We start from the raw sequence: 57,671 nt of genomic DNA, 5'->3' as shown, positions 1-57,671 counted from the left end.
CGTACAGTTTTGTCGATAGCTTTTGGTTTGCGATCAATCTTTTCATTGCTATAATCCCCTCCTTTTTATTTATATCGACAAAAACTGACATATATTGATTGTTTTTTCAGAATTTTTTAGAGGAGCGTAAACATGCAGAAATTACACTTTGAAGATGCCTGGAACAGGACCATTAGTAATAAAGATCGTTTAGAAATAAAGAAGATTTTTGAGCAAACAAAAAAGGATGCTGAAGATGGCGTCACATTTGTTCCGATCAGAAGTGCAGTAAATCATCGCAATGACTTACTCATCACAACATTAATTCATAACTTCCAACCGGAAGAAACCGACCTAACCAACATCAACATCCAGCTCTATCAAGACTGCAAGCAAATCGCCAGCCAGCATATCAAGGAATCCAGACTCCGCTTACCAGCTAAAACAAGCATGCCATGGACGATTATCTTCCCTGGAATGGGGAATGAGAATAAACGAAATGTCCCCTATTCATTGAAAGTGGGACACTAACCCTGTCCCGTTATCCTATCTCATCTCGATTCCGATATCCGAATTGACTAACTATTAACGCGATGATGCCAATTAATACTAAGACCACTAATGGCGACCACGTAAATTCATCTACTGGAATTTGTGGAATGTGATTAAAACTCGAAATGTTTGCTAACCATTCTGGTATGTCTATCATCCCACCTAAGTATACAGTGAAGAACGAAAATACCAGATATGCCCACACTAATGATGTCCATTTTGGCAAAAAGGCAAATAATAGATTGGCAATCGCTAAGATAATTAGCATCGCAGGTAAATAAGACGTCCCCGCTATTAAGATATTTTCCAAAGGAATCGGATCGTCCATTACCGCCGCTCCTGCTGCCCACAATCCGTACAGTGTGATAAATAATGAAGCGACACCAATTACTACTGATACACCAAGATAATAGCTTAGTAATTTATATCTTGAAATGCCTGTAGTTAATAGATGGGTATTACGCTCTTTCTTCTCTTCCCCACGTACTCTCAAAAAAGAAATGACCATTGGAATTGTCGCAAATATCGATAGAATCACCATTAGCATCGTCATAAACTGTTCTGTCATCGTATATTCCGAATTATCTCCTAGGAGTTGCTGAAACATTTCATTATCTGCAAAGAATGATTCCAGATCGCCCAAGACCGATCCATATGAGGCACCTAAAAAGAGCATCGCCACCAGCCAGGAAATAACCTGAGTACGCTGCAATCGCAATATGAGGCCAAGTGGTGATAATAAGAGCTTTGAAGCTTCATTTTTACCAGGCTTAGATGGCAGTAAACCTGCCCCTAAGTCTCTTCGGTTATGCAAGTAAAAAGCTAGCACCGTAAATACCAATGTAATCACAACCGAAACGATTACCGGCCACCAAATGTTTTCCACGTATACTTCTGTCCGCAAGATTAAGCCTAATGGTGATATTAAACTTAACGCTTCACTGCTGACATCTCCAATCGCTCGGACAAAGTAAGCCAAAAGCAATACAGCGATTGATAACCCTGTTGCACCACGGGATGTTTCTGTTAACTGGGTAATCACTGCCGTAATGCCAGTAAACATGAGACCCGTTACCGTTAAAACTGCGCCATACATGATCGAACCTTCTACATCAATACCTTCTACATTGATCACAATTAAACCAAATGTAGTTGCCATCCCAATAATCAAATTAACTAATGCTACTAATATTAGCGCACTGCTCAAACTTGATAAGCGACCAACCGGCATCGAGCGAATTAATTCAAATTTCCCTTCTTCCTCTTGCTTCCGAGTTAATTTTGAAATCATTAAAATACTCATAATTCCAATAACAATAGCAGTAAACAATAGCATTTGATTCGCCATCATTGCACCTGTCGTATAGTCATCAACCCCATATACCGGTCCAACCATCGCAACCATTGCAGGGTTTTCAAGTGTTTGAGCCATTGTATTGCGTTCCTGTTCAGATCCAAAAAGGTTCACAAAAGTACCTGCTACCACAACTGTGATCCCAACAATTGACAATGTCCAAATAATACTGGCAAGCCAATTTTGACGCGCATTAAATCTGAGCAAAAATTGCAATTGATGAAAAAGCATTCCATCACCTCTTTTCCGCTACATTGTCTGTTTCGTAATGACGCATAAATAAATCCTCTAAAGTGGGTGGTGTACTTTCAATTCGTTTGACACCTAACTCACTAACCTTCAGCATAACGGTGGATAGTTTTTCAGGATCTACCTGGAATGAATATACACCGGCTTCCTCTGTAAATTGATGAATTCCTGATTGATCACTTAAGGTTGCCGCAGATTTTTCTGTTTCGATAATAATGTTCGTTCTTGTTAAATGGCGTAATTCATCTAATGTACCAGTTTCTATTATCTCCCCTTGTCTAATAATGCCGACACGGTCACAAAGCTTTTCCACTTCGGATAAAATATGACTGGATAACAGGACACTTTTTCCTTCATATTTCACTTCTTCTACACATTGCTGAAAAATATTTTCCATTAAAGGATCAAGTCCAGAAGTCGGTTCATCTAAAATAAACAAATCTGCCTCAGATGCAAAAGCAGCAATTAATGCTACCTTTTGTCTGTTCCCTTTCGAATACGTCCCAGCTTTTTTACGTGGATCTAACTTAAATTTCTCAATTAATGCATCACGCTTTTCCTTGTTAATTCCTCCACGTAATTTTAAAAAGGTATCTATGATTTCTCCCCCGGTTAAATTTTCCCAAAGATGGACATCCCCCGGTACGTAAACCACTTTGCGATGGATTTCTACCGCATCTTTCCAGACATCCTTACCAAATATTTTCGCAGTTCCTGACGTTGCTTGAATAATTCCCAATAAAACACGTATAGTCGTCGATTTACCAGCACCATTCGGCCCAATAAAACCATACACTTCTCCCTTTTTCACTTCTAAATCAATACCATTGAGAGCGGTGAACTTACCAAACCTCTTTGTTACTCCCTTTACCTCAACCATGTTCATATCAAAACCTCCTAAGTTTTGAAATATATTAACTTATATATTTCATATTATAAAAGTATATGACTAATATCAAGGAATTTTTTGAAATAAAATCATTGTTATATTTCATAATTTAACTTAAAATACTATACAAGAGGTGACAACAATGGATGGATTTAAAAAACGAACTCAACGAAAAATGAATAAAATCCTGGAAGTATCACTTCAACTATTTTCTAATTATGGAATTAAAAATGTTCCGATAGCCAAAATAGCAAGTGAAGCGAATGTCTCCCAGGTTACCATATATAATTATTTCGAAAGCAAAGAAAAACTGATTTATGAAACAATGGTTTATTTTGTCGAAAAGGAATATCAAAAATTTCAAGATATTATAGATAGCGATATCAGTTTTCCAGAAAAAATTGAACAGATTATCTTCAATAAAACAGATGATGCAGCAAAAATTAATGAGGAATTATATCACTACTTGATGCATGATTTTACAAATGAAGGATCGTATATCGATAAGGTTTATCAAGAAAAAGCTCTTCCCTTATTCAACCAGTTGATAGCTGAAGGGAAAAGCAAAGGATATATTCATCAAGATATTTCAACAGAAGCGATCATGATCTATATTCATATGTTTAAAGATTATATGAAGAAAGATGATATTAGCGATCATATTTTACCGTTAACAGAAGATATCATTAAACTGTTCTTCTATGGTATGATGGGGAAAAGAAATTAACGGGTTCGGCAAGGAGGAGCTTCGATGACATCATCATACCAGTCACCGTTCTCACATCAGGATATTTTAACCCAATTCCTGAACCTGTTGTCATTGCAGAAATGTCCGTGAAAGATAGTTTTATGCTGCAAGGTTATTCTCTAGCTTTTGAAGAATGGCTTCGTGCTTATGAGAAACATACAAAGTAATATGGTGTTGTGTAGAATAAGCATATATGGCATTGGCGCGGACATCTGTTCCGTTATCTTTTAAAAAAGTGCTCCTATAGAGGTGTTGGCGGACATTTATTCCGTTATTTACAAAAATAGAAGCCAGTTCTATAGAAATTTACTGAAATAACGGAATAAATGTCCGTGGACTTCTAAAATAGGCATATTTCAGTCGGAATAACGTACTAAATGTCCGCGAAAATGAAGAACGCTTTTATTGTTATTTCATTATCTGTATTGCTGCTGAAGATTATGAATATATGGTATAACTTTCTCAAACTGATCAGGATAATCGAATCCAAGGCGATTAGCTAATTGCTTTGCCTGTTGTTGAAATATTTCTTGCATTGAAAATAACGACTCCCAACATTTGTCCAACGAATTTATGTGATAGGTTTCTTGTAACGCTTTCAATATATCGGCATCTAGATAATGATGAAGGAATTTATTAGCAGCACCAAGATTCACTTTGAAATCATGCTCCGCACCAACGTTCCATGCTATTATTCGTAACAATTCCTCTCGTAATACTCTATCCAGATGAAAGGTCGCATAAAAAAATTCCCCTCGGCATAGCCCTTTTGCTACATATGGGGATACCCACCAAAATTCATTACAGGAATCGGTGAAATGCTGTTCTGACGGTTTTTTTAGAAAATGACTGCTCTCATTCGGGACCGGACGGTTTGCTATTAGGTTATCTTTATCTAATAATATTTCTGTTAAGCTATCATTTTGCAGATAGAGATCTAATTCTTCTAAAGGAATAAGCATTAAATCGATTCTGTTTCCATCAGTAAATTGCATCAAAAAGCTAAACCAGTTACCTAAAGTAGCAGGAAATAATGCTGATTCTTCCGGTGTTTGCATAATCATCTGCTCACCAAAATAATCGATCCACTTCCTGTTTGCCAGAAAAGAAGCCATGTCTGTTACTAGGTAAACGATGTCATAATCCTGGAAGCGATCTTTTTTGATGTTAGGATTGGTACGGGAGCCATTCATCCCTACTACACGAACTCTATCATCTGCTTTAGCAAAATCAATCACTAAATCCATCATTTCCTTTTCGCTTCGCATTATTATTCTCCTTTTTCAGATCGCGAGAAGTTCTATTATTTCCTGGACGCTCTTATTTTCAAAAAAATCACTCGTAAATTCCGTATGTTCGATTCACATCTTGTACGAAAATAATGCCATTACCGGGTTCATTAATTTTCAGATCTTCACTAATTTTTTCACAAATGGCATCGGTATAATTTTCATCTGAAAGTATCATTACGATTTCTTTTTCAGGTTCAATATCCATGGAGAATAGCTTACTCGTCTCGTGGACGCCCGATCCACGTGCATTGATAATCGTTCCGCCTTTAGAGCCACCTTTTTGTGCTGCTTCCACAACCTCTTCTGCTTTTCCTTTATCAACTACAACCATAATATTTTGATACATGATTTCTTCGTCACCTCTTTCCTCATTATCATCCATTTGGCAACTTCTTGTTCCCATCAAGCTCGTTAAAGAAGTAGTAAAAATGATCCCGTGGTTTGGTTTATCAAAGCGAAACACTTTATTTAAATGTTCTAATGTTTTTTTACTTGTTTTTCGACTGGAGATCATCATGACAATCTCTTTGCGCATGTCTGTGATCGACAATAAATTTAATATTTTATTACTGATCGTTCCTTTTCCAATAAAAAGGGTTCCACCTTTCACACCACATTTTTTAGCTTCTTTTAAAATTTTACTTCCTAAGCCAAACTTGACAATGACATGTATGATTTCAAAATGAGGTGTTTTCCTATTAGGCAACATTATTCCATGCCTCCTTTTCGCGACTTCACCTTAAAGATCAGCCCTAATAATTGTAGTGTAATAAGTGGTGTTAATGCTACCATTGCTATCATACCAAATCCGTCAACAATAACATCTGCACCTTCTATCGCATCCGCTGCTCCATGAGTAAATGCCAGAATAAAAGTTGCGGTCATCGGTCCTGAGGCAACACCACCAGAGTCAAATGCAATACCAACAAATAGTTTCGGTGCTACATACATTAACGCAACCGCTATTAGGTAACCTGGTAATAGATAATGCCACAATTGTAAATCTGGGACTAAAATTCGCAGCATTGATAAGGCTACGGCAATTCCAACCCCGATCGCTAATGTAAAGAGGACCACTTTACGTTTCACATAACCACTAGTTACATCTTCAATTTGATTTGTTAATACATACACAGCAGGCTCTGCCAATATCGTGACGATCCCTAAGATTAAACCGATAATTACAATATACGCTTTATTGTCCAACGAGGCAATACTATATCCTAGTTCGGTACCTAATTCCATAAATCCTGCATTTACTCCGACTAGAAAAAGAACCAATCCAATAAAAGTAAAGACAAGACCTGTGATAATTTTACGGAAATTAGTTTTCGACAGTTTAAATGATAGTTTTTGAAATACTAAAAATATCACGATAATTGGTGACAATGCGAGGATTACTTCTTGAGCAATGTGACCAAATTCGTGGAGAAACGGTGCAAATACAGAGCCTGAAACAGGGTGAGCTTGCTCCATTGTTCCGGTCAATTCCGCTTGATTGGTAATAATACTCATCAACATGACTGCAATAATCGCACCGACAGACGCAATCGCAACAAGTCCGAAACTGTCCTTTTCCGATGCTTTACTATCCTTTTTCAATACAGAGATACCGATTGATAATGCCAGAATAAAAGGTACCGTCATTGCGCCTGTTGTCGCACCAGACGCATCGAAGGAAATCGCTAATAACTGTGGTGAGGTGAAGATGGCAATTACAAGGACAATCCCATACAGCACCGTTAAAATTTTAAATAAAGGTATGTTGTGGACAATTCTTACGAGACCAATCGAAAGTAAGACTGCAATACCAATCGATACTACCACAACTAAGATATATTTTCCGATTGCTCCTGAGGTTACCATCTCTACTTGCCCAGCTAAAATATGTAGATCTGGTTCCGCAATGGAAATAATAAACCCTAAACATAACCCGGATATAACCACAATCCATAAGCGGTTTGATTTCGCAATCGTTTTTCCTAGATGTTTACCAATCGGGGTGATTCCAAGATCAACACCTAATAAAAAGATCGATAAACCGATAATAATAAAGACTGCACCAATTAAAAAGCGGATAATTAAGGTAACATCAAGTGAAGTCAGGGTAAAATTTAAAATTACGACAATAATTGTTATGGGAAGAACTGCTAGTACAACTTCCAAGAGTTTTGATAGTAAAATATTCAAACCAGATACATTCCTCTCTTCTTCAGATGGTTATTTTTCTCTATGGTATGTAATTAAAATAGAACGGAAATATGGAGGAAAAAATTGTAGTTACCATTAGTATAGCATAAGAAAATAAGTTCCCACAAAGCAGACACCTCTTGATTCCGTCTGCTTTGGTATCGGGCACTTTTTGGTGGATATCGGGCGGTTTCAGAGAGATATCGGGCACTTTTGGACATTTTTCGGGCGCTTTTCAATCGATATCGGGCACTTTCGTTTATTTATCGGGCACTTTTCAAAATGTGTTCCAAATATAGTTTCGCAATATTTATATCTGTTAGACTCGTAAGTGTTCTGCTTCCGACAATATCTTCTATTTCATTGAACAAAGGTCCCCCCTGATCATCAAAGACAAAATCAATCCCTATAAAATCAGCTGGTAAAATGGAAATGATGTGATCCACCAATTCCTGCTCTGACGAAGATAATCGATACAGTGTTGCTTTTCCACCAAGGGTATAATTTGCTCGAAAATCGCTATCAGACTCTCGAAGCACACTGCCAATCACTTTACCACCCATGACAAAAACACGGAGATCTTTCCCAGGCGTTGCTAATGATTGCACAATGTATCTCTCACTCGTTAATGACGGTAAATCTTCTACAGAAGCAAGCAAATGTACTTGATTTCCGCTTCTTCCATTAACTTCTTTTACTATAATCGGGAAACGGAATGAATACTTCATTAACTCAGCTTTGTTGATAAAGTTTGTATCAACCATCGGAATTCCATAAGTAGCAAATAGTTGATGTGTTTGTGCTTTATCATTGGCAATAGTAGCCACTCTTGAATCGTTATAGACTCGAATGCCTAGTAATTCGAACTGCCGTGAGAGGAGTGGATCAATTGCTCTCATCATCACAAAATCCGGGTAATCTCGCCCTTTCCAATCTATAAAAAGGCGGCGATCTTGAATACCATATGTCAGCTCATGATAGATAACAAGTTCAAGCTCCATACCAAGTTTTGCTGCTTCTGTTTGTATCCAATCTATGAATGCGTGATTCTTCTCGGAATCCTCTTTACGATAAACGAGCCAACCATTCATGCTATGGCCCCCTTCTTCTTTTTTCACTTTTATTCTCAAGTATACCATGTTCCTTTATTTACAGATACGTTATATTTTTCACTTTTAATGGCAAAAATGTTAAAACTATACCCTTACGAAAAAAAAAAAAAACAATTTCGATAATCTTTTTCATGGGAGTAATGAGATATGAGACAAATATCAAATATTCAGCTTTTCGCCCTCATCGTAACATTTGAGATTGGAAGTACGACATTATTTGTCCTAGGTGTAGGAGCTAAAAGGGATGCATGGATAGTAGTCTTGGTCTCTTTTTTATTCAGTTTTATTTTATTATGGATATATACTGAAATCCCTAAATACTACCCCAAACAGAACTTTGCAGAGATTTTAACTGACTGTCTAGGTGTCATTCTTGCTAAACCTTTATTATTGCTATACAGTTTGTATTTTTTAGGTCAAGCGACACATAACTTCTATGAATTTGGAGCATTGATAAAAATGACTGCATTACCCACTACACCTCTTACCGTTATTCTTTATTTATTTATAGTGGTGATGGTTTATATTTTGAATAAAGGCATTGAAGTTATAGCAAGATCAATTGAAGTATTTCTTCCTTTTCTTTTCTTTTTTTTACTTGCCGCTTATTTCCTAATTATGATTTCAGGTGACTTTGAATTGGAGAATTTATTACCGATTCTAGGGGATGGGTTGCAACCAGTCCTTACAGAAGCACCGAAAGTTGTTGGGTTTCCTTTCGGTGAGACAGTAGTTTTTCTAGTCATTTGGCACTATGTCCAAAAGCAACCACATATCCGTAAAACAACTTACATTGCTGTTACTGTTTCAACATTTTTATTATTAATAGCTCAAATTATTTTTATAGCTGTCTTGGGAGCGGAACTGACAGCCACTTCAGAGATACCGTTACTAGAGGCACTGTTATCTGTGCATATAGCTATGATTTTTACCAATCTTGATATTATCGGTGTCTTCATCATGTTCATAGGCGGATTCTATAAAACAGCTATACATTTTTTTGCCTTTTGCTTAGCATTTTCTTGGTTACTTAATAAAACTAACCCTAAATGGATATGTATTATATTCGGTTTAGCACTCCCTATGATTTCTATTCTACGGTTTGAAAGTCTAAGTGATCAGCGCTGGAAAGGTATGGAAGGAAATGTATACAATATACTAATATACGCCATCCTTCCATTATTACTCTTGCTCATTATCAAAGTAAAGAAGAAACATAAAAAAATGTGATCTTTAGATGATTTATTGGAATTCACTATAACAAAAGGAGTATTCACAATGCCAATCAAAATAGAATTACTAAAAGCAGATCCTTTGTTATCCTTCTTAGTATTTGGGGCATTAATCTATGTTGTATTATTAATGCTCGTGCTTATTTATCATATTTTCAAGGGATTCTTTCGTTAATATTACTCATTAGGATGTAATGATCCCTGTAATAGTCCTGAATTTATAATGTCAACCTCAACTTTTACTTCATAAGGAGCTTCGGAAAATTCTTGCCCCCAATTATCTTTTAATTTATTCCATACTTTTGGATACTTATTGCGTAATGATGCTCCCAAACCAAAAATATCTGATTGAAATTCTTCCTGTGCTTTTGTTATGACTTGTTCTACCTTACCTTCTATTACCTTTTCTACTGTTTTCTCGAGTTCTAATACTAATTTCGCAAGCTCTTTTCTTGTTTCCGCTTTTTTTAATTCCTGACGCTCTGCAACTTCCAATTGTTGTTTTATTTCTATTGTAAAGGAGATATCCGTTTTATTCGTTACCTTAGGCTTAATACTTGAGTTCATTTTACTTAAATTTAATGTAACATATTTATCATCTTCATAAGGAAAAGTTAGTGCACCTTCATCGTTATTTTTAGTAATCCAATTGTATGCCATTGTTTCATCATTATTCATAAACCCCACAAGTTTGTCTTTACTAAAAGCCGCTCCACCATACAATCGCACATTAGGTTCTGCGCTTTGTTCACTCTGGTCTAATGTAATAACACCTAATACTGGATTTTGTCCTTGTCTTAAAGATTGCTTATAAAATTTCAATAAATTAAAAGAAACAGCTTGATAATCAGCGTTGTCAAATAAACTACTAAGGAAATCAGCAGGAATTTTTGCTATACTATTTTTTTGTTTTTTAAGAACAGAAGAAGCGCTTGTACCTTTTGTCACACCTAGCCAAACATAACTTCGCACAACCTGCTCTCGTTGAAATGTTTCGAAAAGAGGTAACAAACCTTTTTTAGCAACTTCTTCACTAACAATCACCACTTTGTTATGAGCATAAAAGCCTTTGCGATCGATTTTGTAGTTTGTTTTGCTTAGTAATTCAGACATTGATCTGCCTGTTACCGAAACCGTAAAAAAAGGCTCGTCTTGTGAAGGTGCATACGTATCCTCAGCGGATGGTCTTAAATATATGGCAGTAAGCTGATATTCTTCCGATTCTTCATCTATATCAATTGCCATCGCAGTCACAATACCAATTTCTGTTAATTCTTCCACGTCCCAACACCCCGTCAATAAAATTACCATTAGGAAAAGTAATAATTTCTTCATATATTTCACTCCTAGGATGTATTAAAATTTCTTGCGAAGTATAGAACCTGGCTTTTTTTGTAATTTCTTTAGTGGCAATCGAGCAAATGTATCTCTCCATTCCGTTAACACTGCAGGCGCAAGTGGTGTTAGATAAGGAGTACCAAACGATCTTAATGAACAAACATGTGCTACTACAAACAACGTTCCCATTAATAAACCATAAAAACCAAACGTTCCTGCTAATACCAGCAAAAAAATCCGAATCATAATAACGGTATTATTTATTGCGGTTACAACAAAACTAGTGATAGCTGTTAATGCTACAACAATAACCATTGGTGCTCCTACTAGCCCGGCCTGTACTGCAGATTCTCCAATTACTAATGCGCCAACTATACTGACGGCCGATCCAATAGGGCGTGGCATTCGAACCCCAGCTTCGCGAAGTAGTTCAAAGATTATAATCATAATTAACGCTTCTAATAAAATTGGAAAAGGTACTCTTTCTTCAGCAGCTGCCATCGTTGTTAATAATAATGTTGGCACCATTTCATGATGAAAAGTAGCAGCGGCAACAAAGACCGCTGGAGTAAAAACAGTTAGAAACAAAGATAGCATGCGAATAAAACGAACTAATGAAGCAAAGTAAGGCTTAGTATAGTAATCTTCAGGAACTTGTAAACTTTCTATAAATACATAAGGCACTGTTAATACAAATGGTGTACCATCACATAATATAGCTACTCGCCCTTCCAATAATTTAGCGGCTACTTTATCTGATTTTTCACTATTTCCAATCGTTTGAAAGATAGACTTAGGATGGTCTTCTATATATTGCTCTAAATAACCGGTTTCCAGAACAACATCCGTTTCGATCGATTCAAGACGCTTTCTTACTTCCTTTACTGTCTCATCTTTTGCAATTCCATTGATGTAGCCAATCCGCACGGTAGTTTTAGTGTTCCCGCCTATAATGAACTCCTCAAAAATTAAATGCGGATTATTTATTTTACGGCGGAGTAAAGATGTATTTGTGCTTATGACTTCGTTAAAACCTTCTCTTGACCCTCTTACCGTTGATTCTGTATCAGGCTCTTCTATCGCTCTTGATTTATAAGATTCCGTACTAATTAGTAATACACTGTCACAACTATCAATAAATAGCACGGTTTGTCCTCGAAGTACTTTTTCAATTACTTGATCTAGGTCAGATGTCTTGTTTACAGAAGAAGCCTTAATAATATTAAATTGCATATAAGAAATTAATAACTTAGATTCTACCTTTCCCTCATTAAAATTTATTCCTAATAACGGCTCTAAGACATTATCATGAATAAACTCTTCTCTGACCATTCCTTCTGTGTAACAAATAAATGCACGAGTGTTGTTGTTATCCTGTAACTGCAAGTCTCTGAACTTTATATCAATGCTATTCTTAAAGATACGCTTTAATATCGAACGATTATCCTCTAGCGCTCGTTTAACCATTCGATTTGTTTGCTTAGGTTGTTGAGATTTATTTTTTTGATGAATTGTCTGAAGTCTCCTCATTTTTCCCACCTCATTTTTTTGACTTATACAGCTTTATTATTTGTAGAAAGATAGAATAGATACAAAAAACCGAGCAAAATTTTGCCCGGTTTAATTCTCAGTAATGCTCTCTTTAATAAAAGCCATCATATTTTGTGTAATATCAACACCTGTGCAATCATAGATGTTTTTAAAATGGGCGTTGGAATTAATTTCACACAAGATCGGTTCATCATTTTCTCCAAAAAGGAGATCAACCCCTGCAAAATCTGCACCAACTAATTGACTACAACGAACCGCTAACGCTTGCTCTCTTTCTGATGGCTGGTAACCAAACATGTGACCACCTGCAGTCACATTTGCACGGAAATCTTGCTCAGATTTTCTTAACATAGCTGCCACTACTTGATCTCCAACAACATTTAAGCGCACATCTCGGCCGTAGCTTGATGCAATGTATTCTTGAAAAAGGTGTGGTTTATGCTGTAATTCCTTCACTTTTTGACGTAATTGCTGCTCATTTTCGATTAAATATACCTGTTCACCAAAGGATCCGAATGTTTCTTTAATAACCATAGGAAAGCCCAACGTTTCGATTACTTGATCAAGATGACTGTCGTCTTCTAACGAAACAAAAACCTTCGGGGCGATGATCGTCTTCGGCATTCGAATACCATGATTCGCTAACTGTTGATAGGTTAATGCTTTATCATCGCATATTTCAATCGCTTTTGCTGAATTAAATAAACGCAATCCCTGTACTTCCAATTGCCTTGCCAAAAATAAATCCTTATCCCAGAAGAACACAAAATCAGGCTCAGCTTTTTCCGTTAATATTCTTGTTTCACCTTCTTCAATAGTAACGAGTAATTGATTATTAGCGATCACATCTATTTCAAAGTCAAACGTCTCCGCTGTTTTTCGTAACCATTCGATTTGTTCGACAAACTTCTTTGTGTATAGATTACCATTGTAAATAATCCAGCCTCTTTTACCCATTGCAAATCCTCCTAAGTAAAAACTGGACAATAACCGCCAGTCCTAATCACTAAATGCTAAAATAATGATGAAATATATCGACAGTATGACCATAACCCCGGCTGCCCACCTCCCTTTCCGTGGGGGTTGAAATTTTTCGAGCAAAAACCGCTCGAAAAAGTGGATCTTCAGGTCAAACGATTCCCACAGGAGTGGAAGTGGGCAGCCTTCGCTAAGTACTGCTCTACAACGCAAGCATGAAGTAACACAGCAGCTTTTATACTCACGAATAGCGATTTTTCACTTTGTTCATTGTAAAAAGTCAACCTATTACTTATGACAAGAATGGTCGCACCTTCTCATAGCGGAGACTAATTACGGAGACTCCTGCGGGAATAGCGCGAGCCGAAAATCCACTTTGCAACGTGTTCTTCTTTGCAAAGTTAGTGGAGGCCGTGCCCGCGGAAAGTAATTAGTCGGAGCGTTACAAATATATCAAACATTTCAAAATAACTACTTCGCTTAACGCAGTCATTGTACTGATTTTATACATTCTTAACTTATAAGAAAAGATAATCTTCCTAAATAAAGTGGAACTCCCTCAGCGGAGCCAAGTTAGGGTTTATTGATTAATGGAACAAGCCAGTTTCTCTCGATTTCTTCATTAATTGATGTGTATACTTGTTCAAGCGTGCTTTGAACAGAGCTCCAACGATCAATGCAACAAGTCCGAATGCCGATAGCACGATGACATCATGTTGGACTTTACTCCAAACAATTCCTCCTACCGCTTCTCGCATCAAATTGATCGCATAAGTGAAAGGAAGATAAGGGTTAATTACTTGGAAAAACTCTGGCAATAAGTCGACTGGATAGGTTCCACCAGCACCAGCGATCTGTAGAACAAGAAATACAATGGCTAGTGCTTTACCAATGTCACCAAAAACCGATACTAAGGTATATACGATCAAAATAAACACAACGCTTGATAACAAACCGAATAATATAAACCAAACCGGTTCCCTTACTTCTACACCAAGAAGATAAATGTCACCTAATGTCACAATAATGGTTTGGAAGAATCCAATTGTGATAAACGTGAATAATCTGCCAAAATAAATTTGTCTTCCTGAGTATGGCTCTACATGATGAGGATCTGTTGCCAATAATGAAATTAAAAGTAATCCACCAACCCAGATCGCTAAAACCGTATAAAACGGCGTTAATCCCGTTCCATAATTCTCAATCGGGAATAACTTAGTTTGGTTCAACATCACTGGCTCTTCAAAAAAGCTTCGTTCCGCATCAGGATCATTTTGTAACAAGTCAATTATCTCTTCTAAATCCGTTTCCCCTTCAATACTACGAATTTTATCAGCAAGTTCATTAATTTTTGTATTTATATACGGATATTCTGCTAACACACTTTCCAGCATCTCTTCTCCGTCAGCCAAATTGGAAGCTGTTCTATTTAACATTTCTTGGGCTTCTGGTATCGTATCTTGAATTTCCATTAAGATATTTTTTGCCGATTCTAATGTACTTTTCGTATGTTGAATTTCTTCTTTGACTCGCGGTTCAATCGTTTCTTGATATTCTGTAATAAAAGCATCCAATCGCTCATTTGTAAATTGGGCCGTTTCTTTTAAGTTCGCCATCATTTCTTCTAGTGCTTCATTATGTTCTGCAATCATCTCATCAGCTTGGTTCAGTTGATCTTGTAGTTCTTGTAATGTTGTTTTCATCCCTGTCAGTTGGTTTAGTGCATCTTCTATCTGCTCTTGATTATTTTGCTGATTGTCTTCTTCTGTGTCTCCTTCAGCTTCCTGATTATCTTCTGATCCATTCTGATCTGGATTATCCGTTGTTTCTTCACCCTGGTTAGATTCTTGATTTTGCACTTGTCTTAAAATTTCCTCGATAGTTTCAATAGAGGCAATGGTACTATCTATTTGTTCATTCCAACTGTTTATTTGTTGATTGATATCTGGTAAGTCCTGTGAAGAGAGATCAACAGATTCCAAAAATTCATTGGTATCTTGCACTGCTTGCTGAATCGTGTCTAAGTCTTCGTTTACACGTGGAGCTATTTCATTTAAGCGTCCTTCTGCTTCATTTATAAAATCTAACGTCTCATTTACAGTTGCTAGCCCTTGATCTGTGGTCTCTTCTACTCTCGGAATAAGGTTGTTGGCATCATCGATCATACCTTCTGCATTTTCTGCATCCGCTAACGATTCATCTAAGATTTTTTTAATCTCGGGTAATTCCTCTTCGATTGTAAAAACATATTCCTCAAATTTTATAATGTCAGGTAGCGATTTTTCTAGTTCAATACCGATCTGATTAAACATATCAAAAATAACACCATTAACTATTGAAATAAAACTTGAGCTTATTTCTTCTACTATTGCAGTAGCTCCTTTATCTGTTATTTTTGGAGCAATTGCATTTATTTTTTCGTTCACATAGTACTCTACTTCAGCTTTTTCTGGTTGATCACTGATCACAGTAGCCAACTTTTCCGAAAAGTCTTCCGGAACCACGATAACAGCAAAGTAGTCCCCATATTCTAATTTATCCATGGCCTCTTCTTCATCGACAAACTGCCAATCCATAGAGTTATTACTTTTTAGTGTTTCTACTAATTCCTTGCCGACATCAATATCTTCCTCACGAACTTTAGCTCCAGCATCATTGTTCACTACTCCGACTTTAATTTGATCTGTTTGACCATACGGGTCCCATGATGCTTCAATGTTCATCCAAGCATATAATGAGGGAAGGATCATGAGGCCACCTATTAAAATCGCTGCAACCCAATTAGTTATAATATTCTTCATATCGGTTTTGTATAGATGTAAACTGTTTTTCATATATTCGCCTTCTTTACTAAAAATCAACAAAACCAATTATACCCAACTACAAGCTGTGGAACAAATGTTAATTATTTTTTATTGATTCGATTTTTTTACATTAATACAGTAATGGTCTTCAGTTATTTTCAAAACTATTCTATTTGCTCAAAAGCTTTTTCGTATAATCTTGCTGTTTCGCTAAACCGTTCGACCTCTGAGGAGGCTCCCATTACAACTGAAATAAGCCTTACTCCATTCCTCTCAATAGTTCCAGTAAAACAATAGCCAGCAAGATCAGTATAACCAGTCTTCAACCCATCTACCCCATCAAAAGCTAATTCACCTTCCAGCATCCAATTCGTATTTTCATATTCCCGGTTATGTAAAAGATATGTTGGCTGGTTACTGGTTTCCAACAATTCCGGATATGTCGTTATTAAATGCTTCGCAAGTATCGCTAAATCCTGTGCCGACATCGTATTCGTATCGTTAACACCGCCAACAGAATAATAGTCTCCCAAATGCAAGTTATCTAATCCGGTGCTGTTTACAAACTGTGTATCCTCCAACTGTAATTCTTGGGCTCGCTGATTCATTTGCTGTACAAAAACTTCTTCACTTCCACCTATTTCTTCTGCTAATGCGATGGTTGCCCCATTTGCAGAGTGAATTGCCATCGCCTGAAACAATTCTGTTACCGTGTATGGATGTTCTTTCGATAAATCAACGGAAGCATATCCTGGTTGGTGAGAAATGTCGTAGGCATAATCACTTATGTCTACATCACTATTCCATTCGAATTCCCCACTCTCAATTGCTTCTAAAACAAGTAATTCCGTCATCATTTTTGACATGCTCGCTGTAGGTAATGCTATATCACTATTTTTTTCATAAATAACATGTCCTGTATCGGCATTTATTAAAAGGACAGAACTTGCTTCTAAATCGATATTGGTAATATGCCAAAACCTATCTAATGGTCGATCGGGATATAACAATTCTTTTTTTACTTTATCTGTCTGAGGAGCCTTGTTAAATGGTAATGCTGCTTGGTCTCCTACTTGACAGCCACTTACAAACAATAACATCACGAGTAATAATTGTTTCATTCTCATACCACCAAAACTTTTTTCTTTCAGTATAGCATATACCCCTTAAGCCTCTAGACTTAGAAAAGTTACGTCTCAAGAGCAATACCTAATTGGATAATTAAGGTATAGAATGAAATCGCTAGGTAGAAATAGTTCGTCCACAACTTAGATATTCAATCAAAAGAAACCTTTATTAGGGGACTTATCTCTATGATTAGCACTGTAAATAATTATGATCCAGGAGGAGATAACATTGAAGTGGTTAAGGTTTATTATCGAAAGAAAAATTTTTATCAGTTTGCTTGTTGTGCTTATTTTAGTCTTAGGAATACAGTCGATTTTAAAGTTAGACAGGGAACTGCTACCATCAGTCAATATGGATGGGGCATTTGTGGATATCATGGCAGGAGATATGTCTGCACTTGATGTTGAGCAAACCATTACCAACCCAGTAGAGAATGAAATTAAAGGAATTGATGGAGTAGAAAATGTTTCTTCTACTTCTTATGTAGGTAGAACTAATCTCAGTATTACGATTGAAACAGACCGAGGGGATGAGGTTTTTCAAGAGATAGAAAATACCATCCACACTATAGCTTCTAGCAATGATAATATTCAAGATTATCAAGCAGGTCAATATAGTACAGAGGGAGATTATGAATTTTACCTAGATTTATCTGGCGAAGATATGGTTGAGATGACAGATTTTGCTGAGAATATATTGGAGCCTCGATTAGAAAATCTTCCAGAAGTTAGAGATGTTGCTTTAGAGGGGGGCTACGAGCAGGAAATCATTGTATCATTCGACCGAGATGAAATAACGGAGCAAGGACTTAATCTCCAGCAAATAATTACAACCATTCAAGAAGTAAACCGAGAAGCAGCGATTGGACAATTCGAAGGAGAAGAAGATTCTCCGTCCTTAAGATGGCATTCTGCATTAGATTCGACTTCCAGCATTGAGGAGATACCAATTCATGGCCCAAATGAAACGATTGTGTTGAAAGATATTGCAGAGTTATCCCTTCAACCGCAAGAAAGTAATTCTATCGTTTGGAAGAACGGATCCAAGGATTTCATCATGATACAAATTGGTCGAGTTGCAGATGTAACTCAAATTGAAATGGCTCACGCTGTCCGTGATGAAATAAAAGAGATAAGAGATGAAGGACTTATAAATGGTTTTGAACTACATGAGGTTGTAGCGCAAGCTGATTACGTAGAAGATTCTCTTAACGGCGTAACGGCAAACATTCTTATTGGCGGGATTTTATCAATATTTATCCTATTTCTCTTCCTGCGTAATATAAGAGCTACTTTTATTATTGGCTTTGCGATTCCGACTTCTATTTTGCTTACCTTTATTACTATGTGGCTTTTTGATTATAGTTTTAACATGTTGACGTTAATTGGCTTAGGATTAGGGATTGGGATGATGGTTGACTCCTCTATCGTTATTCTCGAATCGATCTATCGTAAGAAAGAACAGGGCTTGGAGAAATTGGAAGCAATATTAGAAGGAACAAAAGAAGTAGCAACTGCAGTCATCGCCTCGATGCTAACAACGATTGTCGTATTTGTACCAATTGGATTAATTAGTGGAGATATTGGAAGGTTTATGATCATTTTATCCATGATAGTAGCCATCACATTAGTCAGCTCTGCCCTTATCTCCTTTACCGTTATTCCAACTTTTGCTCATCGCTTTTTAAAAATTCGTAAAAGCCATGCGAAAACAGAGGACGGTTGGATTATCAATAACTACAGCAAATTCGCTCAATGGATTGTTAAGAAGAAACGAAATAGCTTCGCCATCATTAGCTTGTTTATCTTTATGTTGGCTGGTTCACTCTTTTTAGTCTCGAAAATACCAATGACAATTATGCCAGATGTGTATAACCGTTATGCTGAAATGACGATTGAATTAGAACCAGGTGTATCCATCTCTGAAAAGAATGAAGTTGTCCAAGAAATTAATCGAGAACTTGAAGCGATACAAGATGTAGAAGCGAACTATGCGATGGATGATGGCGGCTTACTGTTCAGTATTATTAATTTGACCAAAGGAGATGCCATTACAAGAGAGCAAAATGAGGTCAATGAAGAAATCCTGAAATCGTTACGAGAATTGCAAGACACCCAGCCGATTAAAAGTGTGCAAAGTGCATTCTCGGAAGGTGGTGGGCAACCAATCCAAGTGATGATAAAAGGGGATAAATTGGAGGAGCTTGAATCCATTGCAACTGACTTCTCCAGTGAATTAGAAGAAATACCAGGGGTTGTCGGTGTGAGTCACTCTGGCGAACGTGCTTCCCTTGACGAAGTAATTGAATTGAAAGACGATGCTATCAGTGATAGTGGTCTTAGTACTATCTCTATTAAAAATTATATAGAGCAAGCATTTTTAGATATGCCGATTGACAAAATCGTTGTGGAAGATAAAGAGATACCTGTTCAAGTAGAATGGGACGATGAAATAGATAAGAAAGAAGCCTTATTGGCTATGGAAGTACCGACAATGGAAGGCAATAAAGCATTATCTGAATTTATTCGTTTGAATACAACGGAAATTCCAAATCAAATTACACATGATGATGGAACACGGTATCTAGCGGTATCTGCTGAATTAGAAGGAAGAGATTTAGGTTCTGTTAATCGTGACATCCAACAATTAATTGCTGATTTCGAAACACCGGACAGCTATCAAATCGAAACTGCGGGTGACTTGGAACAACAGCAGGAGTTAATGATGGAGATTCTAATCATTATCGGGATTGCTATTTTCCTTGTTTATCTAGTGATGGCTGTGCAATTTGATCACTTACTCCACCCGATAATTGTCATGTCGATTATTCCAATGACGGTCGTTGGTGTAATCTTAGGTCTATTCTTCACGCAACAGGAACTAAGTGCATTATCTGCCATGGGGATTATCATGCTCATTGGGATCGTACTTAATAATGCTATTCTATTTATCGATCGAACGAAACAACTGCGAAAAGAAGGATATATCGTTACAGATGCACTTGTGGAAGCAGGTAGAAATCGAATCCGACCTATTTTTATGACTAGCTTTACAACCGCTGCCGGCATGCTACCATTAGCGATTACAACAGGAGCTTCGAGTAACTATCAAGCACCAATGGCTACGGTTATCATTTCGGGATTACTGTTCGCAACGTTCATTACATTATTGTTGATTCCTGCGATTTATCGATTGTTTAGCTCTAATAAGAAATTAAATAAAGAAGCTAAAGAAGCTGCTTCGATGTCTGCTTAGGGAAATTTAAAAGGGGAAACAGATTTTCTGCTAGTGCCGTTCCCCACTGAAGTTTGTATTTTGTCAAAGCTTCTGTTTTCTAACAAGCAAGGTGAAATTACGCAGACTCCAAGAGAACTGCAACACGTTCGAATATCTCGTAGTTAAGCATTCTGTCCTCCTTGCTCTAATTCTTGTGTTCTTTTGTCTTCGAGAGCTCTTCTCGAAGACACTTTCTACCATTAATACCTTCTTTCCACATTTAAAAAGACAAACAAACCTTGAATGGTCTGTTTGTCTTTTAGATTACCCTAAAATATTATAACCAGAGTCTACATAAACGATTTCTCCGGTAACACCTCTGGATAAGTGGCTTAGCATTGCTACTGACATGTCTCCCACTTCTTCTTGTGTCACATTTCGTTTTAAAGGGGATTCTGCTTCGATTTTGTGTAAAATCTCATTGAAGGATGGAACACCTTTGGCAGCTAACGTTTTGATTGCACCAGCTGAGATAGCATTTACACGAATGTTATGTTCTCCTAAGTCCATCGCTAAGTATTTAACAGTAGACTCTAATGCTGCTTTGGCAACACCCATCACATTATATCCTGGTACTACACGTTCTGCACCTAAGTAACTCATCGCCATAATCGATCCGCCTTCAGCCATTAAAGGTTGTGCTTCACGAGCTACTGCAATTAATGAGTATGCGCTAGTATCTTGTGCAAATGCATAGCCGTCACGAGATGTTTCAACAAAACGGTTTTTCAGATCTTCGCCATGTGCAAAAGCGATCGAATGAACAACACCATGAATAGTACCGACTTCATCAGCAATTTTACTGAATGCTTCTTTGATACTATCATCATTGTTGACATCACAAGGAAGTACCAGCTTTGCATCTAGATCTGACTTTTCCAGCAATTTTGTTAGTTTTGCTAAAGAACGCTCCTTACGATACGTGAAAATTAGATTGGCACCTGCCTGATGTAAGGATTGCGCTACACCCCACGCTAGACTTCTCTGATTTGCTACGCCCATCACTACGACATTTTTTCCTTTTAATTTTAATAAATCTTCCATAACGTCCTCCTAATTGATACTTGATCACGCGCTAACTCCCATAAATGTTTCACTAACCTTTAATCTCTGGAAGCCACACTTTATATTTGGTGTTAGTACCTACTGCTAATTATCTTTACTATAACATATTTTTCCCGAAATAAAAATGATTCATATGTGTATAATACCGTTTAAAATAGATAAAGTTAAGAAAAAAGACAGGTGATGGATATGATTATAGGCTTAGCGATTATCAGTATTATCATTGCGCTCATTTCGTTTCTCTACACATTAAAGGTCGGTAAAATTGTGGACCGACAAAAAGGTGAACATGATACAGATACAAAAGCAACAGCGAAACATCCGATACTGTTCAATCCGATTTTTTTAACATATATTTTTGGTTTCGGAGGATTAGTTCTATTTATTTTTTATCTCACTTCTAAATATTATTAAAGTTCTGACCTCTGTGCTTTTTTATGTTAAAAACTTTCCCTATACTATTGCATTCTCTCATTATTATTGGAATACTTTTAATAATAAGCTTTTCTTAAAATAATGGGAGGGATGGGTAATGGATTTTTTGTTGGATTGGTTAAGCAAAGTTAATGTACAAGGTGCAGAAATACTCGGTGAGATTGGCGGATGGGTATGGGGACCACCCCTACTTATTTTATTAGTCGGGACAGGTTTATATTTAACATTCCGTCTAGTCTTTTTACAGTTTAAATTATTACCTTATGCACTAAAACTATCCTTCAGTAAAAACCAGGACAAATCATCCAAAGGGGATATTAGTCATTATCAAGCATTAACGACAGCGATGGCAGCAACAATCGGTACTGGTAACATTGCCGGTGTCGCTACAGCTGTTGTTGCCGGGGGACCTGGTGCTGTTTTTTGGATGTGGATTACCGCATTAGTCGGTATGGCTACCAAATATGCAGAGGCATTGTTAGCTGTGAGATTCCGTGTCGAAAATGAAAATGGTGAAATGTCCGGTGGTCCGATGTACTATTTGGAACGAGGACTTAAAAACAAACCAATTGGAAAATTTTTAGGTGTGTTATTTGCGATTTTCGCTTCGATTGCAGCGTTTGGTATAGGAAACATGGTACAATCTAATACAGCAGCTTCATCTTTAGAGGAATCTTTTTCTATTAGTCCATTTATTACTGGTATTGTCTTTACCGTTTTAGCTGCTTTAGTTATCATTGGCGGGATCAAAAGTATTGGTAAGGTGACTGCTTTCTTTGTTCCGGTGATGGGTGCATTTTATATTCTAGGTGGACTTATTCTTATTGTTTTGAACTTTGATTTAGTGCCTGGAGCAATCTCTTTTATTTTTGAAGATGCGTTTACTGGCAGTGCTGTTGGTGGTGGTATACTTGGTACCGTCATCCGCTATGGAGTGGCTCGCGGTGTATTCTCCAACGAAGCTGGTTTAGGGTCTGCACCAATTGCGGCAGCGGCAGCCAGAACTGATTATCCAGCAAGACAAGCGTTAGTTTCGATGACACAAGTTTTCTTTGATACGATCATTGTTTGTTCGATTACAGGTATTACCATTGTTATGGCAGGTCAATGGGACGCTGGATTAGATGGATCCGCATTAACAAGTGCTTCTTTTTCTCAATTCCTAGGGACATCAGGCTCTTATATTGTAACATTCGGTATATTATTCTTTACCTTTTCTACGATTCTCGGATGGTCTTATTACGGTGAAAAATCTATCTATTACTTGATGGGTGCTAAAGGTGTCAGAGTTTATCGTTATATTTTCATCGCCTTCGTCTTTATCGGCGCAGTTGTATCATTAGATGTTGTATTCAACTTCTCCGACGTGATGAACGGTTTAATGGCATTTCCAAACTTAATCGGTCTTCTGGCGCTATCTGGAATTGTGGTGGCAGAAACGAATAAATTCTTGAAGATTAAAAAAGAAGAGAAGTAATGCTAACTCAAAGAAAAAAGGCTCCTAAAGTGCCTTTTTTCTTTGAGTTTTATATTTTATTTTTCTCGTTGTACGATATAGTGCATGAGCTGCTTAAAAAATGCAATGTTATCCGGAAATTTTTCCAAAGCTTCTATTGCATTACAATAATGGCCCCACATTTCTTTCTTAGCTTGTTCCTTACCTAACACTGTGACGAAAGTAGAGCTATTATTTTGCCGATCGATTCCAGCTTGCTTTCCTAAAACAGTTGAGTCTCCTTCAAGATCTAACAAGTCGTCTTTAATTTGAAAGGCAATTCCCGCATGACGTGTAAATTGCTTGATCGCCTCTATTACTTCTTGCTTCGCACCTGCAATGATGGCTGGCATCATTAACGCCGCTTCAAATCCGATCCCGGTCTTGTATAAAGAGAGTTTCGTTAATTCATCAACCGATAATTGCCTTGCTTTCGCTTCCAGGTCCATAATCTGCCCATTACACATGTCTTGTGTAATCTGTGTCGAATATGCTATCAAATCTAGAATTTTGTCTGCATCGTATGTTCGTAGCCTCGTCTGTTCCTGTACCGCTTTTTGCGTCATCCATAAGGCGGTTAATTCTGCTACAGCACTACTATATTTCTCATGTACGGTTGGTCTTCCCCTTCGAATTGGTGCATTATCCTGTGAAGGCAGATCATCGAAAATTAACGAGGCTGTATGCATATACTCAATAGCCTTCAATAATGGAATAACATCCTTACCTGCTAAGCCAAATCCTTCTGTTGCCATCATCCAAGTCATGATAGGTCTTAATCGTTTTCCATCCCCTTGCAAACTGTAATTAGCAGCATCAATGATAGCATGCTGTTCTTTTGGTTGAATCGTTAAGAATTGATTGATGGCATGACGTGCACCTTCCAATGTTTGTTGGAAATTCACTTTTTCTTTATCCTGCTGCTGGATCGTTACTATCATTTTGTCACGGAGTAGTTTATCAAAGAAAGCAACATTCTTCGTTCTCTCTACCACCTTTTCCAAAAGGGAAATAAAAGATGGACTAATAGAGAAAGTGTGCAACAATTCAGTGTATTGTTGCTTACCGTGACGTTTTCGTAATCGTTTCAGACCATTCGTCACTCGATCTAGTATGATCTCTCGCGTTTTCTCATCATTTTGATAGACATGATGAATTAAATAAGAGATGACTGACCAATACATGGCAAAAGGATTGATTAAATCAGGACGTTTATCACGGTATTTAAGAAAATACGTATATGGTGTTACACTCCCCATTGACATATCCTGATCGATATCAGCTAAATCATCTGCTAACTGATTGTAAATACCGTAATAAAACATATTCTCTCCCACCTGATCATTCGCTGAGAAGGTTTGAAACGAGCGCACAATCATTCGCGATGAAGAAGATTTCAAAATAAGCGGAATATACAATTCTTCATTCGTATAATCAGGATTATCTAACCGCTTATTGCGATCTATTTCTTGGGCGTGAAAAAACAAATAAGCATGTTGATAAAAATTATCAAGGTTATCTGGCGGCTGATTGTTCTCCAAATATCGAAACGCATCTGTTAATTCACGGTAAATTGGTTCAACGATCTCACGATTATCCCCCTCCCATGCTGTAAAAGGAATAATCTCCCCTGTTCGTAGCGTGTGTCGAATAAGAGAGGCAAACTGTCCCTGCTCTTGATTCGACAATATAGTAGCATCCAATAAGTCGTCAATAAATGGATAGGTTAGACCATAACAATAGCCAATCCGGACCGCTTTATCCAAACGCTCGGTCCTGACTTGCTGTGATGTTTCCCCTTGTAACTCTTCTATTTCATGCATTAATACGCCAGCTATTATTTTGATTAATTTCCGTTGTGCGTGAACCTTATCCAGTCCTTCTGGAATGAGCGAAGACACATATTTTAATTTCTCAATCAACCAGAAAAAAGTTGCTTCTAATGATTCCTTTTCAGCTAGTCGGTAAAGCTTCGCCAGGCTGAACCATTCTTGTTTCGAATGATGCTGTAAATACATTTTCACATCCTCGGTTACAGCTGTGATTCTATGTTGCACTTTGTCAGAGGAAATATCTCTCCCTAAATCACGTAAATAGATATAGGAAATACTTCGATGTAAATAATCATTAAGCATGCCTTTTTTCGCTAGTTGCTGAAGAAATTGTTGGTCTTCTTTTATTGCTATATTGTCATAATTCCAGAAAGATGATTTTTTCTTTTCTTGATAGTCCTGTAAATCTGCTTTTAATGTTACCGTAAACTGTGGGTCTTCTAACTGTTGCACTAAGTCTTGAAAATAGGTATGTGCTTTCTTTTCGTTTTTTTGAAATTGTTGATCTAGCATATATGTCCATTCCTTATAATATTAGTTATTTGTAGTATATCATTTTATGAAGGAAATGGATGAAACATGTCGGTTATTTTTCTTTTTTAGCATAGTGAAAATAATCGATATCTACATAACCACCAGTTTCCTTGGTAGCGTAGTTGAATATCCCCATTCGATATCCCATGAAATGGTCTAATGTATATTTCATTTGAAGGGTCTTCCCGATCTGATGCCAGTCTTGCCCGTCAGCAGAATAATGAAAGGTTGCTTCATCAACACTATCAGCAAAATTAAATATCATTTTTAAGTAGATTTGCTCGTTAGCAAACGTTTTTTCTTCCACTACTTTTTCCTGATCAATTCCATCATTTATTGTCATCACCACAGCATATTCACCATTTTCCTTTCGTTTGATGCCTACTGTACCGAAATTGCTCTGAAGCGCGATTAACCCTGCAAAATCTCCTATCTTCATGTTGGATGCATCAAACAAAATAGTACCACTACATGCCGGTCCTTCTGTTCGTTGTGTCAATGTATTTAGTGCTGTTAAAACACTTGTTGTCAAATGTCCTGTTGTAAGTCGTAAATAACCCGGCCTTTCCGTAACAGACCAATAGCAAGGATCTGGATTGTGATTCCATTGCCAATTTAACGCTAATTCATTTTTTCCATATTCAAAATCATCACTAATTACTAATGGTTTAGGGTCATCAGCAGGAAGATTTATTTCAAGCTTTTCAGGTGTTTTCCCATCAATACCGATCATCGGCCAGCCCTGTTCCCACTCTACAGGCAGGATATATGGAATTCTCCCGACAGCATCATGATCTTGAAACAACATCGCGTACCATTCGTTATTTGGTGTATCAAAAATCGCACCTTGAGCAATTCCTTTATTGCGATAGCCCATATCATCATCGAGAATAACCTTTCGCTCATACTTTCCCAATAATTCTGTGGAGCGATAGCAAACCTGCCTTCTCCGCTGATTACCATCGGACGGCCATTCGATAAAAAGTAAATAAAATTCACCGTTTAATTGATAGGCATGACAACCTTCACAACGTAGCCCAATATTTTCTTTCGGTGTTTCGAGTAATAAGCGATCGACTCCATCAGGTTTTACGGCTGTGAGATCTGCAGTTAGTTCCGTAATACGAATGTCACCGCATCCATAAATAACAAAAACTCTGTCTTGATCAAACAGTAATGCTGGGTCATGATAAATACCATCAATCACCGATCGAGTCCATGGACCATTTTCGATATCTTTTGTTTGATAAACGTAGAATTGATTCATATCATTGCTTGAAAAACAAAGATAATATGTATCATTATGATAACGTAAACTTGTTGCCCATTGCCCTTGACCATAGATCCCTGTTTCATCTTTTAATTGATGTGCCCGATTAGCTTCTAAGCTATCATATACATAAGAGACAATCTCCCAATCTCTCAAGTTATGCGATTTCATAATCGGACACCCTGGCATCGAATGCATACTTGTACTTACCATATAAAAAGTAGACTCCACTCTGATTACATCTACGTCAGGTACATCCGACCAGAAGATTGGATTAGTTACTATAATACTCATTTAAATGCCCTCCCCCGAACTTAACATTTCAATTATCTACCTAATACAAACTATTATTTCAAAAACAGATCGATTAATCAATTGCTGATTATCTAACTCATGTATTACCTTTATCTTCTCTTGCGGTTTTTAGAATACTTCGTTCATACAAAAAAGGACTGCCTTCGAATAGCAGCCCTAAGTGTTATTAAGTTCCACAGAATGTCTGATATGGTTCGTCTGGTTTTGGTGGTAAAACAGCATATTCTTCCTGTTCTTCTGAGTAAGCATAAGGATTTGATAATGCCTTCAATAATTTTTCCATTACACTGTAATCATCTTCACTTACCGCTTTTTCCAAAGCTTCTTCAACCAGATAATTCCTCGGAATAATAGACGGATTATTTTCTTTCATTAATCGTCGTGCTTGATCAGTTGTTTCGTGCTGTCGTGCTAATCGCGCTTGCCATTTTTCATACCACTTGTTAAAGGCATTTGCTTGGAATAGTCTTATCTTTTTATCGAACTGATTTAATGTTAGCGAGCGAAAAGTGTTTGTAAAATCTGCCTGATGCTGTTCCATCAAATCTAACAAACGATGAATTAATGCTTGATCTTCCTCTTCTTCGTCAAACAAGCCTAATTTCTTTCTCATTCCTGCAAGCCATTTTTTTTCATATAATTGCAAGTATTCCTTAATTGCATCCTGTGCTGCTTCAAGCGCTTTATCTTCATCGTCATCTAGTAATATCAAGATCGCTTCAGCAAAACGGGATAAATCCCAACCGCCAATATCTGGCTGATTGCCGTAAGCATAACGTCCACGAACATCTATGGAGCTAAATACCGTTCTTTTATCATACGTATCCATAAACGCACAAGGACCGTAATCAATCGTCTCTCCACTTATCGTCACATTATCGGTATTCATGACACCATGAATAAAACCTACTAATTGCCAGTTAGCAATCAAGGAAGCCTGGTTCTTGATCACCGCTTTTAGAAAAGATAAATATTTATTTTCATCCTTTTTGATTTCAGGGTAATGGCGATCTATTGCATAATCTGCAAGTTTTTGCAAATCTTCCTTTTCTCCCCATTGTCTTGCATATTGAAATGTCCCGACACGAAGGTGGCTATTTGCTACTCTCGTTAAAATAGCTCCAGGAAATGCAACTTCACGTTCAACAGATTCTCCTGTTGTTACAACCGCTAAACTCCGGTTTGTCGGAATCTTCAAGCCGTACATGGCCTCACTGATTAAATATTCACGTAACATCGGTCCTAATGCAGCCCGACCGTCACCTCCACGGGAATACGGTGTCTTTCCAGAACCCTTTAGTTGAATATCTACCCTTCGTCCATCAGGTGTAATATGCTCACCAAGTAAGACTGCGCGCCCATCACCAAGCATAGTAAAATGACCAAACTGATGACCTGCATATGCCTGTGCAATCGGAAGTCCACCTTCAGGCAGTCTATTTCCAGAAAAAAGATCTGCACTTTCCTCCAAGCTCTCTGCATTTAAACCAAGCTCTGTTGCTAAATCACGATTAAACATCACGATTTCCGGATCATCTACTGGTGTCGATTGAACACGCGAATAAAAGATGCCAGGTAAACGCTGATAACTATTATCTAAATTCCAACCTTCATTCGTTGTTACCGTCATACTATCTCCTTTCATGAGATATCGACTATCTCATTCACTTACGTCATTACATACCGGATTACCGGAGAATGCTACATCTAGCATAACACAAGTAGCTCTTGTATTAATATGAGTTGCATTTTCCTTTCTTATTCATGGCATTAAAGAAAGTAGAACATTGCTGCTCGCTAGCTATTTAATAAATGGAGGAAAGCTTTCATATTTTTCGATAGCCATTTATCTTTATGAACCGCTGAATAAACTCCTAATTGACTGATACTGTTTATCTCCTCTAATTGACCATTATGAAGTTCATCTTTGACCACAAAATATGGCAACATCGAAACACCGAGACCACAAATTACCGATTTTTTGATTGCCTCCAAACTAGGTAATTCTATCCTAGAAATAGATATATCCGTTTTTTTGATATAATCTTCAATGATCGGGCGCCAACTACACTTGTATTCTGTTACCAGCATCCGCTCTTGCTTTTCACTTTTATTTTTACCTTTAATCAAACAAAGGCTTTCCTCACTAACCTGATTAATGTGCAATTCACTTATTTGCCAATCTGGTAGCTCAACAAGGATAGCAATATCAATGTCTCCACTTTTTAACTGTGAGGTAATATTTTCATACTGAAGTGATTTTAAGATTAATTCAACTTTCGGGTATTTCTCCGTGAATTCCATTAATAGCTCTGGAAGCCAATGGACCATTAAAGATTCACTAGCACCAATGGTCAATGGACCTGATGGCTCCTCTCCTTCACTGACAACGGCTTTTGATTTTGCATAGAGGTTGATAATCTCTAGTGCATATGGATAAAAATCGCGACCTGCTTGCGTTAATATTGTCTTTCTGCCCATTCGATCAAATAAAGGCTTTTCTAGTTCACCTTCTAATTCCTTGATGTGTGCCGTTACGGAAGATTGAGCATAGTCTAATTGGTCCGAAGCTTTTTTAAACCCACCAACATCAACGATTGTTTTAAATGTAATGAGATGTCGTAGCTCCATTCTATCTACTCCTTATATCAGTTTTAATGAATTATTTTATCGAAAATATCAATTTTACTGAACTATAAAACAACTATATAATGAAATAAAGAAAAGAACAAGAGGAGAGATCATTATGAAAGTTTTAACGATCGTAACACATCCCCGTCAAGACTCATTAACCTTCACTGTCGCTAATCGTATGATGGAAGGATTGCGGGATGCTGGACATGAAGTAGATATTCTCGATTTATACCGAAGTGATTTTGACCCTGTTTTAAAAGAAGTGGATGAACCAGAATGGGGAGTTGATCAGCAGCAATTTTCTGTTAGAGTGCATCAAGAAATGGATAGATTGAAGCAATACGATGGATTAGCATTCGTTTTTCCACTTTGGTGGTGGAGCATGCCAGCATTGTTAAAGGGCTACATTGACAGAGTGTGGAATTACAGTTTTGCCTATGGACCAGGTAAATTACCACATCAACATGTACTATGGTTAAGTCTGGCCGGTGCTCCTGTAGAAAGGTTTACCAAAAGGAAATATGATCAGATGATTACCCACTATTTTAATGTTGCGTTAGCCGATTATTGCGGGATTGAAACTTCCAGGTTCGAATTATTGTATGAAACAATTAAAGAAAAGCCTGTATATATGGAACAGTGGCTACAAAAGGCTTATGAACTGGGGCTGAGTTATGGAGAATCATCATGAAATGAGAGCTATCACTCAAGCTCCTTTTGTTTTATGGCCACTTTTCGGAATTTAATGGTCACTTTTGGCAGTTTTATGGCCACTTTCGAGACTTTTATGGTCACTTTCCACCATTTAATGGCCACTTTTATAATATTCTCATTTTCATATCCATCCTTGTTCTCTACCATAATTTAAAAGCTCTTCATATGGGTCTGTTCCTGTTAAACCTATAACCTTGCAAAAAGCAGGTTCAGTTTTATAACCTTGTTCTTTGAGCAATATAACGCTTCTTTCAAATTGGGAGTTTCTTTCAATAACTTGCTTTCTATAAGCATATGGAGATAGGCATATTGTTGCTCTACAGGTTGTGGTTGACCGAACAATTCACACTCGAATCCTTTAAAGAAAAAATTCGCTTTAACTACCGGCATATTTCTTATATTCGTTGTTTTTATCTTGAAACCATCTAAATGCTTGTATAAAGATTCGAGTGTACGCTTAAACTCTGTGAGATTACACACTTCCATGATAATATCCAAATCAGATTCTACAATCGCAATATCTAATGGAATCGTACCGCAGAGAACAGGATGATATATCTTTAGGTCCTGCATTATCCCTAGTTCTGTTAGAATGTGATAGGAATGTTGTTGTAATTGATTTCCTCTTTTTAAATAATCAAGACTCTTATACATAATGATTATTCCTGTCCATTTAAATCCTGCGATAAACGTATCATGTCGCGACATTGAATACCATTTTCATAGATCTTCTCTTGATAATGCTTAATAAAAAAATCCTTATCTATCCCAACCATTTGAAAGCCACACTTTTGGTATAATGCGAGCTGATCAATACTGGAATTACCTGTGCCGACTTCTATTATCTTATATCCGTACTTTTTCGCATTTTGGATAGCATCTGAAACTAATTTTTTTCCTATTCCTTTTCCTTGGTGCTCTTCTGCAACAGCAATATTAACCAGTTCAACTGTATGAGGTCTTGTTGGAAGCAGGACATATGCACCTATTATTCTATTTTCTACCTCAGCAATATAGCATTCTCCCCTATTTAAGTATGCTTCAATGATAGAAGGAGAAGGGTCTGCTAACAGTAATAATTCTATAGGTTTCGTTTCATCTAATCCTAATTTTCTTATTTTCATCTTTATCACCATATTGTAAGAATTACATTTATTATAACAACTTTTCCAACAAAAGGTTAAAATACGAAACATTTACGTCCCACAAAACGTATGTGATGTGAAAAAGGAGGAGATTTTTCATGCGTACAGCCTATCAGAATAATGACACAATCCAGGTAGTATTTCTGAATCAGAAAAACGAAGATGTAGAAGAGGCGGTCTTGAACAATGCTCAGATAACAGCTTTATTCCAAGCAAATCAGGTTTGGATTGAACGATTTGAGAAAAACCTGAAAATAAAAAATTCCTTATGGTCTCTTAATCATAACAACATGTTTTTACGGGTTAATGTAGAGTAATTGAGAGCAGCGAAACGCCTTATTCACAAGGGAAGTGGATTAGGTGTTTTCTTTTTTTTGAAAAAGTAATATCTGTTGCCACTAAGCTGATCATCAGTAGTAGCTCCAAAGCATTGGTAAAGGCTGTGCTTTCGACCTTGACTGGCAGAGCACTACCGATTCCCATTATAATGGCACCTGCGAGCATCCACTTCCATTTAGTAAAGTGATAAAGAATAAACCATGTAACAAGAAGAATTACACTAACACAAATAATCATTAGATGTGATCCTTCTGTCTCTGTTGCAGGAATATAATGCAGAATACCGTACTCTGAAACAGGCTTTAGCTCTATTTCTGTCACCACTGTCATGATTTCGATAAGTATTAAAATACATGTGAAAGTAAGGGTTATCCTAATTGCTCTTACAGAGTGAAATCCCTTTTTACCTAACTTTCTTAATACACCTAAACAAAACAGAATAAGTGTCGGTGTAACGATAGCATGTATCCAGTAGCGAAACAGATGGAGATTTTCCAAAAAGGGACCTGTTCCAATAAATTTCCCAAAGGCAATAATGAGATTGTCAACGATTAAACCAGCTATGACTATGTACAAGAATAAAGTAAGACTTCTTATATTTTTCCCTCTTTTTTTAATGAAAGCTGTTACCAGTAAAACCATATAAGACAGGGTAATAAGAATATATAAATAAAAATCCACTAAGTTTCGCTCCTCAACTTTTTTTATAGTGTATGTTATTCTTTTTTCTACATTCGCAGGAGCTACTAACAATATCGTATTCGCTTAAAAAATAAAAAGACTCCAATTTGAAGTCTTTTATCCTTGAGCGCTAAATTCATGTACCCATACTTCCATTTCAGGGAGCCATGGCATTCCTGGATGGATCGACAATATGGCTTCTTTATATGCCGCTAAACTTTCATATCCTTCTCGCTTGGCATCTTCATCTGTTAATTCGCCAAGTTTTTGTCTATATACATTATCTATTCGGAATTGCTTGTCTTTTAGTTCCATTGTTTCACCGATATCTGCATAACGACCATTACGTCTTGTTGCGGTCTTGATACCTTTTAATACTTTTTCTACATCTTCCGGTAATGTAACCAAACGGTCAACGCTGCAAGTTTTCGGTGGTAATGGCATATTGTTTTCATTCATCATTTCCAACACCTTACCTTTCCTTTCTATTGTATCTTCTACAATAGCTTACCACAAATACTTTTAAGCTCTGTGAAAGAAAATATTACAAAATGTTGAACATTTGGCTTTAGCTTCTTGATTGTCTTAGAAAACGAGGGTAGCTAAAGAAGGATATCACACAACCTACCATGCCAAATCCTAACAAAATTAATAAGGTCAACCATATATCAGTAACATGACCACCATCCTGCAAAATAGATTGGAATCCTTCCAGTGCCCAATATTGTGGTAGGAATTTCGCTATCAATTGCATCGAATTTGGCATGATCTCTAGTGGCATCCATAGCCCACCAAGCATTGCTCCACCTAATGCAATCACTTGCGTTAGCGCAATACCCATATTTTCGGTATTAACTAGTAATGACATGGCCATTCCCCAACTGGTGGAAAGAAAAGCTAGTGTAAGGGATATAATCGTTAAAGCAATGGGGTCACCTAAAGGTAAGTCATATACAAGTACTCCAAACAACAATAATACGACAATTTGAAGGATCACAATGATCAAAAATGGTAACCATTTTCCGATAAGAAAACGATTTAATGGTAAAGGTGTACTAGCAACTCGAGCGACCATTCCACTATCTCGATCTTTTATAAAGGTAATCACCATCGAAATCATAATAAAGAAAGTAAACATTATAATATAGCCTGGTACTATTTGTGTTACTAGTTGCTCTGGCTCCATTTCATTCACACCGGAAAATATCGTAATAAAACCTATAATAAAAATAATTGGCAATATAAAAGTCCAAAACCAAATCCCTTTGTCCTGCAGCTTCATTTTTAATTCGACTATCGTAATTGCCCACATAAACCATCCACTCCTATCCATTATCCCTTAATTGGGTGCCTGTTAAATAAAAGAAAATATCTTCTAATCTTGACTGGCTCAATTCCAATCGTTCCGGGTTAATTCCATTTTGCCGAAATTGTTCAATCATTTTTCCCATTGTCAAAAGCGGGTCATCACAGTTCACGGCGAATCCAGTCTTCTTCTCAATGGTATCACCATATGAAGATAGTTCCTCTTTGCCAATTCCATCCGCAGAAACAAAAATAGATGCACTGCGGTGTTTATTTAACACATGCTTCATGGTGCCATGTTCCACTAATTTTCCTTTGTCAATAAAGCCAACACTATTACAGATTTGCTCCACTTCTTCCATATAGTGACTAGAGTAAATAACGGTACTTCCCATCTCTTTTAATTGCTGAATAAGGGTGAAAATGGCATGTCTTGATTGAGGATCAATCCCTACGGTGGGTTCATCTAATACTATTAAAGAAGGTTCATGAAGGATGGCACAACCGATATTTAAACGGCGTTTCATGCCTCCAGAGAACTCTGTTATTTTTTGATTTGCCTTATCACTTAGTCCAATTTGTTCCAACACTGTCCGAATTCGTTTACGCAAATGTTCACCTGATAAACCATACAGCCTGCCAAAATACATTAAATTATCCTTAGCCGTTAATAATTCCTCTAAGCAAATATCTTGTGGTACATATCCGATAAAATTTTTAACCGCTAGCTGATTCTGTTTCACAGACTTGTTAAAAACTTGAATATCCCCTTCAAACCTTTGCAATACCCCAACCAATATTTTCATGAAAGTAGATTTCCCTGCACCATTTGGACCGACTAAACCAAAGCAACTTCCTTCCTCAATTTGAAACTGTAAGTCATTCAATGCTTGAACAGAACCATAATATTTACTAACAGATTGCACTTCAATCATCTAGACATCTCCTCTGCAAAAATGTTTTCAATTATTTTCTCGATCTATGCGTTCATTCATGACTCTTTCCATGTTTTTATAGTAGAAATAAGCACTAATCCAAAAAATGGAATAAAGCGTTAAAAATATCCCTAACCCTATAATCATTGCTAACAGGTTAAAAGGAATCCACCCCGCCAAAATAGCTATTGGAAAAAAAACGAGAATAGTCAAAGACAAATGAATTACTGTCTGTTTCAAAATACTCCATCTTTCTAGCTCAAATATGACAGAAGCTAAACTGTAATAAACACCGATTGCCATGCTTGCAGACCAATGTTTCCATATTTCTTGTATCGTCGAATTAATGTCTAGCATAACTAGGAAGGAAAGTACCACAAAGGTTATCAGACTTCCTATCGCAACACCGAGTAATATTCTTTTCAGTCCTTCAACAATCATTTGTCTCCTCCTTCCATAATCTGTTTTTTTAAATCATTGACATATTTCCTGCTTACATATTCCTTACTTCCAGACTTAAAGTAAACACACAACGTACCATTAAACGATAGTTCAAAACGATCGATTTGATTTACATTACCAACAACAGACTTGGAAAAGCGGATAAATCCAGCATTACTCAGCATTTCTTCCACTTCATATAATTTCATTTTTAACTCCATACAGTCGCCATTAATGGAGGCGAGCACTTTCCGATCTTTAGCATAAAAAAAATCAATTTCCTCAGGGTTTAAAACTATCGAACGATCTTCTTCGACAGCCACTATCCGCTTCGGTTGTTTCTTTTTTAACAGTTGAACAAGCTCCTCTACTTCCTTAGTCCATTCCTTCGCATGAATCGTTACTTGACACTCATCACCATTTTCGGGATCAATATCGATTCTCACTTTCATTGTTTCACCCCTCTTTGTATTATGCTGTATATCACTTCTTATTTGGGAAAATAACTCATTAGTCGTATTTTTAAAAACATAGCATGTAATTTTACATGAATAAGATGCTTTCATTCATATAAAAAGCGACTGATGAATAAATCTATCAGTCGCACAGTTGTTATTAAGGATAGCTAACCTTACCTTTTTCCATTAATTGTTTAAGTCCTTCAAACATCATTTCCCAACCAGCTTGTGACCCATCATGATATTCTTTACATGCCTTGTCAATATCTACTTGTGTCCATTCTTCTTCATGGGGGACAACTATCTTCTGGACAAAAGTCATATTACATCCAGACGTCGTTGGTTCAAAAGAAACAGTTAAAACATCTACGGTATCACTAAACTGTGGCATTTCAAAAGTTTTTACAAGTTTATTCGATTTATCTAAAACTCGGTACTCACCAATCGCTCGATAATCCATGCCATCACGGTGATCAACAATTTCCCAGCTACCACCTTCTTTGGCATCACTCTTAGCCACTTTGTTGGTCAGTTCCATTGTAAATAGCCATTTTTTCATTAATTCCGGTTCAATCCAAGCGGCGTATACTTTTGCTGCGTCCACATTAAAAGCTTTGGTCATTGTTAATGTTACCGTTGAATGATTTGTCATCTGTTTTCCCACCTTTATCCATTAAATTTGAGAATGTTGTCAGGAGTTGATAGTAGGTTCTTAAAAGTTGATAGTGTTTTGCCTGAAGTTGATCGTAAATTCTAAAAGTTGATAGTATTTCACTCGAAGTTGATCGTAAACTTATGAATGCATTTCCATAATATCATTATTACATCATCCAATGGAAAGAACATTTAAAAAGAGCTGACTTAAACGTCAGCTCTCTCCAATCATGTTTTAGCTAATTTTCTTTAACACTAATTCTTCATGTTCTTCCGTAGCTGTTAATAAGCCGATAACCCCCATTACGATAAATGAAGCTAAGGAAGCAAAGAACATCGCTAGATAAATATTTGCAATCACATTAAATTGTGTAAAGATCACATACAAGGCTGCACCTGTGATCACTGCTGCAATCGCACCATAGTTTGTTGCTTTTTTCCAAAAGTAGCCTAATGTTATAGGTGCTAATATTCCTGAAATGATCGCGGAAAAGCTGAATTGGATTAAGATTGACAAGGAATCCGGGCGATCTAATGAAATATATAATGATAAGAGTCCTACTAAAATGAGCGATCCTTTTGCTACTTTCACTGATTGTAAATCTAATTTCGCTTGGCTTATATTCTTTTTGAATACTGGTGCCAATACTTTGTAAAAGTCATTCCCAATACTAGTTGTTACACCTAAGTATAAGCTATCTGTACTGGAGAGGATCGCCGAAATAATACCTACAATCATAATCGCGGCAATAATACTAGGGAATGATTCGATCACATACATTGGGATGGCTGAATCTGCACTATTCAATGTTGGAAAAAGTACCCGTGCAGCTAAACCACCAAGCACCATCAAAGTAGAAATGACGAATAATACAATTCCCGATGATAAGGTAAATGGTGCAAGCTCTTCCTCTGTTTCAATTGATAAAATTTTGTTCAACAAGTGTGGCATAAGGATAAAACTGAATAATAAAAATTGTACAGCCATAATCGCTAACACACTGTTATACGGTCCATCAACGCCAACAAAAGTGGTTAGATTGGGATCTACTGCATTCAGTTGATTAGTCAATTCCCCGAACACGTTGATACCGCCACCGATTGTCCAAAAGAACGAAATAAAAATAAGAATGGAAGCTAAAGCCATAAACAATCCCTGAATACCGTCCGTAATCATCTGAGCAAATGCTCCACCTAAACCAATATATAAAATCGTAATAGCTACTCCGATAATAATTCCCCAGAAATAAGGAATACCAATTACCGTCTCAAAAATTGTAGCAAGTCCGACATTTTGACCAACAATATAATATACATTAAATAATATCAAAAGAGAGACGATGACTTGTAATGTTCTCGAATTATATCGACGTCCTAACCACTCAGGTACAGTAGAAACTCGTCCGAATTTCTTGCCATAACGCCAAAATGTTTTTGCGAAAATTAATAGACCGACCCATGAAACACCAAAACACCCTAATGTATACCATAAAACGGAAGTACCATGTTGATAGGCTAATCCAGGAACTCCAATAAAAAGATTTGCACTAGAATAAGATGCAGCAAAACTAGCTCCTACAAGCCAAGGGCTGACCTTCCCTCTAGCGGTTGCAAATCCGTTCATCGATTTACTATGGGCACTTCCTTTTTTTCCAATCCATGTTACAACACCAAAATAAGCAACTAATAATATAATAACAGTCCAAAGAAGTAAACTAGATTCCGTTAACATGCCAATACCACCTTTAATTATTTTTGTAGAACTTGTTCCAAATCGTCAGTCCGATAATCCAAAATACGACAACTAAAATGAGATACGTATAAATCATCACTTACTCCCCTTTCTTTTGAAAAATGGTAATAACCGTTCATTTAATTGCTGAAAGGATATTTGTACTGGTAACTGATAACGTAATTCCTGTTCATCGATTAGCAAATGTGTGAGTAAGGATGGTCCCTCGGCTAATTGGACAATCCCTACTGCATATGGTGTTCGTTCTTGCCAAGCAGGATGTCCTGCTCGATGGACAATACTCCAAGATTTTAACTTACCTTGTCCCGATGTCTCTTTCCACGTTAGCTTCGAGCTAAAACAGTTGGGACAATGTGCGCGTGGATAGAAAACCCATTGCGTACAATCATTACATTGCTGTAGATAAAATTGCTTTTCGTTAATCTTATCCCAAAAAGGCTTACTTACTGCTGTAATCGTTGGTTCCGGAAATGATATGTTCGTCATTGCTCTCCTCCTAAAACTAAAGCAGTTGTTTCGCTTAATGTCGCTCCATTTCCTGTCACAAGTGCATGTTTAACATCAGCAATTTGTCGGTCTCCACCTTCACCGCGTAATTGAATGACTGCTTCAATAATATGTGACATTCCTCCGGCTAAATCGGCTTGGCCAAAGCCTAGTTGACCACCATGGGTATTGAGAGGATAATCGCCATCATGATCAAAAGTATGACTTCGGACAAAATCACCGAACTCGCCTTGCTTACATATCCCGATGCTTTCTAGCTGCACCGCTACAACACTTGTATAACAATCATAAAGTGATAACAAATCTACATCTTCCCCGTTAATTCCTGCCTGATGTAAGGCTTGTGGAATCGAATAGGTAAAAGGTAACTGATCAATTGCCGGGGCTTGACTAACCGCACGATGAGTGATTTTTTCCCCTGCCCCTTTTAAATAGACCGGCTTTTTCTTTGTTTGCTTTGCTTTTTCCTCTGAAGTAACAATCACGGCTGCTCCACCCGCACATGGCATAACAATTTCTAACAGTCTTAATGGATCCGATATAATTGGTGATCGCAAAATATCATCTAACTCAACTGGCTTATCATAAAAGATTGCTTTCGGATTTTTTAGTGCATTTTTTCTAGACCAATACGCAATTCTCGCAAAATCTTCTTGTTTAGATCCATATAATTCCATATGCTCTCTTTTTAACAATGCATAGGACGTATTTGCGCCTGAAGCACCAAACGGAACATCAAATTCACGAATTGGATTACGGTTCGGTGAGCGTGGTACCTGTCCTTTTTCATTTTTATTAGCTAATACACAGACGACTGTTTCACACATTCCTACTTCAATCGCCGCAGCTGCCCGCCAAACCATTCCCGCACCAGTCGCTCCTCCTAGATCAACAGTGTTGGACATAATCGGAGAAATGCCTAAATATTCTGACACTGTTGCAGGTACGTGTTGTGGCGTTTCACCTACTTGGGGTCCTACTAATAGTCCATCGATTTCATCTTTCGTTAGACCGGCATCCGCTAATGCAAACTGAACAGATTCCGCTATTAATCCTAACGTCGTTTTCCCTTCAGAGTACCGTACTGGCTTTAGTTCACCGATACCGATAATTGCGCCTTTCGGTCGTTTCACCATTAGTAGCACTCCTTCTCTTTAATATCTGTTAATTCTTGTAAGCATTCAGGATTACTAATAGAAGCTTTGTTCTGGACTTCATTACCAATCGCTTCTGTTTTTGCAGCACCTTCGACTTTCTTACCGTTGACCGTGTATGGTATATCCTTCACCTGATAAATTCGTCTTGGAACATGGCGTGGTGATGCTTTTTCTCGTATTTGTTGTCGAATATGCTTGGCTAGTTCTTTCGTTAACTGATCGGTTACAACACATAACACAATCTCTTCATCATTTTCACATGGTAAGCCAAACACGATCGAATCTTTAATTTCTTCGATTTGTTCTACAACACTATAAATCTCTGCAGTCCCAATTCGCACACCACCCGGATTTAGGACAGTATCTGCACGGCCATAGATAATAAACGATTGATCAATAGTTTGTTCGGCAAAATCACCATGTGTCCAAATACCTGGTCGTTCAGCAAAATAATTGGTACGATAACGTTCGTCACCATTCTCACCATAAAATGTTAGTGGCATGCTTGGAAAAGGCTGTGTACAGACAAGATCTCCCTTTTGACCATAGACAGGTGCATCACGTTCATCTAACACTTCCATCGCCATCCCTAATGCTTTACAACTAATCTCTCCGCGGAAAACTGGGTGAATTGGAGAACCCATGACAAAACATCCAATAATCTCTGTACCTCCTGAGATAGATGCTAAGTAAAAATCTTCTTTAATCGTCTCATATACCCAATCATATTGTTCAGCTACTAGCGGTGCACCACAGGAAAGGATACTTTTTAAGGAAGTTAATGGATACCGATCTTTCAGGACAACATTTGCTTTCATCAATGAATCTAAATACTTTGGACTCGTGCCAAAGTGCGTCAGTCCGATTCCTTCAGCAATGTCCCATAAATGCGTTGGATTATTTGGTAATACTGGAGAACCATCATATAATAAAAGGGAAGCATTACTAGCCAAACCAGATACAAGCCATGGATACATCATCCATGCAGTGTTGGAATACCAAAAAAGCACATCTTCTTCATGTACATCACAATGCAATTGATGTTCTTTCACATGTTGTAGTAACGTGCCACCTACAGAGTGAACAATTGCCTTAGGCAATCCTGTCGTTCCAGATGTATAAAGAATATATAGCGGATCACGAAATTCAGTTCTTTCAAACTCTGGTTCCTTCGCATCGTTTTCGAGTAGAGATGACCAAGTGATCGAGTTAGCTAGTTCTCCCGCAATGGTTATGATGTGATTAATGCTAGTAATCTGCTCAACTGTTTCTTGTACTTTTTTCGAAATATCAAAAGGTTTTTGTTTATACTGATACTTTAGATTCGCGATTAGGACTTTCGGTTGCACTTGACCAATTCGATCGATAATTCCTTTCGCACCAAAATCTGGTGAACAGGAGGTCCAAACTGCTCCAAGTGATGTTGCAGCAAGTAAAGCGACTAATCCTGCTATATTATTAGTAGTAATCCCCGCTACGCGATCTCCTTTTTTTACGCCTAATTGTTTTAATCCGTACTGTGCTTTTGCAACTTGTGTACGTAAGTCTTGATAAGTAACCTTAGCTGTTACACCTGTTTCATCTGCTTGATAGGCAGCAATTTGATGATCCTTACCTTTTAGTAGATTCTCCGCAAAGTTTAATTGAGCATCAGGGAAAAAAACAGCATCTGCCATTGATTCACCTTGGACATAGAATCTGTCTCCTTTTTCACCGATAATACCTGCATAATCCCATACACCAGACCAGAAATCCCCGATATTCGTAATCGACCAACGATGTAATCTTTCATAAGGAAAAAGTACTTGATTAACATAATTAGCAAAAGCTTGAAGGTGTGATTGTTCAATATCTTTTTCTGCAGGTTCCCATAATATATGACTCTTGTTATCTATTGTTTGAGTATTCATTGTTTTCCCCCTTCCGTTGGTACTTCAATAAGAATAGCAATTCCTTGACCGCCACCACCACATAGGGAAGCTATTCCTTTACCACCGCCACGACGTTTCAATTCATGTGCTAATGTTAAAACTAAACGAAATCCGGTACCTCCAAGTGGATGCCCGATTGCAATAGCTCCTCCATTAACGTTTACTTTGTCATAACCAATATTTAATGCTTTACAGCTAGCGATCACCACACTAGCGAACGCTTCATTTATTTCAAATAGATCAATATCATTTATTGTCAGTTGCTGTTTATTCAATATTTTTTGAATGGCGTCTGCCGGTTTTGTTTGGAGACTTGCGTCAGGACCAGCCGTTTCCGCCCAATCAATAACATGGGCTAGGGGTTCTGTTCCGAGCCGTTCTGCCTGTTCTAAAGTTGTGACAATTCCAAGACTTGCTCCGTCCGTCATTTGCGAGGCATTACCTGCTGTAATGGTTCCATCGTTCGTAAAAGCCGGTTTTAAATTAGCTAATTTATCTATAGTTGTCTGAGGGCGTAACCCTTCATCATTTGCTAATACACTATCGATTGGTAGGATTTCTTCCGCCAGTAGTCCTCTTTCAAAGGCAGTTGCTGCTCTTTGTTGAGAGAGAGCTGCAAATTGATCTTGCTCTTTGCGGCTAATGTTATAATCACGATTATATTGTTCCGTTAATGTGCCCATCGACTGATCACTCAGAGCACACCACAGCCCATCATGTAACAACGTATCAGTAATCGTCTGATGACCTATACCTTTGATTGATCTAGTCGGGATAACGTGTGGTGCATTGGACATCGAGTCAAAGCCACCAACAATATAAAAAGAACCTTCTTCTAATCTAATGCGGCGCGCCGCATCAATGACAGAGGCAACTCCTCCGAGACATACATTATTTAAGGTGATTGCTGGTGTTCTACTATCAAGCCCTGCTTGGTATGCAACTTGTCTAGCAGGATTTTGGCCCTGACCAGCCTGAATAACTTGTGCTAACAACACGCCATCTATCTGAGGAATTGCTGCATACTTTTCGATTAAATAGTTCAACGGCTTACTCGCTAATGTTACCGCATCAAATGCTGCAAGGGCACCATTCCATTTTCCAAAAGGTGTCCGGATCCCGTCTAATATAACAATCGACATATATGATTACTCCTTCTTCTATTTAAATAAAAAAGCCCTCTTCGATAAAAAGAGGACTCTACTACTCTTCTTATCTTTCAGGAATACTCCTGTTGGAATTAGCACCTTTTAAGCAATCGCTTAATGGTTGCCGGGTTTCATAGGGCCAGTCCCTCCACCTCTCTTGATAAGCTTATAGATATAATGTTGGTAATCCTTATCATAAAAAAATCTCTCTATTTGGAGATAGAGAGATACATTACGTAACAATGAATCTCTTATCTCTTCTAAGTGAAAACACTCAGACGGAATTGGCACCTATATTAAGCAATAACACTTAATGGTTGCCGAGGCTTCTTTGGGCCAGTCCCTCCACCTCTCTTGATAAGACAAGATTAATGTTCAGTTTTTATATCCTAGTAATATACTGTACTTTACATGCTTTTGTTGGAATTGTCAATATATTTCGACAATTAAAAGAAAGTATTAACGTAAATATTCCATCGCTTTTAAAAATAGGAAATATTATACAAACAATATCAATCCTGTGGTAAAATAATCCATATAATATACTAAAGGAGGATTATATGAAATCTATCAAACTCTCGTTTATTGGCTTGCTGTTACTTGTATTACTTTTTAGTGTTCCTACAACCACAATGGCACAAGAAGAATCTGGCATTGACTTTGACAAGCCTGTTGTTCTCGTTCATGGTATAGGTGGTGCACCGTACAATTTCTATAGTATCGAACGAAAATTAAGAAGTATTGGGTACGACAGATCTGATTTGCATGCGATAAACTTCAGAGACAAAACAGGCAATAATTATCGAAATTCTCGTCAACTCAGAGATTATATTGATGATGTACTTAGTAATTATGATGTAGAGGAAGTAAATATTATTGCTCACAGTATGGGTGGTGCTAATACTTTACGTTATTTAACTCGCTTAGGTGGTGTGGATAAAGTCGATAAAGTAATTACACTTGGAGGTGCTAATCGCTTAGGGGCAACATCAGTCCCATCCGGAGTTGATTTCACTTCTATCTATAGCAGTTCAGATTCTATCGTATCTATCAGTTTGTCAAGAATTAGTGGTGCTGATAATATTCATGTTTCAGGCGTATCACACCTTCGTCTTTTAACGAGTAGCAGAGTACAAGATCTCATTGTTGAAAGTTTAGGAAATTAATATTATTCACTATCTAGAAGTCGTTTGGTATTTTTCCGCCAAACGACTTCTTATATTCTATTATTTATTGCTATACTATTTGAGCCATTCTTCCGCTAATGTTCCATAAATAACATGGTCCGTATAGTGATCATATAACCACTCAACACTTCTAATACGTCCTTCTTCCACAAAGCCAAGTCGTTTAGGTATATCTCTACTTTTTTGATTATTGATGGCCGCTCTAATCTCAACTTTGTTAAGTTTTAGTTCCATAAAAGCATAATCTGTTAGCGTTTTAGCAACCCTTGTCATGATTCCGTTTCCTTGATACTCAGCCCCTAGCCAATAACCGATATATGCGATTTTATTGGACCAATCAATACTATTAAAACCAGCAACCCCGACAATCTCCCCATGATATAAAATGACTGTAGTAAGACTCTTATTATCAGCAAAACCTTTCAAACTGGATTGAATGAACTCCCTCGTATCTTCTACTTTTACTGTTACATCAACCCAAGGTAGCCACTCTCGTAAATAGTCCCTTGAATTTTCGGTTAGATCAAATATCGTTTCTGCATCTCTTTGGTCAATTAGTTTTAGAGACAAATTCTCGTATATTTTACGTACAAACATGTCTATCCCCCCAATTGGTAAATTGAAAACATTTTACCAGAATATGAAATTGAATACTAGTGTTATTTGCGAAATTTAGCGCAAAAAAAGAGCCCGGATAGGCTCAAATATGTTTTAAATCACTGTAACATTCGTTAAATCTGCTTTCGTTCTATTCAATGTGGCATAAGTTACTTTATCCATTGTTGCTCCGTCGAAATTTGCTTTATGGCAATAGTATGCATATTTAAAAGATACATTTCTAAACACAGCATTTTTAAAGTTTACGCCTTTAAGTGCACTTAGGTAAAAACTCGTACCATTAAATGTTTGATTTTCGAAATTAACACCAGATAAATTAGAATAGCTTAAGTCTGTATCATCTAAAACTGTCTTTTGAAAACTTGTTTTTGATAGATCTGTCTTCGATAAACTAGCTCCAGAAAGATTGGCAGCGTCAAAAATAACATTTCTTAGATCACAAGTATCAAACTTAGTATTTGATAAGTCTGCTCCTGTAAAATCTGAACCTCTTATATCACTTTTACTAAACTCAGATCCTTGTAGATTAACTTCTTTAAAGTCTGAGTTTACAAGGTCCATTTTTGTAAAATCCATTTTCTTTTGTTCTACCTGCTCCTCTTCTGCAGCTTCTGAAAATTCTTCCACCAATTCAGCAACATCCCCAATCGAGTTAACCGTCATTTTAAAAGCGGTATCTTCGTCATATCCTTGTTCTATGAAGTCATTTAATTTTTCCTGTAAATTGTTGTGTAACTCTTCCTTCAACTCCCCAACAGAATGGGTATTTTCATAAGGCAACAATATGCCGTCAACATATCTTTCTATTTTATTCATCAATTTTCATTTCCACCTTTCGCTAATAATTGATCTAAAATCCGTTTGGCTGCTTCCCAGTTTCTTTTATTTTCGTAATAATTAACTTTTCCTTTTTCCGTAACCTTGTAATATTTACGTCTGCCACCTTGGGTCTCATCTCCCCAATAGGATACGATACTGCCATCCTTCTCCAGACGCTTCAGACTTGAATACATGGTGGCCTCTTTCAGCTCATACTCTCCATCTGAATATGCTGCTATTAATTTCGTTATTTCATATCCATATTTATCTCCACTCATTAGTAAGTTCAAAATAATTGTATCTGCATGTCCTCTAAGCAAATCAGAGGAAGCTTTATTTTTCATGAACGATGCACCTCCTATATACCATCATACATTACTTTGACCTTCATTGTATTGTTATAGCTGTTATAAACTTCCCCAAGGAGGTATTACATAACGAGATTAGGATGTTTTTCTTTTAAAAACCTGAACAGAAGCTATATAGGTGACAATCAACAATCCAAATAACCATAGTAACGAAATCCAAACATTGTTACCGACAGGTTCACTCAGCAACAAGCTTCGTATAGCTTCAAGAACCGCCTATCAGCAGCATCAAGTAACTCATCAGACTTTTTAATTGCTTGTGGCAAATGACGAAGTTTTCCAATCATGCGGATGTTCTCCCTACCTGTTAATCCCTCATCTACCGCGGCATATTGACCTGTCAAACTGATCACTCCACGAACTTGTTCCGGCTCCTTCATTACATTAAATCCATTGATTACAGCCGAACCACTATCTGCATTAAGAAGCGTTGAAAGTATTTTAATGGTCGTTGTTTTTCCCGCACCATTGGAATCCAATAAAGCAAAAACACTTCCCTTCTCTACAGAAAGATTGATATTTTTTAATACTTTATGGCCTTTATACGACTTCTGAAGATTTCGAACTGCTATCAGTTTCTCCTTCGTTTCAACCATAATGGCATTCTCCTTGTATATTATTTTTGGATGGTGTCTCTGTCATCCACAAATACAATATAAATCATATTACTATGATTGTCAATGTAATATTAAAATAAGAATACTGTTTCCGTAATTGAACTTTATCATCCAAGCATTTAATTATCTCGAACTCAAGATAAATGACTAGATGTTATGAAACAAAAAGAAGCGATATCGAGTATTTTTGACGGATTAGATAACAATGAGAAAAACGGAATGATGGAACAATTATTAAAATTTAGGCTATCATGCTGAAAAATATAAAGCGTGACTTCCATCAGTGGGGATTTTACGAATGATTGCATTTCACTGGGAAAACCGAGGTCACCTGTTAATCTTTATGGAAGTAGGTGTTACTAAGAAGAACAAATAAGTTGGACCTTGGAAGGGAAGCGCTGATGTCCCAGAAAGCGGTGCACTTGTCCAAGGAAGGGAACTACCTGTTGCTTGGATAAAACCCTTTCTCCCTGGGATAATTCATATGGAAGTAGCCATTTAGATTTTCAGGTTATCAGGTGAACGTTATGATTTGTCGCTTTTTCTACAAAAAATCAGTCCACCCGTACAAATCAAATGGCTTACCATCTTGATAATTTTCAATTGCTTGTTGAACATAAGGAATGATATTTTCAGGCAGATTGTTGAGTGGATACCATGCTAACTCATCACATTTGTCAGGCTCTTTATTAATAATATCTCCTGTCCACTTCTCAGCTGTCAAAAAGAAATCAATCCGCTCCTCTTCTGCCCTACGATGCATAACTCCAACAATGTTCAAGTCTTTTTTGGAGATAGTAATGCCAGCCTCTTCTAATGCTTCTCTTTGAGCAGCAGTAATCACATCTTCTCCTCCATCGACATGACCAGCTAAGACACTGTAGTTGCCATCTTCATAACCTGTGTTATATCGTCTGAGTAACAGAATATGATCAGCTTTTAATAGAAAAATATGCACTGCCACAATTACTTTGAATCTATCTTTTGCCATGATTGATCACCTCTTTTTTATTATAACTTGTTATTTTAGAAAAAAGGAGCCATTAACCCAAACTCACAAAATGGTGCACAGATTGTGAGGAACATGGTTTTTTATTTTGCTACTCTATTAATTAATGGGAGGTTACAACAATGAATTCTTTAAGACAAATGAATGAAGCGATAGCCTATATTGAAGCTCACTTGACGACCTCAATCAACTATAAAAAGGTTGCCCAGATAGCTCAATGCTCAGAGTACCACTTTAAAAGGATGTTTTCTTTTTTAGCAGGGATACCACTATCCGAATACATTCGCAGGCGACGTATGACTTTGGCAGCACTTGAGTTAAAAGGAGAACAAACGAAAATTATTGACGTTGCATTAAAATATGGATACGCCACACCAAATTCATTTGCTAAGGCTTTTCATCAAGTTCACGGTCTAATGCCTTCAGATATGAGAGATCAAGCTCATTCTTTAAAGGCCTATCCACAGTTGACCTTCCAACTAACTGTTAGAGGAGTGAATGAAATGAATGTACGTATCGTTCAAAAGGATGATTTTTCCATCATTGGAACAAGAAAGAGAATGAAAGTATTAGAAAACGACGTAGACCCAGAAATAAATAAACTTTGGGAACATGCATCAGAAGACACATTAGAAGAATTAAAGAAACTATCTAACCTTGAACCAACAGGGATACTTCATGTACTAACTAATTACTCCGAGGAGGAAATTGACTATTATTTCGGTGTGGCGACCTCTAAAAATTCATCTTCTTCATATGACAGCCTGGATATTGCAGAACAAACATGGGCTGTATTTAAAGTTAAGGGTGGTTGGGAAGACGTTCAAGCCGCTTGGGAGCGTATTTATAGTGAGTGGTTTCCTTCTTCCAATTATGAACACAGTGGAGCACCCGAAATCCTGAGCAGCAAAGATGAAGTTAGTGAAATTTGGATTCCGATTGTAAAAAAATAATACGGTAGCCAAGGATGTCATTAAATCCTTGGCTATTTATTACTATTCTTCATGATAATACGTAGTACAATGCCAATGTTTGCTACTTGTTTTTCTTTTACCTCTCCAGCCCATCTTTAATAGTTCTTTTGCAATCAACATATTAAAAAAGCCATGCCCAATCAAGGCAACAGAATCATATATTTCAGCATATTCTATTAATAATTGTGCAGCTTTTTGGGCTCTCTTTTTTGCATGAGTTATCGACTCACAACCTTTTGCATTTCCGAAAAACCACAAACACCTTAGTAAAAATGCCCAGATACTTGAGGGTAACTTTACCCCTCTCAGAGAGGAGCTAGGCAATTCTGTTTCACGAAAAATTCGATTGGGTACAAAGTCAAGGCTGGGGTGCAATAACTTTGCAGACTGAATCGACCTTTGTAAATCACTTGTCAAGATCAAATTGGCTGTCCGTACTTTCTTCAGTGTCTCCAAAGGATAGAAATCCTCTTTCAAAACGCCACTATTATCATAACTGCTCACCCAATCATTAAATTCTTCAGCCGTTAACCGACGATTAGTTGTGAATTCCGATTTGCCATGTCTAATTAATGAAATATCCATACACGTGGTCCTACAGTGTCCACTCTATCAGCAACCCAGCATATGTTAAGCCTCCGCCAAAACCATATAATAAGACTTTATCGCCATTATTTAATTTTTCATTTTGTACTCCAATATCTAAAGACAACGGTATAGTAGCGGAAGAGGTATTTCCATAATCAACTAAACTGTATAATGTCCGTTCAATTGGAAACTGGCTTTTTTCGCAAATAGCCTCAATCATTCTTAAATTAGCACTGTGGGGAACAAACCAGTCTAATTCAGCTAATTGCATCGAGGCCTTTTCTGTTACAGCTTGCATACCTTTTGGAACTGTTTTAACGGCCCATTTATAAACCTCTCTACCGTTTTGTACGATCAAACCGTTATCGATTAATTTTTGATGATGCATTTGGTTCGCTTGATCGGTGCAATATAAATGCTGTCCACTTTCACCTTCAGATCCCATATGTGCTGAAATAAAACTTGGTTGTTCTTCATCATATTCTACGAGCACCGCACCTCCACCATCACCAAAAAGAACGCAAGTCGTTCTATCTGTATAATCCGTTATCTTTGATAAAGTTTCTGCACCAACGACAAGTATTTTTTTATTCAAACCTGATGTTATCAATCCATTTGCTAGATGTAGTCCATATGTGAAACCTGCACAGGCTGCGTTTAAATCAATGGTACCGGTATTTTTGATCCCTAGTTTTGCCTGAAGGTAAGAAGCAACACTAGGCGTTTTGAAATCAGGAGTAAAAGTGCAAACTATGATCAAATCAACGTCATCAACAGATTTATTGTATCGCTCCATTAAGTTTAGTACAGCGTTATAGCTGATATCACTCGTGAATTCTTCTTCGTGGGCAATTCTTCGTTCTTTCATACCTGTACGCTTCATAATCCACTCATCACTTGTGTCAACGATCTTCTCTAAATCATGGTTGGTCAATTTTCGTTCTGGTACATATGAACCTATTGCCGTAATTCGAGCTTTGGAATTTGTCATCACTCTTCACCTCATTTTTATGTTTGATCCTATTTTAACACTTAATCTTAGTATCTGGTACTAATTTAATACAAAAAAATACCATTTGGTTTTCAAATGGATTTTTAATGCCTCGTATTCTTAATCATTCTGGTCGGTTAGTTGAGAACTTTTCTTATACAAGGCAAATCTTTCTTTAGGAAGTCTTTGCATAAAAGCTATAAATAATATGAATGAAAATTGAGCAAAGGTTAATAAAACGAAAGAAGAAGTAAATAAAAATAAGAAGATTAAAAATAGGAAGATTATCAAGGAAATAACCGCGATCCAGATATCTTGCTTAATCAATTTTCTTCCTCTCTGAATATAATCTTCTATCATGGTTTGAGTTAGATATATTTCTCTTATTTCTTTAGGTATCATTTTCTTATAGACTAAACTCCCTAAAATAATACCTACTAAAATAATGGCAATTACTACTATTGTCTTTCCCATACTGGAAAATGTATAGCTAATTTCTTGCAAGCTTCTCATAATTGCTAGAATTGCGAAAAAACTAATCCAGTAACCCGTTTTGTTCATATCATTACTATGATCAATTCTATAAGTATAGTTGGTATGTATATCAACATAAATGGTATATTTGTGTGCCCTTTTATTTTCCGTGTAAATAGGAATTAATTTCAACTGAATCATCCTTTTTATGATTGATTTTTCTTCGTTTTATCCATAGATAAACTGCCCTAATTAACAAATATAGGATACCAAAAGGAGCGAGCAACAAACTAAAAATATAAACAAAGAATTGAATGAAATATTTAGATTGGTATACATAAATAGTAGCAAATGATTGTTTTTTTATTTTAAATTCGTATCTAAACCCGAATATTACATCGTAAATAACTTTTGCAAAAGGATAAATAAAGAAGGATATTATTGAAAGGTACATCCAAGAACATCCATCCTTATCGAAGGAAAATAAGATAGTCAAACCAAGCGCCCAAAGTGCACTCTGACCATACTTTTTTAAGAAGTATTTACGATTGACTTGACTATACTCTTTTCTTTCTTCATGATATGCAGCTAGTTGATCAGACAGTTTTTTGCTCTCATCATGATACTTGTATAATCTTTCTCCAGACACTGCAATTTCTTCTTCTTCAAAAGCACGTCGATCTAATTCGTCTACCAATATATCTCTATCTTTTCGTTTCACTTGTCCCCAGACAATAGTGAATGGATGAGACTTCATTGATTTATTTACTTTACTTAAAAGTTTCGTGTTATCATACATACGAGCAAGGTATTTTTCTTCATCATATTAATTTATATTGATATATCTATATAAATTTACTTCTTGAATTTCATATTCTTTAATATCTACCCATTTGACTGCAATTGGTTTCTTTGATCGCGAATTAAGAATTAATTCTTCGTCGCTTAAAATAAGAAGTGGTTTCGATTCCTTTAATATTTTTATAATCCGATAAAGTAAAAAAATAAATAATCCTACCAGAAACAGACCTATTAAACCTAAAAAAAGATCTACATATTTAAAAGCTGCCCAACAAATCATAGATCCAAATACAACAAAAGTAAGACTGATAAACATGATGAAAATGCTGTTTATTAAAGAGTTATAAAAATATAGTGTATTTTTAGATTTCATCAGTGGCTCCTTAACATTGTTATTATTCACATCTTCTATTTTACTATCATTTAATCTTGTAACATGAAATCTCCGTCAAATTTCACATTGGTACTAGGTTCTAATACTGTCGTTCCATTCGCTAAAGATACAGCTATGAAAAATGTAGTAGCACAGATTAAAGGTACCAAATGTCCTTCCTGAATAAATACTATAAAAAATAAAACACTTATTCCCAGACTAACAATGTAATAAAAAAAACTTTGCAAAAAATGCTTAAATGACGTTGGTCTTATCCAAATACACCTTTTTGATAATTTGTCTTGGTTAAAGACACGATAAAGCTTTTGTTTATTTCTATTGCTAAAATAGAACCGTAGTAACAATACTAAAGCGATCACCACAACTGAAAGAATAATATTAAACATCAACGTACTCTCTAGTTCCAAATAATCTGTCAAAGGACTTAAAAAGTTGTTTGCAATAGCTACTGATAAGAACCCTAATGTAATGGTACCGATTTTTTTATCAGTTGGTTCATTCTGTAAGACAGATAATTTTCCCTCAATTTCTTCTTCAATTTGATAAATCGAGTTAGGTGTGAGCCATGTTAAAAACGGAAATAATATCTTCCATATTGACTGGTTCATGTCCAAAGTGTAGGTGTTTCCTTCGATCTTCAGAATTCTAAATCTTGGATTATTTTTTATTCTTTGGACTTCACATTCCATAAATCATCAACTCCAATTCGTGCTATTTCTTCATAAATATATCTACTAACCTTTTAGCATTAACCATATAAACTAACTCAATGAAAAAAAAGGAAATACTATATTTTCCATCTCAGATATTTTGAATTCTACTTTCTCCATTTGCTTTTGGGGATTAGCTTCACCTGATTTTTCACCTTGTAATTACAGATTTAGTTATTATTATAAAACCCCGTCCTTTTTAAATAATTCTCTTTTGTTTTAGGAAAAACTTTTGTATAGATAAGAGTAAATATCCAGGTAGTTAATCCTGTAGGAATTAGAGCAATAAAAGCAAGTGGATAAACAAAAATACCGCCGATTATTAAATATAGAATAGCAATATACATAATAGAAATTATTAATAGAAACATATATGACATCTTAATAAATGGATATAAATCCAAATTTGAGCCTGATTGTTTTGAAATTTTAATCCGTTCTTTATCTTTTTTTATTTCTTGTATAGCAACCCGGAATGGATACAATAAAAAATTCTTCATTGGTTCACTCCCTCGACACTTCCATAAATGTATGGTGCAAAATTAATTCACCTTTCAATTCAAAACCTTTCAAGATAACTTCTTTTTATATGATCATGATGAAAGAAAATATCATCGCTTCTTGAATTAATTTACATCTGCTTCTCGCTTTATAGTTCATCTACTAATGTATAACCCCCTACACTTAACAGCACACCTAAAAGAAGGCAAAGAAACAAGATCATCTGCTTCTTTGCCCTTCCTCCTATTCATCTAGTTCCTAATCATAGTTATCTAATCTGAAGTGAATATTCTCTTCCGTTAATTTCGTAAATATATCTTCATCTTCCGGATAAATATCTTATAAGAAACGAACAGCACTGTCTTTCTCTATAATACCCATATATTCCTCATCTAGTGTGACTGGCATTCCTTCGAAAATATAGTCTCCATTTTGATTCCCTAAAGTTAATTCAAAATAGATACTTTGAATAGGTGCGCGTAATCGATTCACACCAAAGAAAAGTATAGAAGTACTGCCATCTTTGTTATAAACAATATCATGTGGAAACACACTAAAATCATTGGGAATACCTGCTTTTGGATCTGCTTTAATTACTTCCTTAAGTTAAGTACGTTGTTCTAGTGCCAAAACAAAAAATTTCTTAAGTCAATATTAAATTCTGTTAACTTCATAAATATATCTTCGGTAAACTAACAAGATTCCTATACAGCTCTGCTCTAGATACCATATTTGATCTCCATCAATCTTTCTTTATTTTCAAACCTTATCAAGCGGTCCGTTTACTTTCCCCTCTACATAACTAGACTTATTTTCTATCTTCCAATCGTTAAACAACTTCTGAAATCTTTCTTCTTCCTCATCTTCAAATCCCTCAAACACAACTTGATCTATATTCTCATGATTAAAATAAAAGACGTTGTCTGGAACTAATCCCTGTGGATATAAACACCCAGAATAATCAAACATTTGGTTTTCACCCTCTACTTCAATTATCGGGCCTCTATTTAAAACCATTAATTTACTTGTTCCTTCATTCAGATATACAATTGAACCTATTGGTAACATACTTATTCCTCCCCGTTTATATTTTAAGTAATTATCTAAATCTTACTGGAGTTGGACCATCTAATATTGTGGTTGCATTAACGACAGTTAAAGTAAAAAAGAAAAAAGTTGCCACAATTATTAACATCATATTACCGTCTGTAATAAATAATACCAACGTGGAAAGAAAAAAAAGTAAAATAAATAAATAAATAAATAAACTTTGTATAACATGTTTAAATGTTCTTGGCCTTATAAAAATACGTTTCTTTAATAATAAATTTGAAGTAACCTTTTCATAAAACTTTTTTTTGTACTTTTTGCCTATATAAACACGTATTAACACTATTAATAACATCATAAAAGTCGCAATCACACTGTTCACTAACATAGTGCTCTGAATATTAAAATACTCTGTAAGTGGTCTTAATAAATTGGCTAAAAAAATTCCTATCCCAGTTCCTAGTATTGCAAGACTTTTATCGTTTGACTTCTCTCTCTCTAAGTACTTCATCTTACTATTAATTTCTTCCCCATCCACTTTATAGATTGTATTTGGTACTATCCAAGTTAGAAAAGGGAATAGTGTTTTCCAAATTGACTTGCCCATATCTAAGATATAGGTCTCTTCATCAATCTTTAATATTCGAAATCTTGGATTCTTATAGACACGTTGCACTTCACACTTCATAAAAATTACCATCCCAACTCATTGGGTTTATTGCATATAACCTCTTACTAATGGCTTTTAGCAGACTCCAAAAGCTCGTTACCTAATTTGAACAATCTTTGACCTTACAGTATCTAAGCCATCTTTAAGCCTCAGAACATTGTTATCATAAGCATAGTTAAAAGCCAAAGTTGCGCCATGCCAATTCCAACCGTCCAACCTTTTCAAATATGTCTTTTTACTTTTCAACTCCTGTACTAACTGCTATAAAACTCCTTTTTAAAGTTTTTCCTGTACCTGGTAGAAACCAGATTTCGGTAAATGATTTGACGTTATAGAAGACTATTGTATAAATTTCACAGTAATATTTCCCGTTTCGACCGTATACCAATTAACTATTAACAAAAAAAACGCAAATACAATAAAACATAATAGGACTATTGTATTTCCCGAGTATACAAAACCCAGTGAAGAAAGTAATATAAAAATTAAACACATTAAATAAAAAACTATAGGTACAACTAATCGTTTAAAGGATTGAGGTCTTATCCACATTGTATGCTCCTTTAATTCTCCCTTAATTAAATTATCTAATTTTTTTTCATTACGTTTGTTTAAATATAACCTAAAAAACAAAACCATTAAAAAGCTTGAGACTAAAAATAATAAGCTTATTAACAACGAAAATTGATTACCAAAATAACTTATAACAGGTCTAATCAAGTTGGCTAACAATATTGAGATTCCGGCAATCAAAAGATACGGGTATTTATCATTAGAATTTTGATCATGTGAGTCTGTCAACTTTTCTATCACCTTTTTATCTGTTACTTTGAAAGCTTTTTGTGGTAATATCCAGTGAATAAAAGGAAATATAATACTGCCTCTCGGCCTTTCCGAATCTAAAATGAATAACTCCCCATTCACATGAATAAGTTTGTACCGTATGTTTTTATACAGATAATGTAAATCACCGTTCATAATTACCACCCCCAATTCATTGGATTCATAGCATCAAATCCACTTTGAATAGCCTCTCCAGCTCTTTCTAATGAATTATCAAAAGCTTCTTTAGCTTTATCTATTTTACTTCCTACATAGTCCAGTCCATCTTGTAATCCTAATAAGTTAGTATCATATGCAAAATTGAAGAATGTTCCAGCAGCTGTCCCTAAAGCTGCAGCTCCAAGAATTGCCCAACCACCTGGATTGCTAATCAACGCACCTGTTATTAACGTTACTCCGGCACCAACTGCTAACGATGTAACATTATGTGCAATTGCTTCTCCAGCTGTCTTATTCTTAACGAAAATATCATCATACATACCAATACTAAAACCACCGAATGCCGCTATTCCACCTATTGTCTTTCCAAATTTAGTTATCTTTGAACCAATATCTGAATAAGCACTTGCTCGTTTTGCTGTATTCTCATCCATCATTACAAACGACTTTGAGCCAGAAGGACCTTTAATTCCTCTTTCAAAAGTTATTTTCTGTCCATTTTTCACTACACTAATCCCTAGTTGTTCAAACGTTGAAGAAGCTAAATTAATCTTAAAATTCCTCTCAATCTTCTCGCTGTTATCGTTTAGATATTCAATTAAATTTTGTGTATCTTCATCAGAAACTTCTTCTTTCAGTTTTTCATTATTGGTGATATTTTTTGAAGATTTTAGTACAGATAGAATATTATAAAATTTATCTCGTGGAAGTTTACCATTTTTTAAATCATTAAAGGCATTATTTAAGATTGCCCGTTCTGTTTCATCCATCCCCTTTAAAGCTGATTCTTTTAACTGTTCAATCTCATACATCGACATATATCGAATAGAATCTAGATCTACTTCCCCTGAATTCGCAATACCTTCATTGTAACCTTTTAGAACTGCTAATCCCGCATTTCTAGAGTCTCCTTTATAATCCGTAAACCGAGCTTTTCCACTCACAGCTCCAGCATTATTCAGCGTATTTTTGATTTCCTTTAATAACTCTTCTGTTTGCGAGTTGCTACTTCTACCTGTCGTTGTAAACGAATCTAAATCTTCTTGTAAATTATCTCCTACATTAATGACCGAATATTTATCATTATTGATTGCAACGAAAGAAGGAGTGGTTGCACTGCTAATATCTGAGATACTGCTAATAGTGCTACTTACTGAATCACGGTGTGTTTGTAAAGCTTCATAGTCCTCACTGACATCTTCCATTGTATCTCTAACATAATTACTTTCTATAATGGTGCTACTACTTTCATCTACTCTTGATTGGAAGGTCTCAATATGTTTGTTCAAATTCTCATATAAATCCGTAAAGACTCCATCAAATGTTGTTAAGACAGTAAGATGAAGGTCTCTAAAATATAATTTGGCTTGATCTGCAGTTTCCCCTGAAAAAGTAGTCATATTACAGATTTCTTCTATGTTTTGTTCCACTTTTGAAAGACTATCTTTTATATCTTCAGACTTTGATTTAAACTCATC

The 57,671-nt window shown here is 36.4% G+C and carries 58 protein-coding genes, 1 pseudogene and 2 riboswitches (1 of these 61 running past the window's edge); of the genes and pseudogenes, 11 read left to right on the top strand and 48 right to left on the bottom strand.

Annotated elements, in window-relative coordinates; all coding sequences use genetic code 11:
* Nucleotides 1–46, bottom strand: the 5' end (the start) of a protein-coding gene (locus tag J5J03_RS18125; RefSeq protein ID WP_208591550.1) for a methyl-accepting chemotaxis protein. 1,676 nt of this gene lie to the left of the window's left edge; the window shows 46 of its 1,722 coding nt (coding positions 1–46); its start codon is at nt 44–46; the stop codon falls past the left edge of the window.
* Between the two features lie 86 nt (nt 47–132).
* Between J5J03_RS18125 and J5J03_RS18120 the strand changes: the two genes are divergently transcribed.
* Entirely contained in the window at nt 133–510 is a 378-nt protein-coding gene (locus tag J5J03_RS18120) for an SLAP domain-containing protein (RefSeq protein WP_208591548.1), read from the top strand.
* 10 nt (nt 511–520) lie between these two features.
* On the opposite strand, the gene J5J03_RS18115 is transcribed toward J5J03_RS18120, so the two are convergent.
* Complete coding sequence (locus J5J03_RS18115) at nt 521–2,116, bottom strand: ABC transporter permease (protein WP_208591546.1); 1,596 nt, start codon at nt 2,114–2,116, stop codon at nt 521–523.
* Between the two features lie 4 nt (nt 2,117–2,120).
* Nucleotides 2,121–3,020 carry an ABC transporter ATP-binding protein gene (locus J5J03_RS18110; protein WP_208591538.1) on the bottom strand — a complete coding sequence of 300 codons (900 nt, stop codon included), beginning with the start codon at nt 3,018–3,020 and terminating at the stop codon, nt 2,121–2,123.
* Between the two features lie 145 nt (nt 3,021–3,165).
* Here J5J03_RS18110 and J5J03_RS18105 point away from each other — a divergent pair, with 145 nt between their 5' ends.
* Complete coding sequence (locus J5J03_RS18105) at nt 3,166–3,750, top strand: TetR/AcrR family transcriptional regulator (RefSeq protein WP_208591536.1); 585 nt, start codon at nt 3,166–3,168, stop codon at nt 3,748–3,750.
* A 437-nt stretch (nt 3,751–4,187) separates the two neighbouring features.
* On the opposite strand, the gene J5J03_RS18100 is transcribed toward J5J03_RS18105, so the two are convergent.
* From J5J03_RS18100 to J5J03_RS18085, 4 genes are all read right to left on the bottom strand, one after another.
* Nucleotides 4,188–5,039, bottom strand: coding sequence for an aminoglycoside 6-adenylyltransferase (locus tag J5J03_RS18100; protein WP_208591534.1), 852 nt, complete (start codon nt 5,037–5,039; stop codon nt 4,188–4,190).
* Between the two features lie 67 nt (nt 5,040–5,106).
* The gene (locus J5J03_RS18095) at nt 5,107–5,772 is read right to left on the bottom strand and encodes a P-II family nitrogen regulator (protein ID WP_208591532.1); all 666 of its coding nucleotides are present in this window, start codon (nt 5,770–5,772) and stop codon (nt 5,107–5,109) included.
* Nucleotides 5,772–7,253 carry a DUF1538 domain-containing protein gene (locus J5J03_RS18090; RefSeq protein WP_208591530.1) on the bottom strand — a complete coding sequence of 494 codons (1,482 nt, stop codon included), beginning with the start codon at nt 7,251–7,253 and terminating at the stop codon, nt 5,772–5,774. Before J5J03_RS18090 ends, J5J03_RS18095 begins: the two co-directional genes overlap by 1 nt.
* 263 nt (nt 7,254–7,516) lie before the next feature.
* Complete coding sequence (locus J5J03_RS18085; RefSeq protein WP_208591528.1) at nt 7,517–8,344, bottom strand: ATP-grasp domain-containing protein; 828 nt, start codon at nt 8,342–8,344, stop codon at nt 7,517–7,519.
* A gap of 168 nt (nt 8,345–8,512) precedes the next feature.
* Between J5J03_RS18085 and J5J03_RS18080 the strand changes: the two genes are divergently transcribed.
* Nucleotides 8,513–9,595, top strand: coding sequence for a GerAB/ArcD/ProY family transporter (locus tag J5J03_RS18080; protein WP_208591526.1), 1,083 nt, complete (start codon nt 8,513–8,515; stop codon nt 9,593–9,595).
* A 48-nt stretch (nt 9,596–9,643) separates the two neighbouring features.
* The gene (locus J5J03_RS22190) at nt 9,644–9,772 is read left to right on the top strand and encodes a hypothetical protein (RefSeq protein ID WP_269435851.1); all 129 of its coding nucleotides are present in this window, start codon (nt 9,644–9,646) and stop codon (nt 9,770–9,772) included.
* 2 nt (nt 9,773–9,774) lie between these two features.
* On the opposite strand, the gene J5J03_RS18075 is transcribed toward J5J03_RS22190, so the two are convergent.
* From J5J03_RS18075 to J5J03_RS18055, 5 genes are all read right to left on the bottom strand, one after another.
* Nucleotides 9,775–10,932, bottom strand: a complete 1,158-nt coding sequence (locus tag J5J03_RS18075; RefSeq protein ID WP_208591524.1) for a Ger(x)C family spore germination protein — start codon at nt 10,930–10,932, stop codon at nt 9,775–9,777.
* A gap of 21 nt (nt 10,933–10,953) precedes the next feature.
* Nucleotides 10,954–12,465, bottom strand: a complete 1,512-nt coding sequence (locus tag J5J03_RS18070; protein WP_208591522.1) for a spore germination protein — start codon at nt 12,463–12,465, stop codon at nt 10,954–10,956.
* Nucleotides 12,466–12,555: 90 nt separating this feature from the next.
* Complete coding sequence (locus J5J03_RS18065; RefSeq protein ID WP_208591520.1) at nt 12,556–13,443, bottom strand: ATP-grasp domain-containing protein; 888 nt, start codon at nt 13,441–13,443, stop codon at nt 12,556–12,558.
* Nucleotides 13,444–14,051: 608 nt separating this feature from the next.
* A complete protein-coding gene (locus tag J5J03_RS18060; RefSeq protein ID WP_208591512.1) occupies nt 14,052–16,298 on the bottom strand; it encodes a YhgE/Pip domain-containing protein in 2,247 nt (748 codons plus the stop codon).
* A gap of 134 nt (nt 16,299–16,432) precedes the next feature.
* Complete coding sequence (locus J5J03_RS18055) at nt 16,433–17,389, bottom strand: D-alanyl-D-alanine carboxypeptidase family protein (RefSeq protein WP_208591510.1); 957 nt, start codon at nt 17,387–17,389, stop codon at nt 16,433–16,435.
* Between the two features lie 235 nt (nt 17,390–17,624).
* Here J5J03_RS18055 and J5J03_RS18050 point away from each other — a divergent pair, with 235 nt between their 5' ends.
* A complete protein-coding gene (locus J5J03_RS18050) occupies nt 17,625–20,651 on the top strand; it encodes an efflux RND transporter permease subunit (RefSeq protein WP_208591508.1) in 3,027 nt (1,008 codons plus the stop codon).
* A 285-nt stretch (nt 20,652–20,936) separates the two neighbouring features.
* Here the strand turns inward: J5J03_RS18050 and fabI are convergent, their stop codons facing one another.
* On the bottom strand, nt 20,937–21,716 hold the full coding sequence (gene fabI, locus J5J03_RS18045) for an enoyl-ACP reductase FabI (protein ID WP_153835512.1): 780 nt from the start codon (nt 21,714–21,716) through the stop codon (nt 20,937–20,939).
* Nucleotides 21,717–21,926: 210 nt separating this feature from the next.
* Here fabI and J5J03_RS18040 point away from each other — a divergent pair, with 210 nt between their 5' ends.
* Together J5J03_RS18040 and J5J03_RS18035 are read left to right on the top strand one after the other, a co-directional pair.
* Entirely contained in the window at nt 21,927–22,151 is a 225-nt protein-coding gene (locus J5J03_RS18040; RefSeq protein ID WP_208591505.1) for a hypothetical protein, read from the top strand.
* A gap of 118 nt (nt 22,152–22,269) precedes the next feature.
* Nucleotides 22,270–23,649 (top strand): alanine/glycine:cation symporter family protein, encoded by a 1,380-nt coding sequence (locus J5J03_RS18035; RefSeq protein ID WP_208591503.1) that lies wholly within the window; start codon nt 22,270–22,272, stop codon nt 23,647–23,649.
* Nucleotides 23,650–23,705: 56 nt separating this feature from the next.
* On the opposite strand, the gene J5J03_RS18030 is transcribed toward J5J03_RS18035, so the two are convergent.
* The 4 genes from J5J03_RS18030 to J5J03_RS18015 all read right to left on the bottom strand — a co-directional run bounded on the left by J5J03_RS18030 (nt 23,706) and on the right by J5J03_RS18015 (nt 30,249).
* A complete protein-coding gene (locus J5J03_RS18030) occupies nt 23,706–26,012 on the bottom strand; it encodes a polyprenyl synthetase family protein (protein ID WP_208591495.1) in 2,307 nt (768 codons plus the stop codon).
* A 73-nt stretch (nt 26,013–26,085) separates the two neighbouring features.
* The gene (locus J5J03_RS18025; protein ID WP_208591493.1) at nt 26,086–27,597 is read right to left on the bottom strand and encodes a glycoside hydrolase family 43 protein; all 1,512 of its coding nucleotides are present in this window, start codon (nt 27,595–27,597) and stop codon (nt 26,086–26,088) included.
* A gap of 187 nt (nt 27,598–27,784) precedes the next feature.
* Nucleotides 27,785–29,248 (bottom strand): protein adenylyltransferase SelO, encoded by a 1,464-nt coding sequence (locus tag J5J03_RS18020; protein WP_208591491.1) that lies wholly within the window; start codon nt 29,246–29,248, stop codon nt 27,785–27,787.
* A gap of 167 nt (nt 29,249–29,415) precedes the next feature.
* Nucleotides 29,416–30,249, bottom strand: a complete 834-nt coding sequence (locus J5J03_RS18015; RefSeq protein WP_208591490.1) for a LysR family transcriptional regulator — start codon at nt 30,247–30,249, stop codon at nt 29,416–29,418.
* Nucleotides 30,250–30,364: 115 nt separating this feature from the next.
* Between J5J03_RS18015 and J5J03_RS18010 the strand changes: the two genes are divergently transcribed.
* Nucleotides 30,365–30,943, top strand: a complete 579-nt coding sequence (locus J5J03_RS18010; RefSeq protein ID WP_208591489.1) for an NAD(P)H oxidoreductase — start codon at nt 30,365–30,367, stop codon at nt 30,941–30,943.
* 144 nt (nt 30,944–31,087) lie between these two features.
* On the opposite strand, the pseudogene J5J03_RS18005 reads toward J5J03_RS18010, so the two are convergent.
* Together J5J03_RS18005 and J5J03_RS18000 are read right to left on the bottom strand one after the other, a co-directional pair.
* Nucleotides 31,088–31,620: pseudogene (locus tag J5J03_RS18005) on the bottom strand (DUF4269 domain-containing protein).
* Between the two features lie 5 nt (nt 31,621–31,625).
* Nucleotides 31,626–32,090 carry a GNAT family N-acetyltransferase gene (locus tag J5J03_RS18000; protein WP_208591488.1) on the bottom strand — a complete coding sequence of 155 codons (465 nt, stop codon included), beginning with the start codon at nt 32,088–32,090 and terminating at the stop codon, nt 31,626–31,628.
* Between the two features lie 119 nt (nt 32,091–32,209).
* Here J5J03_RS18000 and J5J03_RS17995 point away from each other — a divergent pair, with 119 nt between their 5' ends.
* Nucleotides 32,210–32,428, top strand: a complete 219-nt coding sequence (locus J5J03_RS17995; RefSeq protein WP_208591487.1) for a hypothetical protein — start codon at nt 32,210–32,212, stop codon at nt 32,426–32,428.
* A gap of 19 nt (nt 32,429–32,447) precedes the next feature.
* On the opposite strand, the gene J5J03_RS17990 is transcribed toward J5J03_RS17995, so the two are convergent.
* The 12 genes from J5J03_RS17990 to J5J03_RS17935 form a co-directional block, all read right to left on the bottom strand.
* Nucleotides 32,448–33,131: a hypothetical protein gene (locus J5J03_RS17990; protein WP_208591486.1), complete on the bottom strand. Its 684-nt coding sequence runs from the start codon at nt 33,129–33,131 to the stop codon at nt 32,448–32,450.
* Between the two features lie 117 nt (nt 33,132–33,248).
* Complete coding sequence (locus tag J5J03_RS17985; RefSeq protein WP_208591484.1) at nt 33,249–33,590, bottom strand: ASCH domain-containing protein; 342 nt, start codon at nt 33,588–33,590, stop codon at nt 33,249–33,251.
* A gap of 109 nt (nt 33,591–33,699) precedes the next feature.
* Entirely contained in the window at nt 33,700–34,443 is a 744-nt protein-coding gene (locus J5J03_RS17980) for an ABC transporter permease (protein WP_208591482.1), read from the bottom strand.
* Between the two features lie 13 nt (nt 34,444–34,456).
* Entirely contained in the window at nt 34,457–35,371 is a 915-nt protein-coding gene (locus tag J5J03_RS17975; RefSeq protein ID WP_208591479.1) for an ABC transporter ATP-binding protein, read from the bottom strand.
* Between the two features lie 27 nt (nt 35,372–35,398).
* On the bottom strand, nt 35,399–35,812 hold the full coding sequence (locus tag J5J03_RS17970; protein ID WP_208591478.1) for a DUF3021 domain-containing protein: 414 nt from the start codon (nt 35,810–35,812) through the stop codon (nt 35,399–35,401).
* Nucleotides 35,809–36,264 carry a LytTR family DNA-binding domain-containing protein gene (locus J5J03_RS17965; protein WP_208591477.1) on the bottom strand — a complete coding sequence of 152 codons (456 nt, stop codon included), beginning with the start codon at nt 36,262–36,264 and terminating at the stop codon, nt 35,809–35,811. The genes J5J03_RS17970 and J5J03_RS17965 overlap by 4 nt, the downstream gene beginning before the upstream one ends.
* Nucleotides 36,265–36,427: 163 nt before the next feature.
* Nucleotides 36,428–36,922, bottom strand: coding sequence for an SRPBCC family protein (locus tag J5J03_RS17960; RefSeq protein WP_208591476.1), 495 nt, complete (start codon nt 36,920–36,922; stop codon nt 36,428–36,430).
* Between the two features lie 237 nt (nt 36,923–37,159).
* Nucleotides 37,160–38,656 carry a sodium:solute symporter family transporter gene (locus tag J5J03_RS17955; RefSeq protein ID WP_208591474.1) on the bottom strand — a complete coding sequence of 499 codons (1,497 nt, stop codon included), beginning with the start codon at nt 38,654–38,656 and terminating at the stop codon, nt 37,160–37,162.
* Nucleotides 38,657–38,752: 96 nt separating this feature from the next.
* Entirely contained in the window at nt 38,753–39,163 is a 411-nt protein-coding gene (locus tag J5J03_RS17950; protein ID WP_208591472.1) for a Zn-ribbon domain-containing OB-fold protein, read from the bottom strand.
* Nucleotides 39,160–40,320 carry a thiolase family protein gene (locus J5J03_RS17945; protein WP_208591465.1) on the bottom strand — a complete coding sequence of 387 codons (1,161 nt, stop codon included), beginning with the start codon at nt 40,318–40,320 and terminating at the stop codon, nt 39,160–39,162. The genes J5J03_RS17950 and J5J03_RS17945 overlap by 4 nt, the downstream gene beginning before the upstream one ends.
* Nucleotides 40,320–42,251 (bottom strand): acetoacetate--CoA ligase, encoded by a 1,932-nt coding sequence (locus tag J5J03_RS17940; protein ID WP_208591464.1) that lies wholly within the window; start codon nt 42,249–42,251, stop codon nt 40,320–40,322. Before J5J03_RS17940 ends, J5J03_RS17945 begins: the two co-directional genes overlap by 1 nt.
* Nucleotides 42,248–43,414 (bottom strand): thiolase family protein, encoded by a 1,167-nt coding sequence (locus J5J03_RS17935; RefSeq protein ID WP_208591463.1) that lies wholly within the window; start codon nt 43,412–43,414, stop codon nt 42,248–42,250. Before J5J03_RS17935 ends, J5J03_RS17940 begins: the two co-directional genes overlap by 4 nt.
* 67 nt (nt 43,415–43,481) lie before the next feature.
* Nucleotides 43,482–43,587: riboswitch (SAM riboswitch) on the bottom strand.
* 81 nt (nt 43,588–43,668) lie between these two features.
* Nucleotides 43,669–43,784: riboswitch (SAM riboswitch) on the bottom strand.
* A gap of 196 nt (nt 43,785–43,980) precedes the next feature.
* Here J5J03_RS17935 and J5J03_RS17930 point away from each other — a divergent pair.
* Nucleotides 43,981–44,586, top strand: a complete 606-nt coding sequence (locus tag J5J03_RS17930) for an esterase/lipase family protein (RefSeq protein WP_208591462.1) — start codon at nt 43,981–43,983, stop codon at nt 44,584–44,586.
* A gap of 75 nt (nt 44,587–44,661) precedes the next feature.
* On the opposite strand, the gene J5J03_RS17925 is transcribed toward J5J03_RS17930, so the two are convergent.
* The 5 genes from J5J03_RS17925 to J5J03_RS17905 form a co-directional block, all read right to left on the bottom strand.
* Complete coding sequence (locus J5J03_RS17925; RefSeq protein WP_208591457.1) at nt 44,662–45,204, bottom strand: GNAT family N-acetyltransferase; 543 nt, start codon at nt 45,202–45,204, stop codon at nt 44,662–44,664.
* A gap of 114 nt (nt 45,205–45,318) precedes the next feature.
* A complete protein-coding gene (locus J5J03_RS17920; RefSeq protein ID WP_231710825.1) occupies nt 45,319–46,041 on the bottom strand; it encodes a pentapeptide repeat-containing protein in 723 nt (240 codons plus the stop codon).
* Nucleotides 46,041–46,388, bottom strand: a complete 348-nt coding sequence (locus J5J03_RS17915) for a PadR family transcriptional regulator (RefSeq protein ID WP_208591453.1) — start codon at nt 46,386–46,388, stop codon at nt 46,041–46,043. The genes J5J03_RS17920 and J5J03_RS17915 overlap by 1 nt, the downstream gene beginning before the upstream one ends.
* A gap of 206 nt (nt 46,389–46,594) precedes the next feature.
* The gene (locus J5J03_RS17910; RefSeq protein ID WP_331460523.1) at nt 46,595–47,008 is read right to left on the bottom strand and encodes an ATP-binding cassette domain-containing protein; all 414 of its coding nucleotides are present in this window, start codon (nt 47,006–47,008) and stop codon (nt 46,595–46,597) included.
* Nucleotides 47,009–47,573: 565 nt separating this feature from the next.
* Complete coding sequence (locus J5J03_RS17905) at nt 47,574–48,020, bottom strand: NUDIX hydrolase (RefSeq protein WP_208591451.1); 447 nt, start codon at nt 48,018–48,020, stop codon at nt 47,574–47,576.
* Between the two features lie 140 nt (nt 48,021–48,160).
* Between J5J03_RS17905 and J5J03_RS17900 the strand changes: the two genes are divergently transcribed.
* Nucleotides 48,161–48,991, top strand: coding sequence for an AraC family transcriptional regulator (locus J5J03_RS17900; RefSeq protein ID WP_208591449.1), 831 nt, complete (start codon nt 48,161–48,163; stop codon nt 48,989–48,991).
* A 42-nt stretch (nt 48,992–49,033) separates the two neighbouring features.
* Here J5J03_RS17900 and J5J03_RS17895 read toward each other — a convergent pair whose 3' ends face one another.
* From J5J03_RS17895 to J5J03_RS17840, 12 genes are all read right to left on the bottom strand, one after another.
* Nucleotides 49,034–49,597: a histidine phosphatase family protein gene (locus J5J03_RS17895; protein WP_208591446.1), complete on the bottom strand. Its 564-nt coding sequence runs from the start codon at nt 49,595–49,597 to the stop codon at nt 49,034–49,036.
* A gap of 10 nt (nt 49,598–49,607) precedes the next feature.
* The gene (locus tag J5J03_RS17890) at nt 49,608–50,591 is read right to left on the bottom strand and encodes a ketoacyl-ACP synthase III (RefSeq protein ID WP_208591444.1); all 984 of its coding nucleotides are present in this window, start codon (nt 50,589–50,591) and stop codon (nt 49,608–49,610) included.
* Nucleotides 50,592–50,711: 120 nt separating this feature from the next.
* A complete protein-coding gene (locus tag J5J03_RS17885; RefSeq protein WP_208591443.1) occupies nt 50,712–51,257 on the bottom strand; it encodes a hypothetical protein in 546 nt (181 codons plus the stop codon).
* Complete coding sequence (locus J5J03_RS17880; protein ID WP_208591442.1) at nt 51,226–51,822, bottom strand: hypothetical protein; 597 nt, start codon at nt 51,820–51,822, stop codon at nt 51,226–51,228. Before J5J03_RS17880 ends, J5J03_RS17885 begins: the two co-directional genes overlap by 32 nt.
* Before the next feature lie 69 nt (nt 51,823–51,891).
* A complete protein-coding gene (locus tag J5J03_RS17875; RefSeq protein ID WP_208591441.1) occupies nt 51,892–52,239 on the bottom strand; it encodes an STM3941 family protein in 348 nt (115 codons plus the stop codon).
* A gap of 50 nt (nt 52,240–52,289) precedes the next feature.
* Nucleotides 52,290–52,949, bottom strand: a complete 660-nt coding sequence (locus J5J03_RS17870; RefSeq protein WP_208591440.1) for a DUF443 family protein — start codon at nt 52,947–52,949, stop codon at nt 52,290–52,292.
* A 191-nt stretch (nt 52,950–53,140) separates the two neighbouring features.
* The gene (locus J5J03_RS17865; protein WP_208591439.1) at nt 53,141–53,470 is read right to left on the bottom strand and encodes a hypothetical protein; all 330 of its coding nucleotides are present in this window, start codon (nt 53,468–53,470) and stop codon (nt 53,141–53,143) included.
* Nucleotides 53,471–53,810: 340 nt separating this feature from the next.
* Nucleotides 53,811–54,023 (bottom strand): hypothetical protein, encoded by a 213-nt coding sequence (locus J5J03_RS17860; protein ID WP_208591438.1) that lies wholly within the window; start codon nt 54,021–54,023, stop codon nt 53,811–53,813.
* A 207-nt stretch (nt 54,024–54,230) separates the two neighbouring features.
* Entirely contained in the window at nt 54,231–54,539 is a 309-nt protein-coding gene (locus tag J5J03_RS17855) for a DUF4176 domain-containing protein (protein WP_208591437.1), read from the bottom strand.
* Nucleotides 54,540–54,570: 31 nt separating this feature from the next.
* Nucleotides 54,571–55,209, bottom strand: coding sequence for a DUF443 family protein (locus J5J03_RS17850; protein ID WP_208591436.1), 639 nt, complete (start codon nt 55,207–55,209; stop codon nt 54,571–54,573).
* A gap of 321 nt (nt 55,210–55,530) precedes the next feature.
* Nucleotides 55,531–56,169, bottom strand: a complete 639-nt coding sequence (locus J5J03_RS17845; protein ID WP_208591435.1) for a DUF443 family protein — start codon at nt 56,167–56,169, stop codon at nt 55,531–55,533.
* 2 nt (nt 56,170–56,171) lie between these two features.
* Nucleotides 56,172–57,671: T7SS effector LXG polymorphic toxin (locus J5J03_RS17840; RefSeq protein WP_231710820.1), on the bottom strand; the 1,500-nt coding region annotated here is incomplete at its 5' end.

The organism is Gracilibacillus suaedae, from assembly GCF_017599345.1.
Lineage (GTDB): Bacteria > Bacillota > Bacilli > Bacillales > Amphibacillaceae > Gracilibacillus > Gracilibacillus suaedae.
This window is presented reverse-complemented; position numbering and strand designations above follow the sequence as displayed.

What these genes read in the sequence shown, in the direction of transcription:
- J5J03_RS17875 (WP_208591441.1), bottom strand. Translation starts at nt 52,239, where the DNA reads ATGAAATCTAAAAATACACTATATTTTTATAACTCTTTAATAAACAGC.
- J5J03_RS17945 (WP_208591465.1), bottom strand. Translation starts at nt 40,320, where the DNA reads ATGGTGAAACGACCGAAAGGCGCAATTATCGGTATCGGTGAACTAAAG.
- J5J03_RS18065 (WP_208591520.1), bottom strand. Translation starts at nt 13,443, where the DNA reads ATGGGTAAAAGAGGCTGGATTATTTACAATGGTAATCTATACACAAAG.
- J5J03_RS18030 (WP_208591495.1), bottom strand. Translation starts at nt 26,012, where the DNA reads ATGCTAGATCAACAATTTCAAAAAAACGAAAAGAAAGCACATACCTAT.
- J5J03_RS18100 (WP_208591534.1), bottom strand. Translation starts at nt 5,039, where the DNA reads ATGCGAAGCGAAAAGGAAATGATGGATTTAGTGATTGATTTTGCTAAA.
- J5J03_RS18080 (WP_208591526.1), top strand. Translation starts at nt 8,513, where the DNA reads ATGAGACAAATATCAAATATTCAGCTTTTCGCCCTCATCGTAACATTT.
- J5J03_RS17950 (WP_208591472.1), bottom strand. Translation starts at nt 39,163, where the DNA reads ATGACGAACATATCATTTCCGGAACCAACGATTACAGCAGTAAGTAAG.
- J5J03_RS18015 (WP_208591490.1), bottom strand. Translation starts at nt 30,249, where the DNA reads ATGGAGCTACGACATCTCATTACATTTAAAACAATCGTTGATGTTGGT.
- J5J03_RS17960 (WP_208591476.1), bottom strand. Translation starts at nt 36,922, where the DNA reads ATGACAAATCATTCAACGGTAACATTAACAATGACCAAAGCTTTTAAT.
- J5J03_RS17895 (WP_208591446.1), bottom strand. Translation starts at nt 49,597, where the DNA reads ATGGATATTTCATTAATTAGACATGGCAAATCGGAATTCACAACTAAT.
- J5J03_RS17930 (WP_208591462.1), top strand. Translation starts at nt 43,981, where the DNA reads ATGAAATCTATCAAACTCTCGTTTATTGGCTTGCTGTTACTTGTATTA.
- J5J03_RS18020 (WP_208591491.1), bottom strand. Translation starts at nt 29,248, where the DNA reads ATGACGGTAACAACGAATGAAGGTTGGAATTTAGATAATAGTTATCAG.
- J5J03_RS18085 (WP_208591528.1), bottom strand. Translation starts at nt 8,344, where the DNA reads ATGAATGGTTGGCTCGTTTATCGTAAAGAGGATTCCGAGAAGAATCAC.
- J5J03_RS18095 (WP_208591532.1), bottom strand. Translation starts at nt 5,772, where the DNA reads ATGTTGCCTAATAGGAAAACACCTCATTTTGAAATCATACATGTCATT.
- J5J03_RS17850 (WP_208591436.1), bottom strand. Translation starts at nt 55,209, where the DNA reads ATGAAGTGTGAAGTGCAACGTGTCTATAAGAATCCAAGATTTCGAATA.
- J5J03_RS17920 (WP_231710825.1), bottom strand. Translation starts at nt 46,041, where the DNA reads ATGAATAAAATAGAAAGATATGTTGACGGCATATTGTTGCCTTATGAA.
- J5J03_RS17970 (WP_208591478.1), bottom strand. Translation starts at nt 35,812, where the DNA reads ATGATTGTTGAAGGACTGAAAAGAATATTACTCGGTGTTGCGATAGGA.
- J5J03_RS17925 (WP_208591457.1), bottom strand. Translation starts at nt 45,204, where the DNA reads ATGTTTGTACGTAAAATATACGAGAATTTGTCTCTAAAACTAATTGAC.
- J5J03_RS17855 (WP_208591437.1), bottom strand. Translation starts at nt 54,539, where the DNA reads ATGTTACCAATAGGTTCAATTGTATATCTGAATGAAGGAACAAGTAAA.
- J5J03_RS17995 (WP_208591487.1), top strand. Translation starts at nt 32,210, where the DNA reads ATGCGTACAGCCTATCAGAATAATGACACAATCCAGGTAGTATTTCTG.
- J5J03_RS17900 (WP_208591449.1), top strand. Translation starts at nt 48,161, where the DNA reads ATGAATTCTTTAAGACAAATGAATGAAGCGATAGCCTATATTGAAGCT.
- J5J03_RS17910 (WP_331460523.1), bottom strand. Translation starts at nt 47,008, where the DNA reads ATGGTTGAAACGAAGGAGAAACTGATAGCAGTTCGAAATCTTCAGAAG.
- J5J03_RS18070 (WP_208591522.1), bottom strand. Translation starts at nt 12,465, where the DNA reads ATGAGGAGACTTCAGACAATTCATCAAAAAAATAAATCTCAACAACCT.
- J5J03_RS18000 (WP_208591488.1), bottom strand. Translation starts at nt 32,090, where the DNA reads ATGAAAATAAGAAAATTAGGATTAGATGAAACGAAACCTATAGAATTA.
- J5J03_RS17880 (WP_208591442.1), bottom strand. Translation starts at nt 51,822, where the DNA reads ATGAAGTCTCATCCATTCACTATTGTCTGGGGACAAGTGAAACGAAAA.
- J5J03_RS17980 (WP_208591482.1), bottom strand. Translation starts at nt 34,443, where the DNA reads ATGTGGGCAATTACGATAGTCGAATTAAAAATGAAGCTGCAGGACAAA.
- J5J03_RS17915 (WP_208591453.1), bottom strand. Translation starts at nt 46,388, where the DNA reads ATGAAAAATAAAGCTTCCTCTGATTTGCTTAGAGGACATGCAGATACA.
- J5J03_RS18055 (WP_208591510.1), bottom strand. Translation starts at nt 17,389, where the DNA reads ATGAAACAATTATTACTCGTGATGTTATTGTTTGTAAGTGGCTGTCAA.
- J5J03_RS18075 (WP_208591524.1), bottom strand. Translation starts at nt 10,932, where the DNA reads ATGAAGAAATTATTACTTTTCCTAATGGTAATTTTATTGACGGGGTGT.
- J5J03_RS18105 (WP_208591536.1), top strand. Translation starts at nt 3,166, where the DNA reads ATGGATGGATTTAAAAAACGAACTCAACGAAAAATGAATAAAATCCTG.
- J5J03_RS18060 (WP_208591512.1), bottom strand. Translation starts at nt 16,298, where the DNA reads ATGAAAAACAGTTTACATCTATACAAAACCGATATGAAGAATATTATA.
- J5J03_RS18010 (WP_208591489.1), top strand. Translation starts at nt 30,365, where the DNA reads ATGAAAGTTTTAACGATCGTAACACATCCCCGTCAAGACTCATTAACC.
- J5J03_RS17905 (WP_208591451.1), bottom strand. Translation starts at nt 48,020, where the DNA reads ATGGCAAAAGATAGATTCAAAGTAATTGTGGCAGTGCATATTTTTCTA.
- J5J03_RS17865 (WP_208591439.1), bottom strand. Translation starts at nt 53,470, where the DNA reads ATGAAGAATTTTTTATTGTATCCATTCCGGGTTGCTATACAAGAAATA.
- J5J03_RS17940 (WP_208591464.1), bottom strand. Translation starts at nt 42,251, where the DNA reads ATGAATACTCAAACAATAGATAACAAGAGTCATATATTATGGGAACCT.
- J5J03_RS17890 (WP_208591444.1), bottom strand. Translation starts at nt 50,591, where the DNA reads ATGACAAATTCCAAAGCTCGAATTACGGCAATAGGTTCATATGTACCA.
- J5J03_RS17975 (WP_208591479.1), bottom strand. Translation starts at nt 35,371, where the DNA reads ATGATTGAAGTGCAATCTGTTAGTAAATATTATGGTTCTGTTCAAGCA.
- J5J03_RS17965 (WP_208591477.1), bottom strand. Translation starts at nt 36,264, where the DNA reads ATGAAAGTGAGAATCGATATTGATCCCGAAAATGGTGATGAGTGTCAA.
- J5J03_RS18110 (WP_208591538.1), bottom strand. Translation starts at nt 3,020, where the DNA reads ATGAACATGGTTGAGGTAAAGGGAGTAACAAAGAGGTTTGGTAAGTTC.
- J5J03_RS17935 (WP_208591463.1), bottom strand. Translation starts at nt 43,414, where the DNA reads ATGTCGATTGTTATATTAGACGGGATCCGGACACCTTTTGGAAAATGG.
- J5J03_RS22190 (WP_269435851.1), top strand. Translation starts at nt 9,644, where the DNA reads ATGCCAATCAAAATAGAATTACTAAAAGCAGATCCTTTGTTATCCTTC.
- J5J03_RS17845 (WP_208591435.1), bottom strand. Translation starts at nt 56,169, where the DNA reads ATGAACGGTGATTTACATTATCTGTATAAAAACATACGGTACAAACTT.
- J5J03_RS18115 (WP_208591546.1), bottom strand. Translation starts at nt 2,116, where the DNA reads ATGCTTTTTCATCAATTGCAATTTTTGCTCAGATTTAATGCGCGTCAA.
- fabI (WP_153835512.1), bottom strand. Translation starts at nt 21,716, where the DNA reads ATGGAAGATTTATTAAAATTAAAAGGAAAAAATGTCGTAGTGATGGGC.
- J5J03_RS17985 (WP_208591484.1), bottom strand. Translation starts at nt 33,590, where the DNA reads ATGAATGAAAACAATATGCCATTACCACCGAAAACTTGCAGCGTTGAC.
- J5J03_RS17870 (WP_208591440.1), bottom strand. Translation starts at nt 52,949, where the DNA reads ATGGAATGTGAAGTCCAAAGAATAAAAAATAATCCAAGATTTAGAATT.
- J5J03_RS18040 (WP_208591505.1), top strand. Translation starts at nt 21,927, where the DNA reads ATGATTATAGGCTTAGCGATTATCAGTATTATCATTGCGCTCATTTCG.
- J5J03_RS18025 (WP_208591493.1), bottom strand. Translation starts at nt 27,597, where the DNA reads ATGAGTATTATAGTAACTAATCCAATCTTCTGGTCGGATGTACCTGAC.
- J5J03_RS17955 (WP_208591474.1), bottom strand. Translation starts at nt 38,656, where the DNA reads ATGTTAACGGAATCTAGTTTACTTCTTTGGACTGTTATTATATTATTA.
- J5J03_RS18120 (WP_208591548.1), top strand. Translation starts at nt 133, where the DNA reads ATGCAGAAATTACACTTTGAAGATGCCTGGAACAGGACCATTAGTAAT.
- J5J03_RS18035 (WP_208591503.1), top strand. Translation starts at nt 22,270, where the DNA reads ATGGATTTTTTGTTGGATTGGTTAAGCAAAGTTAATGTACAAGGTGCA.